Annotated in this window: 35 protein-coding genes and 1 pseudogene; 17 read left to right on the forward strand and 19 right to left on the reverse strand. The window is 58.1% G+C overall.

Annotated elements, in window-relative coordinates:
* The 11 genes and pseudogenes from hslU to mgtE form a co-directional block, all read left to right on the forward strand.
* Nucleotides 1–315, forward strand: a pseudogene (hslU, locus tag G5358_RS07360) (HslU--HslV peptidase ATPase subunit); the annotation flags it as partial.
* 268 nt (nt 316–583) lie between these two features.
* Nucleotides 584–1225 (forward strand): TetR/AcrR family transcriptional regulator, encoded by a 642-nt coding sequence (locus G5358_RS07365; protein ID WP_421323871.1) that lies wholly within the window; start codon nt 584–586, stop codon nt 1223–1225.
* An 85-nt stretch (nt 1226–1310) separates the two neighbouring features.
* Entirely contained in the window at nt 1311–2279 is a 969-nt protein-coding gene (gene hlyD, locus G5358_RS07370; protein ID WP_216952628.1) for a secretion protein HlyD, read from the forward strand.
* On the forward strand, nt 2276–4045 hold the full coding sequence (locus G5358_RS07375; RefSeq protein ID WP_421323872.1) for an ATP-binding cassette domain-containing protein: 1770 nt from the start codon (nt 2276–2278) through the stop codon (nt 4043–4045). Before hlyD ends, G5358_RS07375 begins: the two co-directional genes overlap by 4 nt.
* Nucleotides 4042–5151, forward strand: a complete 1110-nt coding sequence (locus G5358_RS07380; RefSeq protein ID WP_421323873.1) for an ABC transporter permease — start codon at nt 4042–4044, stop codon at nt 5149–5151. Before G5358_RS07375 ends, G5358_RS07380 begins: the two co-directional genes overlap by 4 nt.
* Before the next feature lie 2 nt (nt 5152–5153).
* Complete coding sequence (locus G5358_RS07385) at nt 5154–6242, forward strand: ABC transporter permease (RefSeq protein ID WP_421323874.1); 1089 nt, start codon at nt 5154–5156, stop codon at nt 6240–6242.
* A 291-nt stretch (nt 6243–6533) separates the two neighbouring features.
* Nucleotides 6534–9080, forward strand: coding sequence for a nitrite reductase large subunit NirB (gene nirB / locus G5358_RS07390; RefSeq protein WP_421323875.1), 2547 nt, complete (start codon nt 6534–6536; stop codon nt 9078–9080).
* Nucleotides 9080–9397, forward strand: a complete 318-nt coding sequence (nirD, locus tag G5358_RS07395) for a nitrite reductase small subunit NirD (protein ID WP_325782821.1) — start codon at nt 9080–9082, stop codon at nt 9395–9397. The genes nirB and nirD overlap by 1 nt, the downstream gene beginning before the upstream one ends.
* A gap of 57 nt (nt 9398–9454) precedes the next feature.
* Entirely contained in the window at nt 9455–10267 is an 813-nt protein-coding gene (gene nirC, locus G5358_RS07400; protein ID WP_421323876.1) for a nitrite transporter NirC, read from the forward strand.
* 12 nt (nt 10268–10279) lie between these two features.
* Nucleotides 10280–11680: a siroheme synthase CysG gene (gene cysG, locus G5358_RS07405; protein WP_421323877.1), complete on the forward strand. Its 1401-nt coding sequence runs from the start codon at nt 10280–10282 to the stop codon at nt 11678–11680.
* A 146-nt stretch (nt 11681–11826) separates the two neighbouring features.
* Entirely contained in the window at nt 11827–13251 is a 1425-nt protein-coding gene (gene mgtE, locus G5358_RS07410; protein WP_421323878.1) for a magnesium transporter, read from the forward strand.
* 80 nt (nt 13252–13331) lie between these two features.
* Here mgtE and G5358_RS07415 read toward each other — a convergent pair whose 3' ends face one another.
* Entirely contained in the window at nt 13332–14273 is a 942-nt protein-coding gene (locus G5358_RS07415; protein WP_421323879.1) for a hypothetical protein, read from the reverse strand.
* 358 nt (nt 14274–14631) lie between these two features.
* Between G5358_RS07415 and G5358_RS07420 the strand changes: the two genes are divergently transcribed.
* Nucleotides 14632–16623: a bifunctional 2',3'-cyclic-nucleotide 2'-phosphodiesterase/3'-nucleotidase gene (locus tag G5358_RS07420; RefSeq protein ID WP_021230729.1), complete on the forward strand. Its 1992-nt coding sequence runs from the start codon at nt 14632–14634 to the stop codon at nt 16621–16623.
* A 265-nt stretch (nt 16624–16888) separates the two neighbouring features.
* Here the strand turns inward: G5358_RS07420 and G5358_RS07425 are convergent, their stop codons facing one another.
* The 4 genes from G5358_RS07425 to G5358_RS07440 form a co-directional block, all read right to left on the reverse strand.
* A complete protein-coding gene (locus G5358_RS07425; protein WP_071913912.1) occupies nt 16889–17854 on the reverse strand; it encodes an ABC transporter permease in 966 nt (321 codons plus the stop codon).
* Nucleotides 17855–17856: 2 nt separating this feature from the next.
* The gene (locus G5358_RS07430) at nt 17857–18972 is read right to left on the reverse strand and encodes an ABC transporter permease (protein WP_041209784.1); all 1116 of its coding nucleotides are present in this window, start codon (nt 18970–18972) and stop codon (nt 17857–17859) included.
* Entirely contained in the window at nt 18972–20537 is a 1566-nt protein-coding gene (locus G5358_RS07435) for an ABC transporter ATP-binding protein (RefSeq protein ID WP_182926767.1), read from the reverse strand. The genes G5358_RS07430 and G5358_RS07435 overlap by 1 nt, the downstream gene beginning before the upstream one ends.
* Nucleotides 20538–20628: 91 nt before the next feature.
* Nucleotides 20629–21627 (reverse strand): BMP family lipoprotein, encoded by a 999-nt coding sequence (locus tag G5358_RS07440; RefSeq protein ID WP_033115676.1) that lies wholly within the window; start codon nt 21625–21627, stop codon nt 20629–20631.
* Nucleotides 21628–22134: 507 nt separating this feature from the next.
* On the opposite strand from G5358_RS07440, the gene uvrD reads away from it, so the two are divergent.
* Nucleotides 22135–24306, forward strand: a complete 2172-nt coding sequence (gene uvrD, locus G5358_RS07445; protein WP_421323880.1) for a DNA helicase II — start codon at nt 22135–22137, stop codon at nt 24304–24306.
* A gap of 134 nt (nt 24307–24440) precedes the next feature.
* Nucleotides 24441–25610 carry a DNA cytosine methyltransferase gene (locus tag G5358_RS07450; RefSeq protein ID WP_421323881.1) on the forward strand — a complete coding sequence of 390 codons (1170 nt, stop codon included), beginning with the start codon at nt 24441–24443 and terminating at the stop codon, nt 25608–25610.
* Between the two features lie 33 nt (nt 25611–25643).
* Here G5358_RS07450 and G5358_RS07455 read toward each other — a convergent pair whose 3' ends face one another.
* The 3 genes from G5358_RS07455 to ydfZ form a co-directional block, all read right to left on the reverse strand.
* A complete protein-coding gene (locus tag G5358_RS07455) occupies nt 25644–26393 on the reverse strand; it encodes a TdeIII family type II restriction endonuclease (protein ID WP_421323882.1) in 750 nt (249 codons plus the stop codon).
* A 177-nt stretch (nt 26394–26570) separates the two neighbouring features.
* Nucleotides 26571–27008 (reverse strand): DUF2846 domain-containing protein, encoded by a 438-nt coding sequence (locus G5358_RS07460; protein WP_017788673.1) that lies wholly within the window; start codon nt 27006–27008, stop codon nt 26571–26573.
* Between the two features lie 201 nt (nt 27009–27209).
* Nucleotides 27210–27407, reverse strand: coding sequence for a putative selenium delivery protein YdfZ (gene ydfZ, locus G5358_RS07465; protein ID WP_005357022.1), 198 nt, complete (start codon nt 27405–27407; stop codon nt 27210–27212).
* Nucleotides 27408–27718: 311 nt separating this feature from the next.
* Between ydfZ and G5358_RS07470 the strand changes: the two genes are divergently transcribed.
* Nucleotides 27719–28219, forward strand: a complete 501-nt coding sequence (locus G5358_RS07470) for a DUF1993 domain-containing protein (RefSeq protein WP_216979746.1) — start codon at nt 27719–27721, stop codon at nt 28217–28219.
* A 101-nt stretch (nt 28220–28320) separates the two neighbouring features.
* On the opposite strand, the gene G5358_RS07475 is transcribed toward G5358_RS07470, so the two are convergent.
* The 7 genes from G5358_RS07475 to G5358_RS07505 all read right to left on the reverse strand — a co-directional run bounded on the left by G5358_RS07475 (nt 28321) and on the right by G5358_RS07505 (nt 34564).
* Nucleotides 28321–28833, reverse strand: coding sequence for a cupin domain-containing protein (locus tag G5358_RS07475; RefSeq protein ID WP_107683288.1), 513 nt, complete (start codon nt 28831–28833; stop codon nt 28321–28323).
* A 125-nt stretch (nt 28834–28958) separates the two neighbouring features.
* Complete coding sequence (locus G5358_RS07480) at nt 28959–29321, reverse strand: cystatin domain-containing protein (RefSeq protein WP_042054283.1); 363 nt, start codon at nt 29319–29321, stop codon at nt 28959–28961.
* Nucleotides 29322–29421: 100 nt separating this feature from the next.
* Complete coding sequence (locus G5358_RS07485) at nt 29422–30078, reverse strand: DUF3313 domain-containing protein (protein ID WP_421323883.1); 657 nt, start codon at nt 30076–30078, stop codon at nt 29422–29424.
* A 390-nt stretch (nt 30079–30468) separates the two neighbouring features.
* Nucleotides 30469–31599 carry an ABC transporter substrate-binding protein gene (locus tag G5358_RS07490; protein WP_421323884.1) on the reverse strand — a complete coding sequence of 377 codons (1131 nt, stop codon included), beginning with the start codon at nt 31597–31599 and terminating at the stop codon, nt 30469–30471.
* Between the two features lie 57 nt (nt 31600–31656).
* Nucleotides 31657–32292, reverse strand: coding sequence for a LysE family translocator (locus G5358_RS07495; RefSeq protein ID WP_204384864.1), 636 nt, complete (start codon nt 32290–32292; stop codon nt 31657–31659).
* A gap of 40 nt (nt 32293–32332) precedes the next feature.
* Nucleotides 32333–33154, reverse strand: a complete 822-nt coding sequence (locus G5358_RS07500) for a helix-turn-helix transcriptional regulator (protein ID WP_005357044.1) — start codon at nt 33152–33154, stop codon at nt 32333–32335.
* Between the two features lie 198 nt (nt 33155–33352).
* Entirely contained in the window at nt 33353–34564 is a 1212-nt protein-coding gene (locus tag G5358_RS07505) for a 3-deoxy-D-manno-octulosonic acid transferase (RefSeq protein WP_421323887.1), read from the reverse strand.
* Nucleotides 34565–34800: 236 nt separating this feature from the next.
* On the opposite strand from G5358_RS07505, the gene G5358_RS07510 reads away from it, so the two are divergent.
* A complete protein-coding gene (locus tag G5358_RS07510) occupies nt 34801–35862 on the forward strand; it encodes a glycosyltransferase (protein WP_421172466.1) in 1062 nt (353 codons plus the stop codon).
* A gap of 52 nt (nt 35863–35914) precedes the next feature.
* Nucleotides 35915–36892 carry a hypothetical protein gene (locus tag G5358_RS07515; protein WP_216952610.1) on the forward strand — a complete coding sequence of 326 codons (978 nt, stop codon included), beginning with the start codon at nt 35915–35917 and terminating at the stop codon, nt 36890–36892.
* A gap of 38 nt (nt 36893–36930) precedes the next feature.
* Here G5358_RS07515 and G5358_RS07520 read toward each other — a convergent pair whose 3' ends face one another.
* From G5358_RS07520 to rfaD, 4 genes are all read right to left on the reverse strand, one after another.
* A complete protein-coding gene (locus G5358_RS07520) occupies nt 36931–38007 on the reverse strand; it encodes a glycosyltransferase family 9 protein (protein WP_216952609.1) in 1077 nt (358 codons plus the stop codon).
* Nucleotides 38004–39230: an O-antigen ligase family protein gene (locus G5358_RS07525; protein WP_421209186.1), complete on the reverse strand. Its 1227-nt coding sequence runs from the start codon at nt 39228–39230 to the stop codon at nt 38004–38006. Before G5358_RS07525 ends, G5358_RS07520 begins: the two co-directional genes overlap by 4 nt.
* A 3-nt stretch (nt 39231–39233) precedes the next feature.
* Complete coding sequence (locus G5358_RS07530; protein WP_421323885.1) at nt 39234–40994, reverse strand: polysaccharide deacetylase family protein; 1761 nt, start codon at nt 40992–40994, stop codon at nt 39234–39236.
* 118 nt (nt 40995–41112) lie between these two features.
* On the reverse strand, nt 41113–41817 hold a 705-nt coding region (gene rfaD / locus G5358_RS07535; RefSeq protein ID WP_421323886.1), incomplete at its 5' end, for an ADP-glyceromanno-heptose 6-epimerase.

Here is a 41817-nt window from a genome sequence, read left to right on the forward strand (position 1 = left end):
TTCGAGCGCATCCTGACCGAACCGAACGCCTCGCTGACCGATCAGTACAAGGCGCTGATGGCCACCGAAGGGGTCAATATCGAGTTCACCAAGGATGGCATCCGCCGTCTGGCCGAAGCGGCCTGGCAGGTCAACGAGCGTACCGAGAACATCGGTGCCCGTCGCCTGCACACCGTGATGGAGCGCCTTATGGAAGATATCTCCTACGACGCCTCCGAGAAGTCCGGCGAGACCTTTGTCATCGACACCGACTACGTCAACGCCCACCTCGGTGCGCTTGTCGAGGATGAGGATCTGAGCCGCTTTATTCTGTAAACGCGCCCCTCCCGATAAAACGCCTCCCTTCACGGAGGCGTTTTTATTTCTCAATCGCCTCCTCCATCTCACCCCCATCGCCCGAATTCTGACCCTTATCTGCGACAACCCATTTAATCCAAAGACGTTTTCAAACCATCTCTTTCGAACGCCCGCCGTTTTTCATCTCTGCTGAAATTTGCTCATAAAAAGATCTGTCTACTTCTGTGCGGTTGATTTATACATATGTATAAATCAGATCGAAATCTGTGCAGCAGGAACCAGAAAGATGAATCCAACCCGGCAGAAACTGCTCGATACCGGCCTCGCCATCGCCACCGAGAAGGGGCTGCGCGGCCTGACGGTACGCGAGCTGGCGGCGGCGGCCGAGGTGAACCTCGGCTCCTTCGTCTACCACTTCGGCAACCGCGACGCCTTTATCGACGAGCTGGTCGAGCTCTGGTACGCCCCCCTCTATGACGAGCTCAAATCGGTGGCAGCTAAAGGCTCCTACCCCTCTGCCATCGCCATGTTCGAGGCGACCCTGGAGGCGCTGATCGGGCTGGTGGCGCGCCAGCGCGGCTTTATCAACCACCTGTTTGGCGATGCGCTGGCAGGCGAAGGGGCGGCCCAGCGTTTTCTGCTCAGCCTGCCGCGCCGTCATCCCCTGCTGCTGATCGAGCAGGTACGGATGGCACAGGCGGAAGGGTCGCTGGTCGCGGGTCACCCGCTCCAGCTGATGATCTTCATCATGGGGTCGGTCGGCCTGCCGCTGGTGATCGCCGGCAGCGGTCGCCAGCTCGGCTGGCTGCCCGAACAGGCCGCCCCCTTTCTGAGTCAGATAGACAGCCCTGAGGCCGCCAGACAACGGCTGGTATGGGCCCTGCGCGGCCTGCGCCCCACCGACATGAAAGCAGGAGAAGCGGCATGAAACAACGCATCGCGATGGTAGCTCTGCTGCTGGCCGTTCTCAGTGGTGACCTCTGGTTGCAGAACCATCCTCAAGGAGAAGTGGTATGAAGCAACGCATTGCAATCGTGGCCCTGCTGCTAACCGTTATCGGTGGCTACCTCTGGTGGCAGGGGCGCCCGGCCGACGGCTCCATCCTCTACGGCAACGTCGATATTCGCGACGTCAATCTGGCCTTTCGGGTCGGCGGCCGCGTCGATCAGGTGCTGGTCGATGAGGGGGATAGGGTAAAAGCCGGTCAACTGCTGGCCCGCCTCGATCCGGTTCCCCTCACCCACAGCCGCAACAGCGCCCGCGCCAATCTGGCTGCGCTCACTGCCGCCAACGCCTTGATCCACAAAGGCTATCGCAGCGAAGAGACCGACCGCGCCCGGGCCGCACTGGCCGCCGCCGAAGCCGCTGCACTGGAGGCCAACCAGCAGTGGCGCCGCCAGAGCGCATTGGCCGCCACCGGCGCCATCTCCCGCGGTCAGCTCGATACCGCCCGCTCCCAGCGGGATCAGACCCAGGCGCAGGTACGCTCGGCACGCGAACAGCTCGCCCAGCTCGAAACCGGCTACCGCCCGGAAGAGATTGCCCAGTCCGATGCCCAACTGGAAGGGGCCAAAGCGGCGCTTGCCAGTGCCGAACTGGCGCTGGCAGATGCCAACCTGACCGCCCCCAGCGATGGCATCATCATCAGTCGCGCCATCGAGAACGGCAGCATGGTGCAGAGTGGAGCGACCGCCTTCAACCTCTCCCTGACTGCGCCAGTCTGGGTGCGCGCCTATGTGGAGGAGCCCTGGCTCGGCCACTTCCCGAGCGGCGCCAAAGTGACCCTCACCACCGACTCGCGGCCAGACAAGCCCTATCACGGGGTGGTGGGCTTTGTCTCGCCGACCGCCGAGTTCACCCCGAAATCGGTGGAGACGCCTGACCTACGCACTCACCTCGTCTACCGGCTGCGCATCGTGGTGCAGGATCCCGACCCGGCCCTGCGCCAAGGGATGCCGGTCACCGTCAGGCTGGCGCCATGAACAGCGCCATCTCCCTTGAAGGGCTCACCAAACGCTTTGGCGAGCGGGTCGCCCTCAACGCCATCTCGGCCACCATTCCGGCTGGCGGCATCACCGGGCTGGTCGGCCCCGACGGCGCGGGCAAGAGCACTTTGCTGCGCCTGCTGGCCGGTCTGCTGATCCCGGAAGCGGGCACCATCCGGGTGCTGGGGCTGGATCCTGTAAGCGAGGGAGATCTGCTGCGTCAGCGCCTCGGCTACATGCCCCAGCAGTTCGGCCTCTACGAGGATCTCAGCGTGCTGGAAAATCTCACCCTCTACGCTGACTTGCGCGGCGTACTGGAGCCCGAACGCACGCCCACCTTTGCGCGGCTGCTCGCCTTCACCGATCTTGCCCGCTTCACCGCACGACCCGCAGGCAAGCTCTCTGGCGGGATGAAGCAGAAGCTCGGGCTGGCCTGCGCCCTGCTCGGCACCCCGGATGTGCTGCTGCTCGACGAACCCGGGGTCGGGGTAGATCCCATCTCTCGCCGCGCCCTCTGGCAGATGGTACGCGAGCTGGCCAAGGGAGGGATGACGGTGCTCTGGAGTACCGCCTATCTCGATGAGGCGGAGCTGTGCGACCACGTGCTGCTGATGGCGGATGGCGAGGTGCGCACCAGCGGCACCCCGGCCGATCTGATGGGAGCCATGGCCAGCCGCTGCTGGCTGCTGGAGGCGGGGCAACTGGATGGCCGCGAGCGGCGTGCCCTGCTGCGCCGGGCACTGGCTCACCCGGCGGTGATGGATGGCGCGGTGGCGGGGGAGCGGGTTCGCCTGCTGCTGCACCCTGGCATGACGCCACCGCCGCTCTCGGAGCTGCATCTCGCCAGCGGCGCTTTTCAACCGGCCCAGCCCCGGCTGGAGGATGCCTTTATCGACCTGCTCGGCGGCGGCCCCGGCGGGGAGTCGAGTCTGGCGGCGGGGATGCGGGAAGCTGAACTGCCGCAGGGGGTCTCCCCCGAGGCGGTGATCGAGGCGCGCCACCTCACCAAGCGCTTCGGCGATTTTACCGCCACCGATGATGTCAGCTTTGCGGTGCGCCGCGGCGAGATCTTCGGCCTGCTCGGCCCCAACGGGGCGGGCAAGTCCACCACCTTCAAGATGGAGTGCGGCCTGCTGCGCCCGAGCGAGGGACAGGCGCTGGTGACCGGCATCAATCTGGCCCACAGCCCCTCGGCGGCGCGCCAGCGCCTCGGCTACATGGCACAGAAGTTCTCCCTCTACAAGCAGCTCACCGTAGCGCAGAACCTCTCCTTTTTCGCCGGTATTTACGGCCTGTTCGGCCGCCACCAGCAGACGCGGATCGACGCCATGGTGACTGCCTTTTCCCTCGCCCCCTGGCTCGATCAAAAGGCGGAATCCCTGCCGCTCGGTCTGCGCCAGCGCTTATCGCTGGCCTGCGCCCTGCTGCACGAGCCGCCGCTGCTGTTCCTCGACGAGCCCACCTCCGGGGTCGATCCGGTGACCCGGCGCGAGTTCTGGTCGCACATCAACGCGCTGGCCGACCACGGCGTCACCGTGCTGGTCACCACCCATTTTATGGACGAGGCGGAGTATTGCGACCGCATCGCCCTCATCTATCGCGGCAAGCTGCTGGCGCTCGGCACCCCGGACGATCTCAAAGGGCTGGCCGCCAAAGAGGCGGCGACCTCTTTGCCAACCGGCTCCTTGCCGACCTGTTCTTTGCCAACAATGGAAGAGGCCTTTATCACCCTGGTCGAGCGGGCCAGCGAGGAGGACGCATGAGCATCAACCGTCGGCGACTGCTGGCCCTCTGCCGCAAGGAGACGCTGCAAATCGTCCGTGACCCGAGCAGCATCCTCATCGCCTTCATCATGCCGGTGGTGCTACTGGTGGTGATGGGTTACGCCATCAATCTGGATGTGGACCATCTGCGCCTCGGCATCTGGCGTACCGATAGCGGCGCCCCGGCGGTGCGGCTGGAGCAGGCCCTGCGCGGCTCTACGGCACTGGAGATCCACAGCGGCCCGAGCAAGGCGTCCCTGCTCGCCAGTCTGGCCCGTGGCGAGATCCGCGGCCTGCTGGTGATCGACGACGGTTTCTCCCGCGCGCTGGCCGGTCAGGGCAATGGCACGCCGCAGGCGCTGCTGCTCACCGACGGCTCCGAGCCCAACACCGCCAACTTCGTCACCAACTATGTGCAGGGGATCTGGCAGGGGTGGCTCGCTGGCGAGGGGGTCGCCATGCCGGTGTCGATAGAGAGCCGCGCCTGGTTCAATCCGGCGCTGGTGAGCCGCAACTTCCTGGTGCCGGGCTCCATCGCCGTGGTGATGACCATCATAGGCGCCCTGCTCACCTCCATGGTGGTGGCCAGGGAGTGGGAGCGCGGCACCATGGAGGCCCTGCTCGCCACCCCGGTGACCAGGACCGAGCTGCTGCTCTCCAAGCTCTTGCCCTATTACGGGCTCGGCATCGCCGCCATGCTCATCTGCCTGCTCTTCTCCGTGGTGGTGATGGGGGTACCCTGGCGCGGCTCCCTGGTCGTCCTGTTCCTGGTCACCAGCCTGTTTCTCGGCAGCGCCCTGGGGCTGGGGCTGTTTCTCTCCACCCTGATGCGCAGCCAGTTCAACGCCGCCCAGGCGGCCCTGACGGCGGCCTTCCTGCCGGCCATGATGCTCTCGGGCTTCGTGTTCGAGATCGCCAGCATGCCGCCTCTGCTGCGGGCCATCACTCACCTCATTCCGGCCCGCTACTTTGCCAGCTCCTTGCAGACCCTCTATCAGGCGGGCAACGTGCTGTCGATCCTGCTGGTCAACGCCCTCAGCCTGCTGCTGCTGGCGCTCTTCTGGCTCGCCCTCACCGCCCGCAAGACGCGGCGCACCCTGGAGTAAGCATGCTGACTCGACTCTGGTGGCTGGTGCGAAAAGAGCTCGCCATCCTGCTGGGTAACACCCAGGGGCGCTTCCTGCTGATCATGCCGGTGCTGCTGCAGACCGCCCTCTTCCCCTTCGCCGCCACCCTGGAGGTGACCGGCAACACGCTGGCCATCTACAACCAGGACGGCGGCGCCGAGAGCCGCGAGCTGATCGAGCGCCTCACCCATATGCCCGCCTTCACCACCATCATTCCGGTGCAAGGCGAGGCGGGAATGACCGAGGCCATCACCGGGCAGCAGGCGCTGCTCGGGCTGATCATCCCCCCCGACTTCTCCCGCCGGCTGGCCCGCGGCGACACAGCCCCGCTGCAGCTTGTCATCGATGGGCGTCGCTCCAACGGCGGCCAGGTGGCGGCGGGCTACATCAACCAGGTGATCGCCCGCTGGCAGAGCGAGGGGCGCGGCGCCCCCGAGCTGCCGGTGCGCCACCTCTACAACCCCAACATCGAGTTTCGTTGGCACGTGCTCCCCTCCCTGGTGGCCATCATCACCACCATAGGCTGCCTCATCGTCACCGCACTCTCGGTGGCGCGGGAGTGGGAGGAGGGCACCTTCGACCAGCTGCTGGTCTCCCCCCTCACCCCGGGCTGGATCATGGCGGGCAAGGCGGTGCCCGGCATCCTGGTGGCGGTGGGACAGGGCACCATAGTCGCGCTGGCTGCCCGCTTCGTCTATCAGGTGCCCTTTTCCGGCAGCCTGACCCTGCTGCTGGCCGGCATGGTCTGCTACGGCCTGGCGCTCGCCGGGATCGGTCTCTTCATCTCCTCCCTCTGCACCACCCAGCAGCAGGCGTTTCTCGGGGTCTTCTGCTTCATGGTGCCGGCGGTGATCCTCTCTGGCTATGTCTCGCCGGTGGAGAACATGCCGACCCTGTTCCAGTGGCTGGCCGCCATCGACCCCCTGACCCACTTCATCGTGCTGCTCAAGGGGGTCTTCCTGAAGGGGCTGGGCTGGTCGGCCGCCTGGCCCCTGCTCTGGCCCCTGATCGCCATCGGCGGCATCAGCCTGTCCATCGCGCTCGCCCTGTTCCGCCGCCATATCGCCTGATTCGCCACCCGACTTGCGATGCCGGTCTCACCCAGTGCGAGACCGGCGTGTTGGCGGTAGATGTTTTCATCTCCCTCCATACAGCAAATCACTCTTCCCCCGATTGCCTCCCTCCAGCCAAGCCCACAAATCATCAACTGGTATACCTATTTTTGTATAGCACTGAATTTTATCGAGTTACCCCTGATGAGATATATAAATGGACACTTGATTTGCATCAATTGGCCGCCCCCTCCAACTGGGTAGCCTAGCCTCAGAATGATGTTTTATTACTCCAAACTTGAGGCAACTATGAGCAAAGTCAGACTGGTCGTTGTGGGCAACGGCATGGTGGGGCACCGCTTCATCGAAGAGCTGATCGAGCGGGCCGACCCGGGCCGCTACGAGATCACCGTCTTCGGTGCAGAACCCCGTCCCGCCTACGATCGCGTCCATCTCTCCTCCTACTTCTCCCATCACACCAGCGAAGATCTCTCCCTCGTCAAACCCGGTTTCTACGACAAGCACGGCATCCGCCTGCTGCTCGGCGAAGCGGTGAAAAAAATCGACAGGGCCAACCGCGAAGTGCACTCCAACAAGGGCACAGTGGTCGGTTACGACAAGCTGGTGCTGGCCACCGGCTCCTACCCCTGGGTGCCGCCCATTGCGGGCAGTCAGCACCACGAGTGCTTCGTCTATCGCACCATCGAGGATCTGAAAGCCATCCGTAGCGCGGCCAAGAGCGGCAAGAGCGGGGTGGTGATCGGGGGCGGTCTGCTTGGTCTCGAAGCCGCCGGCGCCCTCAAGGCACTGGGTCTCGAGACCCACGTGGTGGAGTTTGCTCCGGTGCTGATGGCCGAGCAGCTCGACGGCCAGGGCGGCCAGCTGCTGCGCCGCAAGATTGAATCCATGGGCGTGCAGGTACACACCAGCAAGAGCACCAGCGAGATCCTGATGCACGGCGGTGAGCAGGCGAAACACCGCCTCGCCTTCGCCGACGGCAGCACGCTTGAAGTAGACGTGGTGGTCTTCTCCACCGGCATCCGCCCGCAGGATACCCTGGGCCGTTACGGCGATCTGGCCATCGCCGAGCGCGGCGGCATCGTCATCGACGATCACTGCCTCACCTCAGACCCCGACATCTATGCCATCGGTGAGTGCGCCGCCTGGCAGGGCCGCTTCTTCGGGCTGGTGGCACCGGGCTACAAGATGGCCCAGATCACCGTCGACCATCTGCTCGGCGGCGACAGCCGTTTCGAAGGGGCGGACATGAGTGCCAAGCTCAAGCTGCTCGGCGTCTCCGTCGGCTCCATCGGTGATGCCCACGGCCGCACCCCGGGCAGCCACAGCTATGTGTTCCAGGATGACCAGGCCGGCGTCTACAAGAAGATAGTGGTGAGCGAAGACAACAGCCGCCTGCTCGGCGCCGTGCTGGTGGGTGACGTGGAAGATTACGGCAACCTGCTGCAGCTGATGCTCAATGCCCTGCCCCTGCCGAGCCACCCGGACACCCTGATCCTGCCTGCCTACGCCGGGGCCAAGCCGACCCTGGGGGTGGATGCCCTGCCGGAGAGCGCCCAGATCTGCTCCTGCTTCGACGTCTCCAAGGGCGACATCGCCAAGGCGGTGGCCGAGGGCCACACCACGCTGGCCGCCATCAAGCAGCACACCAAGGCCGGTACCGGCTGCGGTGGCTGCGTGCCGCTCATCAGCCAGGTGCTCAACGCCGAGCTGGTGAAGCAGGGCATCGAGGTCAACAACCACCTCTGCGGCCACTTCCCCTACTCCCGTCAGGAGCTGTTCCACCTGGTCAAGGTGGAGGGGATCAAGAGCTTCGACGAGCTGCTGGCCAAGCACGGTCACGGCCATGGCTGCGAGGTGTGCAAACCGACCGTCGGCTCCATCCTCGCCTCCTGCTGGAACGACTATGTACTGAGCCCGCTCAATACCCAGCTGCAGGACACCAACGACATCTTCCTCGGCAACATGCAAAAGGACGGCACCTACTCCGTCATCCCGCGCATGGCCGGCGGTGAAGTGACCCCGGAAGGGCTGCTGGCGGTGGCCGAAGTGGCCCGCGACTACAAGCTCTACACCAAGATCACCGGCGCCCAGCGCATCGGTCTGTTCGGGGCCCAGAAGGATGATCTGCCCGCCATCTGGCGCAAGCTGCTGGCGGCCGGTTTCGAGACCGGTCAGGCCTACGCCAAGGCGCTGCGCATGGCCAAGACCTGCGTCGGCAGCACCTGGTGCCGCTTCGGCGTGCAGGACAGCGTTGGCCTCGGGGTCTTCCTCGAGAACCGCTACAAGGGCATTCGCACCCCCCACAAGATGAAGTTCGGTGTCTCCGGCTGTACCCGTGAATGCGCGGAAGCCCAGGGCAAGGACGTCGGCATCATCGCCACCGACGCGGGCTGGAACCTCTATGTGGGTGGCAACGGCGGCATGAAGCCGCGCCACGCCGATCTGCTGGCGTCTGACCTCGACCGCGAGACGTTAGTCCGGTTGATAGACCGCTTTATGATGTTCTACGTCACCAGCGCCGACAAACTGCAGCGCACCTCGGTCTGGCTTGGCAATCTGGAAGGGGGCGTCGACTACCTGCGCGAGGTGATAGTCCACGACAAGCTGGGGCTGGCCGACACCCTGGAGCGCGATATCCAACGCCTTATCGACAGCTACGAGTGCGAATGGTCGCGCACCCTCAACGAAGAGGAAGCGCTCAAGCGTTTCAGCCACTTCATCAACAGCGACAAGCGCGACCCGGACGTTCAGTTCGTCAGCGAGCGCGACCAGCACCGACCGGCCACCCCGGCCGAGCGCATCCCCGTCTACCAGATCGAGGTGGAAACCAAATGATGAAACTTGCCTGCCAACTCAACGACATCATGCCGGGAACCGGTGTCTGCGCCCTGATCGAAGGACGTCAGGTAGCCCTGTTCCGCCCGAGCGAAGCGGCCGAGGTGTTCGCCATCGACAATCGGGACCCCTTCTTCGCCGCCAACGTACTGTCGCGGGGCATCATCTGCGAACACGAGGGCGAGCTCTGGGTCGCCAGTCCGCTCAAGAAGCAGCACTTCCGTCTGCGCGACGGCCACTGCCTCGAAAATGCAGCCATGTCGGTGCAGGGCTACCCCGTCGAAGTGCGTGACCAGCAGGTGTGGGTCGCCGTCTAACGCCGATTTCACTCTCTTTCGGGCTGCCTGTGGGCAGCCCTTTCAAGGACTCACAAGATGTACACGGAAACCATCAACAAGTGCGCCGCCAACGCGGCCCGCATCAACCGCTTCGAGCGCAGCGACAAGCTCGGCTTCTGGCTCAGCTCCGCCATGGCGGGGGCCTATGTGGGCCTCGGCATCATCCTTATCTTCACCCTCGGCAATCTGGTGGATCCCGCCATCCGGCCGCTGGTGATGGGGGCCACCTTCGGTATCGCCCTGACCCTGGTGATCATCGCCGGCTCCGAGCTGTTTACCGGCCACACCATGTTCCTCACCTTCGGGGTGAAGACGGGCAAAATCACCATGGCCGACCTGCTGCGTATCCTGCCGCAGACCTGGGCGGGCAACCTGATTGGCTCCGTCGTGGTGGCGCTCATCTACTCCTACGGCGGCAGTCTGCTGCCGGACGCGGGCAATCTGGCCCACAAAGTGGCGCTGGCCAAGACCCAGGCCCCGGCGCTGACCCTGTTTATGAAGGGCGTGCTGTGCAACTGGCTCGTCTGCCTCGCCATCTGGATGGCGCTGCGCACCGAAGGGGCCGCCCGCTTCATCGCCATCTGGTGGTGCCTGCTGGCCTTTATCGCCTCCGGCTACGAGCACTCCATCGCCAACATGACCCTGTTCGCTCTCTCCTGGTTTGGCGCCCACTCCGAGGCCTACACCCTGGGCGGCATCGGCCACAACCTGCTGTGGGTGACGCTGGGCAACACCGCCTCCGGCGTCCTCTTTATGGGCCTCGGCTACTGGTATGCCACCCCCAAGGCGGAGCGCCCGGTCGCAATGAGCGAGACCACCAGCACCGCCAACCAGACCCGAACCGCCTGATCCGGAGGCCCCATGGACTACTTGCCCATCTTTTGCCGACTCGACAACAAACCCGTGCTGCTGGTCGGCGGCGGCGAGGTAGCGGAGCGCAAGGCGCGCCTGCTGCTGGATGCCGGTGCCCACCTCACAGTCGTAGCACCCGAGCTCGACCCCGAGCTGGCGGAACTGGCTGCCAACGGGAGCATCGAGTGGCTGGCGGGTGAATTTGCACCGCAGCAACTGGCGGGCAAGTGGCTGGTGGTGGCAGCAACCGATCGGCGCGAGGTGAATGCGCTGGTTTACCAGAGCGCCAATCAGGCGCGGATCTTTGCCAACGTGGTGGATGACCCGAAACGCTCCAGCTTCATCATGCCGTCGATCATCGACCGCTCACCGCTGATGGTAGCCATCTCCTCCGGTGGCAAGGCGCCGGTGCTGGCCCGGCTGCTGCGGGAAAAACTGGAAGCTATGCTGCCGCAACATCTGGGGGCCGTGGCGACCTTCGCCGGCAGCCTGCGGGATCGGGTCAAGGCCCGCTTCGCCAGCATGGGCGAGCGGCGCCGCTTCTGGGAGCGGCTGCTCGGGGCGGATCGGCTCGGTCAGGCGCTGGCGCGGGGCGATAGCGCCTCTGCCCACCAGCTGGCCGACAACCTGTTTGCCGACGAAAGCCAGAGTGCTGGCGAAGTGGTGCTGGTGGGGGCCGGCCCCGGCGATCCGGGTCTGCTCACCCTGCACGCCCTGCGCCAGATGCAGCAAGCCGACGTGGTGGTCTATGACCGATTGGTCTCCGACGAGGTGATGGCGCTGGTGCGCCGCGACGCCAAGCGCATCTTCGTCGGCAAGCAGGCGGGCAACCACTGCGTGCCACAGGAGGGGATCAACCAGCTGTTGCTGGAGGAGGCGCAGAAGGGGCAACGGGTGGTGCGGCTGAAGGGGGGCGACCCCTTTATCTTCGGCCGTGGCGGCGAGGAGCTGGAGACGCTGGTCGGCACTGGCATCGGTTTTCAGGTGGTACCGGGGATCACCGCGGCCAGCGGCTGCGCCGCCTACGCCGGCATTCCGCTGACCCATCGCGACCACGCCCAGAGCGTGCGCTTCGTCACCGCTCACGGCAAGGGGGGCGCCCGGGATCTCGACTGGTCACTGCTGGCCAAAGACAAACAGACGCTGGTGTTCTACATGGGGCTCTCATCCTGCGCCACCATCCGCGAGCAGCTGCTGGCCCACGGCAAGGCGGGCAACACCCCGGTGGCGCTGATCGAGCGCGGCACCCAGCCCTGCCAGCGGGTCATTCGCGGCACTCTCGATGAGCTACCCGCGCTGGCGGTGGGGGTCGAAAGCCCGGCGCTGATCATGGTGGGATCCGTGGTGACCCTTGCCGACCGGCTCGCCTGGTTTGGCGAGGCACCGCAGGTTCAGCAAGCCCTCGCCTGAGGGATCCTCGGCAAATCACCATGAGGCCACCAGCAGGTGGCCTCACTTTTACCTCCCTCTTCCCCTATCACGGTCATAACCTGTTGTTTTAAGTCTGGTATCCTATGGGCATTGAGCCCTTGGCTACCATCTCAGGAATTCATCCCATGTCTCTTCCCATCAAGAACAGCGCCCGGCAGCGCGCGGATGACAGATCCCGCATTCTCACCCTGCTGCTGCGCGATGATGCCCTCACCGACAGCCTGCTCGATCCGCAGGTGGTGCAGGATGCCGAACAGCGCGATCAGACCAGCGAACTCACCACGCTGGTCAACGGGTTGCCCGCCGCCGACGTCGCCGATGCGCTGGAGTCGCTGCCGCCCGATGAGCGTCATGCCCTGTGGGCGCTGGTGGAGGAGGAGAAGCGCGGCCAGATCCTGGTCGAAGCGTCGGAGACGGTGTGGGACAGCCTCATCAGCGGGATGAGCGACAAGGAGCTGCTGCACGCCCTGCGCTCCCTGGATATCGACGACCAAATCTATCTGGGCCAGTACCTGCCGCGCAACCTGATGGGGCGGCTGCTCACCTACATGGCCCCCGCCGAGCGGGATCGGGTGCGCGAGGTGATCCGCTACGGCAAGCACACCGTCGGCGCCATGATGGACTTCGAGATCATCACCATCCGCCCCGAGGTGACGCTCGCCACTGTGCAGCGCTATCTGCGCCTGCGCGGCAAGATCCCCGCCAACACCGACAAGCTGTTCGTCATCGATCGGCGCAACCACCTGCTGGGGGAGCTGGCCCTCACCACAGTGCTGCTGCACAAGCCCGCCACTCTGGTGAGCGACGTGATGGAGCGGGATCCGGTCACCTTCGATCCGGAGGATAACGACGAAGCGGCCGCCCGCACCTTCGAGCGGGATGACCTGCTCTCCGCCGCCGTGGTGGATGGCAAGGGCAAGCTGATGGGCCGCCTCACCGTCGAAGAGGTGGTGGATCTGGTCTATGAGGAGAGTGACACCGACCTGCGCCGGATGGGGGGTATCAGCGAGGATGAAGATGTGTTTGCCCCTGTCTCCAAGGCGGTCAAGACCCGCTGGGCCTGGCTTGCCATCAACCTCTGCACCGCCTTTGTCGCCTCGCGGGTGATCGGCCTGTTCGAGCACACCATCTCCCAGCTGGTGGCACTGGCGGCGCTGATGCCCATCGTCGCCGGGATCGGCGGCAACACCGGCAACCAGACCATCACCATGATAGTGCGGGCGCTGGCGCTGCAGCACATTCAGGCAGGCAACCTCTCCTTCCTGCTGCTGCGGGAACTCGGCGTCGCCTTTATCAACGGGCTGGTGTGGGGCGGCACCATGGGCATTGCCACCTATCTGCTCTATCAGGATGCGGCGCTCGGCGCCGTGATGACCCTGGCCATGATGCTCAACCTGCTGGTGGCCGCCCTGATGGGGGTGATTATCCCCATGACCATGACCCGCCTCGGCCGCGACCCGGCGGTGGGAGCCAGCGTGATGATCACCGCCATCACCGACACCGGCGGCTTCTTTATCTTCCTCGGGCTGGCGACACTGTTCCTGCTGTAAACCGTGCGTTGAAAACAACAAGGGAGCCACTGGCTCCCTTGTTGTTTCAGGCGCGTTTGCCCACCCCTGCCGTTAGCTGCTTATCGCTTGTCAGCGGTGAGCAGCAAGCCATTGGTGTCGGGGAAGCCGATGACCAACGCCTCTTTTTTGGCATCCGTGTTATAGGTGGTGACATAGGCGACGCGGTTATCCATCGCCCGGGCCAGAGCGGCATTCCAGAGGTTTTCGATCGGCGTGGCGGCAGCGGATTGCTTGAAGTTGCACTTGCCAAACCCGGTCATGGTCAGCTTGCTCAACCCGGCAGTGGCACTCCCCTCGCCCACCAGCGTACAACCTGCCGCCGGAAACTCGATCGCCACCGTCAGCTTGCCGCCGTTGTTGGTGGTATCCACCTTGCCCACCATGTCGCTGCTGAAGCCATCGCTGTCCGTGGCACTCCAGCTGGCCGTGGTCACCGCTTTGGTGGTCAGGGCCGTCACCGCCACATGACCGCTGAAACCGGAATAGATGGGTGAGTTGTCGGAGAACTTGGTGCCGGTCCGGGTGAAATCAAAAACCCAGCGCTTGATCTCCTTGCCCTGCAGATCGATGACCGGCTGATCCTGGAAGGTGATGAGGTTGTGGTCGTTGGTCACCGAGCTGAGCGCCGTGCTGGTACCGAGCCGTTCGCTGTTGCGGATCAACTGCACCGGGTAGATCCCGTCTTTGTCGGCTTTCTGGTCAGCCTGGCCCAGCCACTGGCTGTTGGTCTCGACCTTGCCCACCTGATGATCCACCCAGACACCCCAGTACTGCACGGTTTCACCCTTCGGGTAGACCAGCGCCAGACCATCCAGATCCTTGATCATGCGCGGCGTCGCCTTGTCGCCGTCGCGGCTCAGCAGATTCGCATGGTAAAGACCCGCCTCCGGCAGAGCCAGCGGCACCCGCTTGGCGATACTGTTGGCAGCTTTTTCGCTGTCACAGGCAGACAGGGCGGCGGCGCAGGCGATGGCCAGCAGCGCTTTGTTGTGCATTTTCATGAGTTTTTATTCCTTGCTGTCGCTTTGTAATTTTTAGATGCAATCAATCGCCGCTGAATTTAAGGGAAAGGTCATCTATCAGTCGAATGGAGATCTGTAACCAACCATTACAGCCTCGCAGGAGCGGCAGACCGCGCCGCTTGCCCCGACCGCACGGCGGTGACTACCAAGTGACTCACTGCGGAAAAGCAGCGAGGGTGGTGGCCCTGAAGGAAGAGAAAAAAGAGATGAAAATCAGAGCCATAACTCTATTAACAGGAAGGCAATTAACCCGAATTGCCAGCCGGCTCACAATAGGATTCTTTTGCTATCGATAGAATGCACCACGCTGGCATACCCATAACAAGAGAATTCAACAATGAAAACCACCCTCAAACTGAGCGCGGTGGCAGTTATCTTTTTGCTGTCCGGCTGTGACGACAACAACTCTCAGGCCCCCGGTGATCTCACCCTGCGGCTGATCGAAACCTCTGATATCCACTCCAACCTGCTGAGCTACGACTACTACCAGAACAAGCCGGATGCCTCGCTGGGCTTTGCCCGCACCGCTGTGCTGATCCGCAAGGCCCGCGAAGAGAACGCCAACAACTTGCTGATCGACAACGGCGACCTGATCCAGGGCACCCCGCTGGCCGACTATATCCACGACCAGCAGGTCAAACAGCAGTGGCTGAGCAAGCAGACCCACCCCGCCATCAAGGCGCTCAACACCATGAGCTATGATGTCGGCAACCTGGGCAACCACGAATTCAACTTCGGTCTCGACTTCCTCTCAGAGACCCTGAAAGGGGCCAACTACCCCTACATCAACGCCAACGTCTTCCAGGCCGATGCCTTCAGCCGTGATGGCAAGGGCACCATCGACTGGAGCAAGCAGAAGTTCAAACCCTATGTGGTGCTGGATCGTCAGGTGAAGGATGCCAACGGCAATACCCAGACCATCAAGGTCGGTGTGCTGGGCCTGACCCCGCCCCAGATCACCCAGTGGGACAAGCGCAATCTGGAAGGCAAGGTGGTGGTGGCCGATATGGTCGAGACCGCCGAGCACTATGTACCCGAAATCCGCGCCAAGGGCGCAGACATCGTCGTGGTCGTGGCCCACACCGGCATCATAGGTGACCCGCGCGAACCCATGATGGAGAACGCCGCCCTGCCGCTGGCCAAAGTGAAAGGGGTCGATGCCCTGCTGCTGGGCCATGCCCACCGCACCTTCCCGGGCGACTACCCCAACATGACCGACGTGGACAACGAGAAAGGCACCCTGGCGGGGGTACCGACCGTGATGCCGGGCGTCTGGGGCAACCACCTCGGTATCATCGACCTGCACATGACCTGGAAAGAGGGTCGCTGGGAAGTGGCCTCCAGCCAGTCCCAGCTGCGCAAGATCGACAGCAGCGCCAGCAGCACCGAAGATCAGGCGGTGGTCGATCAGGTCATTGCCGAGCACGAGCAGGCTAACCAGTGGCTGGACGAGCCCCTCAGCAAGATCACCAAGCCGATCCACAGCTTCTTCGCGCTGGTGCAGGATGACCCCTCCATCCAGATCGTCAGCGACGCCCAGCTGTGGCACGCCAAGAAACTGCAACAGGATGGTCAGCTCAAGGAGAAATGGCCCATCCTCTCCGCCGCCGCGCCATTCCGTGGTGGTCGCAACGGCCCGACCGACTTCACCTATGTACCGGCTGGCGATATCTCCCTGCGCAACGTGGCCGACCTCTATGTCTACCCCAACACCCTGCAGGTGGTCGCCATCAATGGTGCGACCGTACAGGAGTGGCTGGAGAAGAGCGCCGTCCAGTTCAACAAGATCGATGCCGCCAGCACCGCCACCCAGTGGCTGGTGAACGAGAAGTACCGCACCTACAACTTCGACGTGATCGACGGAGTGAACTATCAGGTCGATGTGACCAAACCCGCCCGTTACGATGTGGATGGCAACAAGGTGAGCGACAGCTATCGCATCACCAACCTCACCTATCAGGGCAAGGCAATCGACCCGGCCCAGATGTTCTACGTGGTGACCAACAACTACCGCGCCAGCGGTGGTGGCAACTTCCCGGGCATCAACGCCAAGGTGATCGTCCATGAAGATCAGTTCGAAACCCGCGAAGTGCTCTCCGAATACCTCAAGGATCTGGCAGAGAAGAATCCGGCCGGTTTCGAGCCCCCGGCAGACAACAACTGGCAGCTGGCCCCCCTGCCCGCCAATCTGGATCTGCGCATCTACAGCTCGCCACGCAGCGAGGCGCAAGCCCTGACCGGTGGCAAGCTGAACTATGTGGAGACCCTGCCGCCCACCGATGCCAAACACCCCGGCTTTGGCGTCTACAAGCTGGTGCTGGCTCCCTGAGCCTCAGGGTTCATCCGGCAATAACCTCTGCAACCCCCTCCTGATACGAGGGGGTTTTTGATGGCGCTGGCAGAGGGGTCAGCTCTTGTACGCCAGCCGCTACCTGCGGCAACTCACGCAGCCCGTTTATCCCTTCACGCCATCGCCTCCCTCTGTCGAACCATCCAGATCCCGGCTGGTCTGCCCCATACCGCCCATAAAAAACAGGCCCACCGAAGTGGGCCTGCTGTTATCTGTGTGATCGGGAATATCGCAATAAAAGGCGCTACTCCCGCTCCTTCACATAAGGTGTACCAAGTGCCTTGGGTGCCACGGCACGGCCGATAAAACCGGCCAGCAGGAACACGGTCAGGATGTAGGGCAGTGCCTCGATGGCCTGCACCGGAATGGCGAAGCCACCGATGCTCACCCCTTGCAGCCGGATGGCGACCGCATCGAGGAAGCCGAACAGCAGGCAGGCTGCCATGGCATTCCAGGGACGCCACTTGCCGAACACCAGCGCCGCCAGCGCCATAAAGCCCTTGCCCGCACTCATGTTGGGGATGAACTGGGCCGTCTGGGCCACCGCCAGATAGGTACCGCCGATACCGGCCAGCAGGCCGCCGATGAGGAGCGCGGTGTAGCGCATCCGCACCACAGAGATACCGGCGGTATCGACCGCTGCGGGCGCCTCACCCACCGCCCGCAGACGCAGACCGAAGCGGGTACGGAACATCACCCACCAGGCCAGCGGCACGCAGGCGAACGCCACGTACTCCAGCAGGGAGTGGCCGCTCAAGAGCTCGCTGTAGAGCTGGCCAATCACCGGCACATCGTAGAGCTCCTTGGCATAGGGGAAGTCGATGGGAGCAAAACGGGCATCGCCGGAGAGCGCCGGCGTCTGGCCACCCTGATCGAACCAGTAACGGCCCAGCGTCACGGTCAGACCGGCAGCCAGAATGTTGATGGCCATCCCGCTCACCACCTGATCACCGCGGTGGGTGATGGTGGCAAAGCCGTGCATCAGGGCAAACAGCACCGAGATGGCAACCCCGGCACCCAGTCCCACCCAGGCAGAACCGGAGACCGCCGCCGCTGCACCACTGGCGAACGCCGCTGCCAGCAGTTTGCCTTCCAGCGCAATGTTGACCACCCCGGAGCGCTCGCAGAACATGCCGGCCATGGCGGCCAGAATGAGGGGCGGCGCGGTACGGATGGTGGCATCCAGCATCAGGATCAGAATTTCAAACATGATCAGGCCCCCTTGACTTGCGCAGAGCGGTTGGCAAACGCCAGATAGAGCTGCTCGATGCGCGGACGCATCATGTGCTCAAGGGCGCCACAGAACAGGATCACCAGACCCTGCAACACCACGACGATGTTGCGGTCGACACCGAACTCGAAGCTGAGCTCGGCGCCCCCCTGATAGAGGAAACCGAACAGCAGGCTGGCGATGATGACGCCGACCGGATGGTTGCGCCCCATCAGCGCCACCGCGATACCGGTGAAGCCGAACCCTTCCACGAAGTTGAGCTTGATCTGGTGCAGCTCACCCTGCAGCACGTTGAGGGCGAAGAAGCCCGACAGCATGCCGGAGATGACCATGGCCAGGATCACCACCTTGGGATAGGAGATACCGGCGTAGGCGGAGGCACTCTGGCTGGCGCCGACCGAGCGGATCTCGTAGCCCCAGCGGGTGTGCCAGATAAAGACCCACACCAGCGCCGCACAGATCAGCGCCCAGAAGAAGCTGATGTTGAGCGGGCTGTTCGGCATCTCGACGCCAAACAGGCTCGCCAGCCCGGTCATCTTGGGCAGCCAGCTCGCTTCGGCAAACACCCGGCTCTCGGTTGCCATCGAACCGGGCGGCTTGAACACCTCCACCAGCAGATAGGCCATCAGCGAGGCGGCGATGAAGTTGAACATGATGGTGGTGATAACGATGTGGCTGCCGCGCTTGGCTTGCAGCCAGGCCGGAATAAAGGCCCAGGCCGCACCGAACAGACCACCGGCAACGATGGAGAGCGGCAACAGCAGGGAGAACGGCAGCACATCGCCGAGGGTCAGACAGACCAGCCCCACCCCCAGACCACCGATATAGGCCTGACCTTCACCGCCAATGTTGAACAGACCGGCGTGGAAGGCGACCGCTACCGACAGACCGGTGAAGATAAAGCCGGTTGCGTAGTAGAGGGTGAAACCAAACCCTTCCCCGGTGCCGAACGCGCCGTACCACATAATCTTGGCGGCATCGACCGGGTTGATCTCGAGGTAGTAGAACAGGATGGCCGACACCAGGAAGGCCAGCAGGATGTTGACCGCAGACACGACGCCCACGGAGACCCAGGCAGGAATACGTACTTGGCTCATCAGTGGGCCTCCTTGGCAACTTCATCCGGCACTATGTTGGCCATCATCAGGCCGATAGTGCGCTCGTCCGCTTTGGCGGCATCCAGCTCGCCGACGATGCGACCGTCGGCAATGACCAGAATGCGGTCAGAGAGACTCATGATCTCATCCAGTTCGACCGAGACCAGCAGCACCGCCTTGCCCTTGTCGCGCATGGCGATGATCTGCTGGTGGATATACTCGATGGCGCCGATGTCGACCCCGCGGGTCGGCTGGCCAATCAACAGCACATCCGGGTCCTGCTCCACTTCACGGGCGATCACCAGCTTCTGCTGGTTGCCACCGGAGAAGTTGGCGGTCTTGTGGTCGGGATGGGGCGGGCGCACGTCCCACTTCTCCATCTTGGCCTGGCAATCCTGCAGGATCGCCTCCTTGTTCTGCAGCCACCCCTTGTTGTATTGCGGACGGCGGTGATAACCGAGGATAAAGGCCTCTTTCGCCTCGAAGCGGTTGATGAGACCCATCTTGTGGCGATCTTCCGGCACATGGCCGAGGCCGAAGTTGCGCACCATTTCGGGATCGGCCGCATGATCGGCGCTCACCTTGTGCACGCCGCTGCGGCTGCTGATGGTAAAGCCGCCCTTGCTCGGCTTGATGATGCCGCCAAGCAGGCTGAGCAGCTCGGACTGGCCGTTGCCGGAGACCCCGGCGATGCCGACCACTTCACCGGCGCGCACCTCGAAGCTGACCGACTTGACTCGCTCCACCTTGCTGGCGTCGAAGTAGCTGAGCCCCTCGACCTTCAGCTTGGCTTCGCCCGGCTGGGTCGGCCCCTTGTCGACCTTGAGGCGCACCTTGCGGCCCACCATCAGTTCGGCCAGCTGCTCCTTGTCGGTATCCTTGGTGGCAACATGCGCCACCATCTCACCGCGGCGCATGATGGAGACCTGATCCGTGATGGCCAGGATCTCGCGCAGCTTGTGAGTGATGAGGATGATGGTCGCTCCCTGATCCCGCAGCTTCTCCAGCACCTTGAACAGGTGATCCGCCTCTTGCGGAGTCAGTACCCCGGTCGGCTCGTCGAGGATCAGGATGCGGGCACCGCGATAGAGCGCCTTGAGAATTTCGACCCGCTGTTGCAGGCCCACCGGCAGATCTTCCACCTTCTCGTGCAGCGGCACTTCGAGACCATAGTCCCGCGCCAGCTCGCCGAGCAGCTTCTCTGCCGACGCCACGCTCTGCTGAAGGTGCCAGCCATTTTCAGCGCCGAGGATGACGTTTTCCAAAACCGTAAAGTTGTTCACCAGCATGAAGTGCTGGTGCACCATGCCCACGCCTGCGGCAATCGCATCTTGTGAACCGTGGGGTTTGAAAGGATTCCCGTCGATGAACATCTCGCCTTTATCGGCATGGTAGAAGCCGTAAATGATGCTCATCAGGGTGGATTTACCGGCGCCGTTTTCGCCAACGATGCCGTGAATACTGCCTTTCCGAACCTTAAGGTCGATCAGCTTGTTGGCGTACACTTCGCCGAACCGCTTATCGATACCTCTTAATTCGATGGCATAGCGATCTGTCTGGTCCATGATGCAGCCCTGCGTTTCATGAAATAAGACTGTAAAAACCGGCCCGTGCGGGCCGGTCGGTGCGTTGAGAGTCGTAGCAGCAACTATCTAATTAGTATTTGCAGGTATTGTCGCTCATGTAGTCATGAACCTTGACCTTACCTGAAATAATCTCGGCCTTGATGGCATCCACCTTGGCTTTCATCTCCGGAGTGATCAGCTTCTCGTTGTCCTTGTCGAGCGCCCAATCCACACCGCCTTCGGCCAGACCCAGGTTCTTGATACCCGGTTTCCACTGGCCTTTGGCCGCGTCATCCCAGGTTTGGTAGGCAGCCAGACCCACAGACTTGACCATGGAGGTCAGCATGGTGCCCGGTTGCAGGTGGTTCTGGTTGGAGTCTACGCCGATGGCAAACTTGCCGCTGTCCTTGGCTGCCTGATAGACACCGATACCGGTGCCGCCGGCTGCGGCGTAAACCACGTCAGCGCCTTTGGCGAACTGGGACTTGGCCAGCTCGGCACCTTTGGCCGGGTCAGCAAACGCGGCCGGGGTGGAGCCCGCCATGTTCTGGAACACTTCGATCTTCGGATTGACGTACTTGGCGCCCTGCTCGTAGCCGCACTCGAACTTGCGGATCAGCGGGATGTCCATGCCGCCCACGAAACCGACCTTGCCGGTTTTGGAGGCGATGGCAGCCAGTGCGCCCACCAGGAAGGAACCTTCATGCTCCTTGAAGATGACGGACTGGACGTTCGGCTTGTCGACCACCATATCGATGATGGTGAACTGGGTTTTCGGGAATTCGGTCGCAACCTTCTCTACCGCAGAACCCATGTTGAAGCCGACCGCCACGATCGGGCCGTTGCCACGGCTGGCCAGACGACGCAGACCCTGCTCGCGCTGGGCTTCGTTCTGGGGCTCAAACTCTTTGACCTTTACCCCTTTGTCCTTGTTGTAAAGCTCGACGCCGTTACGGAACACGGCTTCGTTGAATGATTTGTCGTACTTGCCCGCGGTGTCATAGATCACGGCCGGCTCGGAAGCAGCCTGAGCAGAGAGAGCAGCGAGAGTGAGGGAGGCCACGGTGGCCAGTTTGAGCACTTTAGTCACGATCGTATCCTTGATTGTTATTAAGTGAGGGAACTTGCTTGCCTGTCAGAGCAGGCTATCTAGCACGCAGGCTTACTCTAAGTCAGCCCCGATGCGGGTCAAGCAAATGATAAGGGAAAAACGTTTGCGTTAACGGTTTGAATTCTAAGCAAATAACCTTATAAGCAGTTGTTTTTTAGCTACTTTTCAGTTTTTTATGCTAACAGCCAAAAGACCCAAACGACATTTCTCTTATTGTTCAGCAAGTTACTGTAAACCGTTTTCCCCTCTTATTCATCCAGCCCCCCGGCAAGCCCGTGATCCGGCTCGCAAAATCCCCACAAACCGCGCGAGCAAGAGTTGGCTACAGCTGGAGACCTCCCCGTCCCATTCTCTCTGCGCCAGCCCAAAATGGCCGCACCGGCGCCCCCGCAAGCCCCCATCTTGCCCCTCCCCCCGAGTTTGGATTTGGTCTGGCAGGGGGGATGGCCGTATAATCCCCGCCTGTATAAATAAACAGGAGTGGTGATGGACGTTTCAACCCTGCTCGACGGGCTCAACGACAAGCAAAGAGATGCCGTTGCGGCGCCCCGCAGCAACCTGCTGGTGCTGGCCGGTGCCGGTTCGGGCAAGACCCGGGTGCTGGTGCACCGTATCGCCTGGCTGATGCAGGTGGAACGCTGTTCACCTTTCTCCATCATCGCGGTCACCTTTACCAACAAGGCGGCGGCCGAGATGCGCGGCCGGGTCGAGAAGGTGATCGGCGACGGCGTGCGCGGCATGTGGATCGGCACCTTCCACGGTATCGCCCACCGCCTGCTGCGGGCCCACCATCTGGATGCCGGCTTGCCGCAGGATTTCCAGATCCTCGACTCCGACGACCAGTACCGGCTGATCCGCCGGGTGCTCAAGGCGCTCAACCTCGACGAGAAGCACTGGGCCCCGCGCGCCGTGATGGGCTACATCAACGGCAAGAAGGACGAGGGGCTGCGCCCCGGCGACATCGACCTCTACGGCGATCCCGTCACCCGCACCTATCAGCAGATCTACAAGACCTATCAGGAGACCTGCGATCGCTCCGGTCTGGTGGATTTTGCCGAGCTGCTGCTGCGCGCCCACGAGTTGTGGCTGAACAAGCCGCACATCCTCGAGCACTACCGCGACCGCTTCCAGAACATCCTGGTGGACGAGTTTCAGGATACCAACGGTATCCAGTACGCTTGGCTGCGGATGCTGGCGGGCAACAGCGGCAAGGTGATGATCGTCGGCGACGATGACCAGTCCATCTACGGCTGGCGCGGCGCCAAGATCGAGAACATCCAGCGCTTCCTGACCGACTATCAGGGCGCCGAGACCATCCGCCTCGAGCAGAACTACCGCTCCACCGCCAATATCCTCAAGGCCGCCAACAGCGTCATCGCCAACAACGCCGAGCGCCTTGGCAAGGAGCTGTGGACCGAAGGGGCCGAGGGCGAGCCGATTTCGCTCTACGCCGCCTTCAACGAGGTGGACGAAGCGCGCTTCGTGGTCGGCCGCCTCAAGGATTGGAAGGAAAAGGGCGGCCTCCTGGCCGACTGCGCCATCCTCTATCGCTCCAACGCCCAGTCACGGGTGCTGGAAGAGGCGCTGATGCAGGACGCCATGCCCTACCGCATCTACGGCGGCCTGCGCTTCTTCGAGCGGCAAGAGATCAAGGACGCCATGGCCTACCTGCGCCTTATCAACAACCGTGGCGACGACGCCAGCTTCGAGCGGGTGGTCAACACCCCGACCCGCGGCATCGGCGATCGCACCCTCGAGATCCTGCGCGGCAACGCCCGCGATCAGGGGCTCAACCTGTGGCAATCGGCCAAGGCGCTGCTCAACGACAAGGTGTTGACCGGTCGCGCCGGCAACGCGGTGCGCGGCTTTGTCGAGCTGATCGACGCGCTGGAGGAGCAGGTCTCCCTGCTGCCGCTGCACCAGCAGGCGGATATCGCCATCCAGAACTCCGGTCTCAAGGCGATGTATCTGGCGGAAAAGGGCGAGAAATCCCAGGCTCGGGTAGAGAACCTGGACGAACTGGTCACCGCCTGCCGCCAGTACCAGCGCCCGGACGAGCTGGAGGATATGAGCGATCTCTCCGCCTTCCTCGCCCATGCGGCGCTGGAGTCCGGCGAGAATCAGGCGGACGAATATGCCGATGCGGTGCAGCTGATGACCTTGCACAGCGCCAAGGGCTTGGAGTTCCCGCTGGTGCTGCTGGTCGGCGTCGAAGAGGGCATGTTCCCCAGCCAGCAATCGACCGAGGAGTCGGGCCGGCTGGAGGAGGAGCGCCGTCTCTGTTACGTCGGCATGACCCGCGCCATGGAGAAGCTCTACATCTGTTATGCCGAGAGCCGCCGCATCTACGGCCGCGAGATGTTCCACAAGCCGAGTCGCTTTATCCGCGAGATGCCCGCCGAGTGTCTGGAAGAGATCCGGCTGCGCACTCAGGTCAGCCGCCCCACCCAGTACGGCCGCTTTAGCCAGAACGAGGTGCAGCAGAGCTTCGATGCCAGCGGCATCAAACTTGGCCAGCGGGTGCTCCATCCGAAATTCGGGGAAGGGGTGGTACTCAACTTCGAAGGGGTCGGCCAGCAGAGCCGGGTGCAGATCCAGTTCGACGACATTGGCGCCAAGTGGCTGGTGACGGCCTATGCCAGACTGGAAGCGCTTTGAGTACATATGGCACTGTCTGCAGCTCGCAATGTGACACATATGAGCCGAGTCTTAGTTTTATATTATGAATAGCACTGGACCATTGAGAAAATGCAGTGTATATTATATTCAAATAGATAATGGTTGAGTTTCAAATGAAGTATATAAGCTTTTTTAGTGGTGCATTAGGTCTCGATCTTGGTTTAGAGCGAGCCGGCTTTGAGCCACTCCTTGCATGTGAAATCGACAAATTTTGTATACAGACAATAAGTAAAAATAGACCGAAACTACCACTTATAAATGACATCAGAAATTATTCATGTTCTGACATTAGAACATTGGCTGGCATTGGTATTAACGACACTATTGACTTAGTGGTTGGTGGGCCACCATGCCAAGCATTCTCTACTGCTGGCTCACGACGTTCCTTTGAGGATGAAAGAGGTAACGTATTTATTAAGTACATAGAATTAGCAACCGAACTAGAAGCAAAGTTTATTGTAATTGAGAATGTCAGAGGATTGCTGTCAGCTCCGTTGAAACATAGACCTCACAACCAGAGAGGAAGCGACTTCCCTCCCTTAAGTGAAGATGAACAACCAGGTGGAGCTCTGAAGTTCATAATTGAATTTTTGGAGTCAAAAGGTTATGGGGTTTCATTTAACCTATATAACTCAGCTAATTATGGGTCACCTCAAATAAGAGAGCGGGTTGTAATCGTAGCATCATCTGATGGAAAAAAACTGCCATACCTATATCCAACACATTCAGAAAATGGCGAGTATGGACTAGAAAAATGGCGAACATTTAGAGATGCTGTAAATGATTTAGAAAACAGTTGTGGCTCTGGCTGCGCATCATTTACCGAGAAGAGAATTAAGTATTTTAAGCTTCTTGGGCCTGGAGAGAACTGGAAAAATTTGCCTGAAGAGCTACAACGCGAAGCAATGGGGAAATCTTACAATTCTGGTGGTGGTAAAACGGGTTTCTATAGGCGCTTATCATGGGAAAAACCAAGCCCAACAGTTGTTACAAGCCCAACAATGCCAGCAACAGACCTAGCTCATCCAGAAGAAAATAGGCCTCTAAGCATAGCTGAGTATATGAGAATTCAGGAGTTTCCAGATAATTGGCAATTTTCAGGAAATATTGCTCAGCAATACAAACAGATCGGCAATGCAGTGCCAGGAAGTCTAGGATTTGCTATTGGTAATTTGCTGAAAAACCATATCAATGGTTGTGATATAGAACCTCCCATTGGATTTAAATTTTCACGCTACAAAGGAACAAGTGACAAGGATTGGTTAGATTTTCTGAAGAAATAACTAAGGCCGGCCTCATTGAGGCCAGCCTTATTTTTAAGCACATATCATCATTCTGGCTTGCGCTCCAACAGAATCAACGATATCAAGAAGTTCATCATAAAAACCTATACCACCCAATGTATCCCAGTATTCTCTCCCAATTAAAACACATGGATCATTTTGAAAATCAAAAACTTTCTTAGGTGGCGCCCATGAGTAAAGATTTTTACTTTCACCAAAAGGATTATAGTAAAGTCCAAAATATACATTTGATGATGGGAAAGCCATTTTCAACTTTAAAAGGTCACGTTTTGCCTCTGCCGTTTGGTCTATGTTAGGCTTGACGGTCTTAATACTCATAAAGTTGTCTACGCCATTGGCATGCCACCATAAATCAGATATAACGCGCTCATTAAAAAAACGCTCTCCATCGGGAATAGACTGAATGTTTGTCACATCTCGAGACCAACTGCCTCTAACACCGGATGATGCATTTCTCAGTTGGGATATATGTGAATTTATTCCGTTTAGCTTGTTTTCACTGATCGATATTTCTATTTGTGCCTGAGTGCAAGCATCTGCGGCACCATTAGAAAGAACTGCGATCTTAGATATTCTCTCAATAACCCCTTGCCCAAATGAAGTACTAAAAGATCTCTCAAACCGGCTCCAACGTAGAACATCGTCAGATAGCAAGGCTCGGTGAAAAGGTCGATGACTATCTTCTTCACCTACTCGTTCAATGGTTCGTCTAACACACACTAAGAACTCTTGAGCAATTGCATCTCTATATTCTGATCTCATAACTGCCTACTTTTATTCCAAATGGAGCTGATTAGCTTATATTTTTTATGCGTATGATGACAATAAAATTTAGACTCCATATTTCAGAGAGAAAAAACTTGGGGAATCTGGAACACCCACTTTCGGGCAAAGGCGTAACTGGTGGAGCTACGCCTTGTTTTTGGTGGAAGCCTCTGGTCACTTAACCAACTTGCTCTCCATCACCCCTTGCTTGCCTTCCTCCTCACTGACCTGGCTCAGCTTGGAGCGGGCCATCAGCAGGCCCATCTTGACCTCCTGCCAGACGTAGTAGTTTTTACCCGCCTCGGTGCTGAGGGTCAGGGTGGCATCGTTCTCCGACTTGGAGGTGATGGTGTGGCTGCCCGGTGTCACCTGCTTGAGGATGTAGGTGTGGGCCACGGTATCACCGACCGCCATACCATCCACCAGCAGCGGCATTTTGACGGCCGCCCCGAAGGTCTCGTTGCGATAGATATAGAGGTTGGCCGCATCCTTGGGCGCCACAAACTGCTTGGCCTGCGCGTCTGCGGTGGCATCGGCCATGGGTACGGAAGCGCAACCGGAAAGCAGCGCCGCCGACAGCAGGGCGGCACTCATCATTATTTGCCTGAACATAGTCGTTATTTTTTAGTGAGTTAACGGAGTTTAAAGGTTCGCATGAGCCTGCGCTGGCTGACAATCGCTCAAATCGAGCGGGATGTGACCCGGTTCAATTTTTCGGCATTTGGTGGGATGAAGGGGGAAATCAGAAACCCGGCCGCCAGATGGGCGCGGCGGCCGGGTGAATTGTAAAGAGTAGGGTGACAGGGAAAGGGATCAGCCTAGTCTAATCAACTCGATGGGGGCGTAGCGCTCACCGGAGTTTGCCAGCAGCACGCACTTCTCATGCTCCGCCTGATAGGGGGTCATATTATCGGTGTGGGCCTCTTTCAGAAAATCGACTGCGCCAGTGGCGGCAATCATCACGCGCTGACCCTGGTTCAGCACATTGCGGTTACGGTCATAGATCTTCATCTCATTCTCCTTTTATTGTGTCCTGGCGGATGCGCAGGCGTGTGTCCAGGACAACGGCATTCAGCCTACGCCCCTGAAAAAAGGTGATTTATGTCACAGATCAAAAAAGGGGCGATAAGGGACTCACAGGCTCAAAATGCGAGCATTGCCCCTTGGCCAACGGCTATCGCGCGAAGTAGCGCTACCCTGCCCTTTTCATCGTGGCAGGCTCGAACCCGACAGCGGTTGGGGTATATTGGTGGCCGATTAGCCAGTCTCATTCACTGTGGCCGCGCACGCGGGCCGCTGTTTCAACAAGATGGAGAGTGTTCATGAATCGCGATATCACCGCCCAGTTCATCAAGATGCTGACCAACCTCGACCACTGTCTGGCCAAGGCCGAGGCCCACGCCGCGGCGAAGCAGTTCAACGTGGATAACTTCTTCGGCGATCGGCTGATCGTCGATATGCTGCCCTTCAGCAAGCAGGTGCTGATCTGCTGCGATTCGGCCCGTGCCGTGGTCGCCACTGCCAGCCACAGCGAGCTGCCAGCCATGGGCGATGACCCCAAGACCATGGCGGATCTGCGCGCCCATATCGGCAAGACCATCACCTATCTGCAAGGCAAGCTGGACGCGGACTACAGCCAGTACGCCAGCGGCCGTTACGTGCCCCACTGGGCGGGCGGCAAGGGGATGGATGGCCATACCTGCGTCCATGAGTACGGCATTCCCAACTTCTACTTCCACCTCACCATGGCCTACGCCCTGCTGCGCCGCGCCGGGGTCGATCTCGGCAAGCGCGACTATCTGGGCGGGCTCAACCTGCAATAAGCGCTGCACGCCACTGGCGGCAAACAGATAGCAAAAGCCTGCCACGCGGCAGGCTTTTTTATATCGGGTGGTGCTGGGCTGGTGCGCAGAAGAGCTGCGCCCTAGAAGGGGCCGTTGCGCTCGCGCAGCTTGTCGGGCAGGCCGTCGTGATCCCCCAGCTCACGCTCGGGCACGTCATCCCAGTGCAGCTTGCCGAGGGTGATATTGCGCTCGGGGTGCACGGCGTAGTGGATGCGGTTGTCCTCCCGATCGGTATCGCCGATGCAGAGCAGGCGGACAGTCTCTTCGGTGTTGTTGATAAAGGCGTGGGCCAGCCCGTCACCGGCCTTGAAACCGACCGAATCCCCCGGTTGCAGCCGATAGAGCACGCCATCAAGCCAGACATCCGGCGTCCCCTCCAGCACGTGAACGAACTCATCCTCGGTCTTCTCGGCGTGGGGCCAGCTGGTGCGATGCCCGGGTTCGACGATCTCGTGGTGAATGCCGATGCGGCTAAAGCCGAAGTGTTTGCCGAGGGCGCAGCCGCGGGAAAGGGGCTCCTGACTGCCGGAGTAGTAGCGCGGCGTCTGCTCTTGCAGCTCGCGCCAGTGTTTGATGCAGGGGTGGCGATTCATAGCGGTTCCTTTTCCATGAGGATGCAGTCACGGGAAGGGTCATCCTGACTGTCAGAATGCGGGGAGAAAAGCAGAAATTTTCTGGTCAGATGAGCCCCTCTGACGAGGGGCTCAACAAGCAGGAATTACTTGGCCTTGACGCAAGGCAAGGGAGGAAGCTCGCCCTGTGCAGCCGGGCGGGTCATCTGGTAGTTGCCAGCAAGATCCCGATAGACACGGGTGTTCCACACCTCTCCGTTGTCGAGCTGGAACTCGATGTCGTAGTTGACCCCGGAGACCACCTGGCTGCGCACCTCGCGGATGCTCTGCAGTTTGGCGGCCGTGTTCATGCGAGCCAGCACGCTGGCCAGCGCAGCCTCCCCTTCCGCATTGGGCAACGGCTGACTCTGCCAGCCACCCGCCATCGGCGCACACTCAGGCGTGGGTGACGAGGTGCTGCAGGCACTCAACAGGCCAGCAACAAGGATGGGTAACAACACGCGTTTCATATCATTTTCTCCTGCCTGCAAAATGACCACCTTATCAACATCTTGCCATTATTGCAGCCCAAAAGGCTCCCGCTGCGCCCCGCTTGAACGCACCAATCGATCAGCGCCCCAGATTGTCCGCCAGCTGTTTGGCACGGCTGGCCGCCCACTGGTCGATCATCTTCTCCATCTCCTCGGCGGTGATGGGCTCATCCTTGTGGGTAGTATCCGTGCTCTCGCGGGCATCCATCACCCGCACCAACAGCTTGCCGCTCCGGGAGTCGAGCAGCTGGGCCATGCTGCCCACCTTGAGCAGGTAGGGCTCCTTGCCGATCACTTCGCGGGTGACGTTGATGGCGATCTTGGCCGGCAGCAGGTCACGCAGCTTGGGGTCGGGGCGGGTCAGGTCGAAGTTGGTGACGGCTGCCTGGATCCGCATGACTTTCGGGCCGGGGGCGGTGGCGATCTTGACGCCCTGCTTGATCAGCTCGCTCTGGAACTTGTCGTGGTAGTAGCGACCAATCTGGTTCTGTTCGTTGGCGGTCAGCAGATACCACTGGCCGTTCTCCTGACGAATAAACTGCAGCGGATCGAGCAGCACCTCATTGTATTGGCGCAGGTCAACGCCCGGCTCCTTGTAGATCCGCTGATTGGGGTTGCTCTCGCTCTGCTGGAAGGCTGTCAGCGGGATCGCCTGCAAGCTGTGGGATACCTGATTCTTGACGGCGCAGCCACCCAGAAGGGCTGCAGCCACGGCAACCATCACGACCTTTTTCATATTTGCTCCTGCATTTTACTGTTTGTTTTTGCTGTGGATTTCGCACCACATGGCTGGAGAACCCGTGCCGGATGCCGCCAATGTCACAGAGAAATAACCGATTCATCACCTTCCCACAAGGGACAGATCAGGATTGTTCAGCTCACATCCAAGTTGTCACAATTGAGGCACTTTTGTACAGGGTCAGCCAGGGTACGAACGGCAATCTGGCGAGGGTTCGGTTGTTTAATCCGGCTAAATGGGGCTGCGATAAGCGCTCAGTTTTTTCAAACGATGGGGGCCCGCGAGCGGCGTGAGTTGAACGGGGGAATACCCTGGAACGGGCGATGACCGATCATCAGCCATCTTGCGCAAACTTGCCTGCCGCCGAAGAAGCGGCAGGCTCATTCATCAGTTATCGAGATCCCAGGGGCACTGCTTGACCAGCCCCTCTTTGCCGCTGGCGACGATCGCCTGCTGCACCATCCGTTTGTAGCGATTCTTGATATGGGCGGGCAACGCGGGCACTAGCAGCCGCTCGTCAAACTCCGGCAGCGGGCGATCCGGCAGCACCGCCTGCTCCTGCGGGCTGAGGGGCGGCCGGGAGGCCATATTGCTGGCCGAGATGGTGGGCGTGCCCACCAGCATCTGGCGTTGCAGCGGCGCGCTCAGCAGAAAATCCACCAGCAGGTAGGCCGCCTTGAGCCGTGCAGGATCATCCCCGACATGGCGGGCGATAGAGATCGCATCGAGGGCATAGATGGCCCCCTCCTGCACCATGGCGATCCGCCACTGCTGATCGTTCTGCTTGTTGCACTCCACCAGCTCCAGCCCCCAGGTGGTGGCAAAGGTCTGCTGGCGCAGATCCTCGCAGCGGTTGGCCTGATTGAACCAGAAACCGCGACTGGCTCGCAGCCGCTGCGAGAGCTGCTGCTCCACCTCTTGCTGCAAGGTCTTGTCGGCCAGCATCTCGCCGCTGGCAAACAGAGCGGGCGACTTGCCCAGCGAGAGCAGCACCGAAAAGAGCAGCGGCTCGAACTGGTCGCAGAACTCGGCAAACTGGCCCGGCGGCGAGCTGTTGGCGAGCACCTGCCAACTGGTGGGCGCTTGCGGCACCTGCTTGCTGTCATAGGCGAGGCTGAACATGGCGTAGGAAAAGGGCACCGAGTAATTGCGCTCCCCCTGCTTGTCATACTCGGTGTTTTTGAGGGCCGGTTTTATCTCGCTGTAGTGCTGCAGGCGACTGAAATCGATGGGGAGCAGCAGCTTGAACAGCGGCTGGTGATGGGCCTTGTAGAAGTAGCTGGTCGGCAGCACCACATCGGCGCTGCGGGTGCGCAGGGCGCGGTAGACGCTGTCGAAATCGGTCAGCAGCGGCTCGATCCGGCTAACCGTCGCCTCCACCCCATGGGCTTTGGCGTAGTCGGCAAACTGTTGTTCATAACCCGCTGGCAGATAGCCCCACTCCAGCAATTTGAGCTGAACCGGGGCCGCCAGCGCCGGGGTCATCCCCAACAACCAGCAAAGAGGCAGTAGACGCATGGCCGGGCACTCCTGACAGGTAAACCTTGTTGCAGTATAGGCCCATGCGCCGACTCATCAGGCCACCAGCTCGGCCCCCATGCTCGCCAGAATGGAGAGGCTGACCACCGCAAACAGCACGCCTGTCACCAGATTGAGTGGCCGCTGCACCCGCAGCAGCAGGCGCTGGGCACGATCGGTGGAGAGGCTCCACGCCAGCAACCCGAACCAGCAGAGGGAGATGATGAAGAGCTCGCCCACCAGCAGGCTGCGGGTCATTCCGTCCACCTCTGGCGTCACCATGGCGGCCAGCAGACCGATAAAGAACACCAGCGCCTTGGGGTTGAGCAGGTTGGTGGCAAGGCCAGTGCGCACTCCCCTGCCCCAGCCGCGCAGCTCGTTGGCGGCGCTCTGCATCACGGGACTGCTCTGCTGCCGAGCTGCCATCAGGGCGCCCCACCCCAACCAGCCCAGATAGAGGGCGCCGCAGCACTTAATCACCATAAACAGCAGCGGATGGCTGGCAATCAGCATGCTGATCCCGGTCAGGCTCAGGGTGGCGTGCACCATGATCGCCAGCGAGATGCCCAGCGCCGCGCCAAGGGCGGTCGGCCGGTGCAGGCTGGTGCGCAGGATCAGGGCGAAATCGGGGCCGGGGCTCGCCAGTGCAATCAGGTGCATCAGGCCGAGGGTAACGAACAGACTGGTCAGCATAACAACTCTCGCTTTAACGACGGAGAGCCAGCATGGCGGATCAGCGGGGGGCGCGGCTTGTAAAAGATTGCATCTGGGCACGAAATTCGGCGGGCGTCAGACCGAATGCCTGGCGAAAGCCGTGGTGGAAGTGACTCTGATCGAAGAAACCGACCGCCAGCGCCACCTCGCTCACCGCCATCCCGCTCGCCAGCAGCCGCTTGCCCTGCTCCAGCCGCAGCCGTTTCAGCCAGGCGTAGGGAGTCATGCCGCTGCGCTTCTTGAATTGGCGCAGGAAGGCGAAGCGATCGAGCCCGAGCAGCCCCGCCAGCTCTTCCAGCGAGTGGGGCTCGTCGAGGGCCGCCATCAGGTAGTCGCGCAGGAATCGCAACTGGGGATCCGCCAGCTGGTGTACCTCGGGGGCCAGATGCAGCAGCTCCCCCAGCAGGGCAAGCAGCTGGCTCTCGATCAGCAGGCCATCGGCCTTGGGGTTGTCGAGATAGCCGTGCAGCTGGGCAAAGCCCTGATAGAGGTCGGGGCGGCTCTGCAATCCCTTGTCGAAGAAGGGTTCCGGCTGCTCCGGCAGCCAGAGCGCCAGCTGCTGCGGATCGATGGCGAAGACCCTCACCTCATACCCTTCCGGCAACAGGCTGAGGCCGTCGTGCACCTCGTCCGGGTTGACGGTAGAGAGCACCCCGCGCACCAGATGGTGGCTGTTCCCCTTGTGGATAAACTTCTGGCCACCCCGCTGCACCAGCCCGATATGGTAGTCGAGATGGACATGGCGGCCATAGCTGAACGCCCTGTGGTGGGAGTGTGACAGCTCGACCCCCGGCAGGTGCGGGGATTGCCAGTAGCGGATAAGGGAATCGGTGGTATTCATGGGTTATAGATACACCGCAAACAAGCTGAAAGCTTGTAGATTATTGCATTCCGGCTATGCCCTTGCAGCTGGTGCAATGGCCACCAAAGCAGGTCGGCTACGCCACCAGCGATAACCGGCAACCACAACCCGCTTATTGAGCTACGGAAAAAGCAAAGGGAGGCATTACGCCTCCCTTCGACTGATCACACAACCCAGTTACTTGGGTTGCAGCTTCATCTCCTGCAAATACTCCTGCACCTGCTGCTTGTAGTCCGCCTGATAGGAGAACTTGGTGCTGTCGCTCGCCGCAATCAGGTTCACAGCGGTGCAGAACAGGGTGGCTGCCAGCAGCCCCTTGCCAACCCACTGAGGATGGTTGCGGCTCCAGCTAACCAGCAACAGCAGGATCGGGAACAGGGCATAGGGGAATATCAGCATCAGGTGCCAATAGTTAAAGATGATGGGCGAGAGCGCCGCACTCACCAGCACAGCCAATACGGCCGCCAGCGCATAGAGGCCGAGCCAGCTCGTGCCGTCCACTGATGCACGGTCGCTGCGCAGCAGACGCGGCTTGAGATCCCGCCACAGTTGCCAGTTGGCCTTGGCCGCCAGCAACACGGTGGCAGAGCCCACCCCGTAGATCACCACCCGCCACAGCCAGACTGCTGTCATCTGCAAATATTCATGACCCGCCAGCCAGATGAACTGGGTGTCGTTGACCAGCTTGCTGGCAAACAGCCAGGAGCCGTAACGCAGCCAGTAGAGCACCGATTTCAGCACCGGATAGACATGCACCAGCCCCCATCCGATATAGCGCTGACGCGCTTCGGGATCGACGTTCTGGGTGATATGGCTGTTGCTCATCACTTCCATGGCGTAGGGGATCAGAGATGCACCGATCAGCAGGGCAGCGACCACCACCCCGCTCCAGCTCACCTTGAGGATGCGGCGCCAGAAGAGGTAGGTGGAGATCACAGCCAGCAGCGGCCAGGAGTAGTGCAACTGCATTGCCATACCGATAGCCAGCAGGTGAACAATCATGTGCCAGAATGAGGCCCGATCGCGCATATGCCAGGCCGACCAGCAGTGCATGGCCGAGAAGAGGAAGAGATAGGAGGGGTTGTAGAGCAAACTCTCATACTGGAACCAGGGGTTGAGCCAGCAGAGCACCAGAAACAGCAACCGCGCATTGCCCTTCGATACGGGGTCAACAAACACCTGGCGGATAACCGCATCAAATAGCAGAAAACCGACCAACCGCATCACCAGAAGCAACACCATGGGGGCATAGGGAGAATCCCACAGTAGCAGCGGCCCACCAATCAGCCAGGCCGACAAGCTCCCCGGCACATTGCCCACCGCACTCGCCGCATTGCCATAGCTGAGCCAGACCCCCTCATAGGCTCCAAGGTAACCCTTGTAGAGCATCTGGGTCTGGTCGCCGGTGAGGAGCTGATTAACAGAAAACAACCAGGAGAGCAGCAGCCCGGCAAATATACAGGCCGCGAATAATGCGTTATGGTAGCGCCCACTAAGACCAATCATTGATCCACACCTATTGAAAAAATTGCTAACGACTTTAACAGTTGCCACCTGATTTTGCTCGTTTACGATTCACATTTTTAGTAGATTTACCAGTCAGTTATGAGACCCGCGGAGCAGTTATGACCCCACCAGTTAAAAAGTTTTTATTCATTGTTGAAGACTTGTATGGTGGTGGTGCGGAAAAGGTTCTGCTCAATACCGCATCCTTGCTAAAAGATGCAGGTGTCGATGTTACCTTGTTTACCTTGCGGGAAAAAATAGACCATACGCTACCTGACAACATTCACCCGATTAATCTTGGCATTGTCACAAAGCTGACTAAAGCCATATCCAATGTTGCGGTTGAAAAAATACAAGCATCTCTGATCTTGAAAAAAGTCCAAGAGATCTCGCCTGACGTAATTATCTCATGCTCATGTGACAAAATTACCAGACACCTGCCTGATACACTGAATATTTATTACTGGATCCACGGAAATGTCACCGGCTTTGCCAAAGACAATGCCAAAGGATATGAAAAATTCAAGCGTTTCTATAATGGCAAGAAACTGATCTGCGTATCTCGTGGCATCGCGGACGACATTTTGCACAATGTAAGAGCCACACCAAAATCGTGTCAGGTTATCTACAATCCGTTTGATATCGAGAAAATTCAGGCGTTGGCCGATGAGCCTTTCAACAAGCCATTTGAAAAGTATTTTATCCATGTCGGCACCTTCGAAGAACGAAAACGCCACGATCGTCTCTTGCAGGCATATCAGCTAAGCGGCGTTGCTACGCCACTCGTTCTGATGGGCAAAGGGGAGCGACGCCCTCACATTGAAGCCATGATCGAGGAGATGAACCTTGCCAGCAAGGTGAAGATCATCGACTTTCAGAAGAACCCCTACCCCTATATCAAAGCCGCTCAGGCGCTCATCCTGACATCCGATGCTGAAGGGCTGCCAACAGTGCTTATTGAAGCACTCATCTGCCATACCCCGGTGATCAGCGTGGATTGCCCGTCTGGACCGGCAGAAATTCTTACTGGGCCACTGCAAGATAACCTTTGCGCCCTTTTTGACATTCCCAAAATAGCGCAAAAAATATCTCATATGGATATTGATAAAATGCATATACCAGATCATTTTTACAGCCCATTCTCTAGTACAGAGACCATAAAATCATTTATGTCACTTTAGTTTATTAAATTTAATGAAATAACATTGAAATGTCATTTTGAGAGCTAATCCAATGAATATCCTATTAATAGGTATTGATAACGCAGGGCTCATTACCCCGATAGTTGAAGAGATGCGACAACAAGGACACGTGGTTACATTTATTGAGAATGGAGAAATATCTAGATATGATTACCTGCACCCAGTAGAGAGAATATCAAACTTAATTTCAAAGGCTCTGTTTAAAAGAAATTTAAAACAAGAAAGAAGCTGGCTGTCGACCACCCAGTTTTTGAATGGTTTTACAAAAAACCGCCACTTCGATATCACTATCCTCACTAATCCTGATATTTACACGGCAGAACATCTGACACAGCTCAAAAAATGCACCAACAGGATGATTTGCCACCTGTGGGACAGTACTCTCAGAATGCCAAATAATATCAAAAACATTTCACTTTTTGATAAAGTTTTGAGCTTTGATCCGCAAGATGTTAAAAAATATGGCTTTACACCAGTAACTAACTACTATAAAAAGAATTTAACCCCACTCCAACCAAACAGAAACTATGATGGTGATGTGTTTGGTATTTTTAGCTTTGATCGTGAACGCTACGCCTTTATGACTGCATTTCTGGATGCCAACCCAGACTTAAAAATTAAAATCATGATTTATGTTGATCACCACCGAAAGATCAAAAAAATAAGAGACAAGAGAATCGAAATAATTACCAAGCCAATTACTGGTGATGAACTATTGGCAATCTCATCGGCTTATCACTGTATTCTTGATATAGGATACCAGTCACAAAAAGGCTTGTCTTTTAGATTCTTTGAGTCTCTTGCCTATGAACAAAAAATAATATCAAATAACAATACCGCAGAGACATTTCCGTTCTTTCATCCCAACAATATATTTTGCATAACAGATACAGATCTAAAAGTCTCACCTGACTTTTTAACGATCCCTTATCATCACATATCTGACGAGATAAAAAATCAATACAGACTAGATATATGGGTAAATAAATACATAAAGGCGATGCTTTAATTTTTATTCTGCACCAGGCTATGGTGCAGAAATCTAAATTATTGTGCTATGTACTGAACATACCAATCATTAAATTGATTCTCAAACTCCTCCATATTAATGTAGTTTACATTTTGTTCTTTTTTGGCATCAACATACATTACCATGGCTTTCTCAAAATTTGGTAACCACTCCCGGTTTTCACCTTTACCAAAATTATCATTATATATTCCAAATATAGGTTTTTTCAGCCCTGCGGCAATGTGTACTGTCGCCGTATCTACAGACACGATACCGATACTATTTCTTATTTGAGCGAATAGAACACCTAAAGAATGGGATGAGTCATGTGTGATAACTCTTTCCCTTAAGATATCAGGCATTCTCCTGATATTGTGTTCTGTTTCAATTTTCTTTATCGGTGGATAGAGCAAACATACATTATATCCAGGCTTGCTCAACATAACCTTCAGGATCTCGATAATTTTTTCATCATTAAATGTTCGTGAGCTGCCACTACCGTAAGGATTAAAACAGATTGTGGGATTATCAGGCCAGCTAGATTTAACGCTTGACTCATCTTCAAGATATTCTGGAACAATATAATCTGTATCGGGGTTATCAACCCCCATTTTATTAACGGCCAAGGCAAACTTCTGTGAGAAGTGAATATTCTTGGTTAAATGACCAATTTTAATATTCACACATTTTATTTTGTCATCTATACCAATAACATTTTTTACAGATAATTTTGAGATAAAGAAAATATCTTTCATCTTCATTTCATTAGTAAGATGAACAAGATATTCAATATCTCCTATATCTCTAGCCAATGAGGCGAGTGCTGCATAACTTGGTCTTTTCGGAATAGAATAAACTTCATCAAAAAGAAATTGGTTTTTAAATAAAGACCTCATCTCAGGGGTTGTAATTGCAACTACTTTTTTGCCTGGAAACTTCTTTTTTATTTCACGAGCGACCCAAGATGATACTATGGCATCCCCCAATTTGGCATCCCAACGAACAAAGACTATAGCACCATCTTTACTTGAAGCTGATTTCAAAGATCGGTCAAAAAGCACAATCCCTATTTTACGACGAATGATATCGCGCCATGATTGCAATTTCTTAATCATTTTCTTCCCTCCAAAGGCGATACCTTTATTGTGGTAATTAAAGCCGAAAATAAAAACATGAAGAATATCATCCCGGAGTTATGACTTATAAATGCTTGACTCAAGCTATAATCAACAAGAGTTAATGATGAAACCGCCAACATACTACTGACCAATAAGTTATCTCTATTTTTACTCGCAACCCAAAGTGGATAAAAGTACAGCAGAGCTAACATCAAGAAGCCTATAATGCCGCGTTTAGCCAATTCATCTAAAAATTGATTATGTGCATGTGAGTTAAAATTATAAATGAACTCGGATATAGAACCATTATTATATTGGTTTAATTGTGATAAGCGAATTCCGTTATTTCCCCAACCAAAAATTGGTTTTTCCAAAAAAGAGTTATATGCACTTTCCCACAACTGCAATCGAATGCCTAGAGATGTATCCGGATTCACACCATCAAAATAATGAACAACATCCGCTTTTGCATTATATATCCTATCCATTACGCCACTTTGCGGAAGCATAGCCAAGAAAAGCAACAAGGCACATACAGTGCTTGCATAGAGACCATCTTTGAGGGATAGCTGTTTTCTAAAATAAAAAACTATTGTAAACAAGACGATTGGAAGTAAAACCCAGCCACCTCTGGTCCCGGAGAGAAAACTGCCTATCCCCCCCATTAAAAATGAAAGAAGCATAAAGGCAGCAATGTTTTTCTTCCCTAAATGGCGGAACCAGAAAAAAGCACACAGACATAACAATGCCAATGTCATGCTGATGTTTCCTGACTGAATTGGCATGCTTTCATCAAAAGCTCGAGGCATTCCAAGATAAAACTTTTCATATATTGCGATTAGACCTGAGCTCACAGCTCCTATAGAGAGGCCAGCAATAAGAACGTTTATGTTAATGGGGAACACACTTAATAAAGGTAAGGTCATTGCAGCCATTAACAAACGACTTGGTCGATCTAACTCTTTGAGTGCGCCACCATCAATCCCGATTGATACTGCTTGGATGACAAAAAAAGAGATGAATATATATGATAATATTTTCACCTCTGAACTCATTGCCAAATAATATTTTTTACGCCAAAAGACAAAAACACTTGCCAAAACTAAAATGCTGGGCCCATATCCATAGCCACTGGGGACCGTTAAAACTATTGCGCCAAATAAAAAAGCTGCAAATTGCACAATAATATTTAGTCGTAGGCAATTTTTATCTAAATTCACAAGTTATTTCCTGAACACATAATTCCCACGAATTTTTCGCCACAGCCCGAATACATCGGTACGGGGGAAGATGGCAATCCGGCGGATCTGGAAAGGGTCCTGGTGCATTGCTTTGGGGCCGCTATTGGTAGCGACGGCAAAACGATACCCGGCGGCGATAGCCTGCTCCTTGGCACTCTCGTTCATATCTCCGTAAGGGTAGGCAAACGAGAGCAGCGGATGGCCAAGCAGGGCCTCCAGTTGGCGTTTATTCTCCTGAATTTCATGGGCTTGTTGTTCGGCAGTAAGTTGACTCAAGCGGGGATGGGTCAGGGTATGACCACCAATTTCCACATGACCGCTAGCGGCCAACGCCTTGACCTGCTCACCACTCATCAATGAAACCTTGGTGTCCGGATTGGTCGGATGCTCCACATCCCAACGGTTATAGCCTTCACCGGTGACCACGTACACCACAGCTTTGTAACCATATTTTTCCAGCAGCGGCAGCATGCGGGTCAGGTTGTCCTGATAGCCGTCATCGGCGGTGATCATCAGGTACTTCTTGCCGTATTGCAGACGGTGGATAAAGCCTTTGTCCGCCAAATCGCGGAAAGTCAGGGTTTCGTAGCCGAGCCACTTCATCAGTCGCAGATGCTTCTCGAACATGGTGATCGGCATCCAGGTACCATGCACCCCTTTCTCGCTGTCCTGTTCGATAAAGCGGTGGTACATGATGACGGGCATCTCGCGGCGCAGAGTTTCGACTACGGCATCCTGATAGATGGTTTCGAGGCCGGATACCACTCCCTGCAAGCCATACTCATCTTGAATGCGTTGCCGAATGGCTTCCGGCACCGTCTTGCTGGTCAAAGCGGTCTCGATTTCTCCCTTAAGGGCAGCAAAATCGATAGCCAGATCCTTGGGGCCGATATCGCCAAAATTGCTGGCCAGAGCATCATCTAGATTCTGTTCGGTCACCAGTCCAATGGCCCTGGCTTCACCAATGGCAAAGGCGGGCCGACCACAGAGCAGTGCTTCCATCGCCACCCGACCGGCACCTATCACCAAATCGCTGCCAGCCAGCAGAGCGGGAACATCATCGACGTACCCAACAAACTCGGCACGGCCTTCGAAACGGGCAAAGCGCTCCGGTACCTTGGTACCACTGACAATCCGCACCTTGCAGGCATCCAGATCGAGTACCTCGTCGAGCAGACGGTAACAGAGCTCCCCTTTGGGGCCGCTCAAACGGCCAATGATGGCGATCACCGGCTTGGGATTGTCCGGCGCTGGCACAGGCTGGAATTTGTCGGTTTCGATACCGTTGCGCAGCACCTGCACGATCGCGGGATCGACCCCCAGATTGTCGACAATCTGATGGGCAATATCCTCACAAACGGCAACTGCCCGATAGCCGAGAGCATGGAATGCCTTGCGCGAAGCGTGCACCGGCTGGCGACCATGAACCGTGGTGATCATCGGGGTACCAGTCAGCTTGCAGGCCACATAACTGCTCCAGCCGGAGGCGCGGGAGTGAGCATGCACCAACTGGATATGGTGCTTTTTGATGAGATAGATAAGGTAGAAGACGTGCCAGAAGCGGCGCAGAATGCTGCGCTTGTTGAATCTCAGCTTGAAGACTGGGCCAAGAGTCGGCTTGGTCAGGGTATCTGATACATAAAAGACGTTGTGACCACGCCGGGTCAGTTCGTTGCCGACCGTGGTGGCATAGACCTCAGCTCCCGTTACCTCGAGCTGGGAGAGTGCCATCAATATATTCATCGCGCGGTTACCCGGTAGAGAAGAGAGGAACGGCAAGCAGCCACAGAGACCAGAAACCGGAAGCAGGCGAGTGCCCACTTCCGGTTTTGCGCTCAAACTGCCGCGTTGTGCTCACCTGTTAGCGGTTGAGCCAGGCCATGTAATCCGCTACCCCTTCGGCAACGGTTTTAAACTCGGCGTCATAACCCACGCTGCGCAGCTTGGTCATGTCAGCCTGGGTGAAGCTCTGGTAGCGACCCTTGAGGTGATCCGGGAAGGGGATGTATTCGATAGACCCCTTCTGATGATGCTTGATCACCGCTTCGGCCACGTTCTGGAATGGCTCGGCACGGCCGGTACCGCAGTTGAAAATGCCGGAGTGCTGCGGGTTCTGCCAGAACCAGAGGTTTACCTTGCAGACGTCGTCGATATAGATGAAGTCACGCATCTGACCACCGTTCGGGAAGCCATCGCAACCTTCGAACAGCTTGGGATTCTCGCCCTTCTTCACCTGGGTGTTGAGGTGGAAGGCGACGGAAGCCATGGAGCCTTTGTGCTGCTCGCGCGGGCCGTAGACGTTGAAGTACTTGAGGCCAACGACCTGAGAGTTGATCTCCGGCATCCAGCGGCGCACGTACTGGTCAAACAGCTGCTTGGAGTAGCCGTAGACGTTGAGCGGCTGTTCGAACTTGGGATCTTCGATGAAGTTGTCGTTGCGGCCACCGTAGGTCGCGGCAGAAGAGGCGTAAATGAACGGGATTTCACGCTCGATGCAGTAGTGGAACAGATCCTTGGAGTACTCGTAGTTGACCTCCATGATGAACTTGCCGTTCCACTCGGTGGT

The organism is Aeromonas sp. 604176 (assembly GCF_049170755.1).
Taxonomy (GTDB): domain Bacteria; phylum Pseudomonadota; class Gammaproteobacteria; order Enterobacterales; family Aeromonadaceae; genus Aeromonas; species Aeromonas veronii_A.

Bases quoted from the DNA above. Each gene is read 5' to 3' on its own strand.
- G5358_RS07515 (WP_216952610.1), top strand. From the start codon at position 35,915: ATGAATATCCTATTAATAGGTATTGATAACGCAGGGCTCATTACCCCG.
- nirC (WP_421323876.1), top strand. From the start codon at position 9,455: ATGTACACGGAAACCATCAACAAGTGCGCCGCCAACGCGGCCCGCATC.
- nirB (WP_421323875.1), top strand. From the start codon at position 6,534: ATGAGCAAAGTCAGACTGGTCGTTGTGGGCAACGGCATGGTGGGGCAC.
- G5358_RS07375 (WP_421323872.1), top strand. From the start codon at position 2,276: ATGAACAGCGCCATCTCCCTTGAAGGGCTCACCAAACGCTTTGGCGAG.
- cysG (WP_421323877.1), top strand. From the start codon at position 10,280: ATGGACTACTTGCCCATCTTTTGCCGACTCGACAACAAACCCGTGCTG.
- G5358_RS07460 (WP_017788673.1), bottom strand. From the start codon at position 27,008: ATGTTCAGGCAAATAATGATGAGTGCCGCCCTGCTGTCGGCGGCGCTG.
- ydfZ (WP_005357022.1), bottom strand. From the start codon at position 27,407: ATGAAGATCTATGACCGTAACCGCAATGTGCTGAACCAGGGTCAGCGC.
- G5358_RS07415 (WP_421323879.1), bottom strand. From the start codon at position 14,273: ATGAAAATGCACAACAAAGCGCTGCTGGCCATCGCCTGCGCCGCCGCC.
- G5358_RS07495 (WP_204384864.1), bottom strand. From the start codon at position 32,292: ATGCTGACCAGTCTGTTCGTTACCCTCGGCCTGATGCACCTGATTGCA.
- hlyD (WP_216952628.1), top strand. From the start codon at position 1,311: ATGAAGCAACGCATTGCAATCGTGGCCCTGCTGCTAACCGTTATCGGT.
- G5358_RS07470 (WP_216979746.1), top strand. From the start codon at position 27,719: ATGAATCGCGATATCACCGCCCAGTTCATCAAGATGCTGACCAACCTC.
- mgtE (WP_421323878.1), top strand. From the start codon at position 11,827: ATGTCTCTTCCCATCAAGAACAGCGCCCGGCAGCGCGCGGATGACAGA.
- G5358_RS07455 (WP_421323882.1), bottom strand. From the start codon at position 26,393: ATGAGATCAGAATATAGAGATGCAATTGCTCAAGAGTTCTTAGTGTGT.
- G5358_RS07485 (WP_421323883.1), bottom strand. From the start codon at position 30,078: ATGAAAAAGGTCGTGATGGTTGCCGTGGCTGCAGCCCTTCTGGGTGGC.
- G5358_RS07475 (WP_107683288.1), bottom strand. From the start codon at position 28,833: ATGAATCGCCACCCCTGCATCAAACACTGGCGCGAGCTGCAAGAGCAG.
- G5358_RS07510 (WP_421172466.1), top strand. From the start codon at position 34,801: ATGACCCCACCAGTTAAAAAGTTTTTATTCATTGTTGAAGACTTGTAT.
- G5358_RS07500 (WP_005357044.1), bottom strand. From the start codon at position 33,154: ATGAATACCACCGATTCCCTTATCCGCTACTGGCAATCCCCGCACCTG.
- G5358_RS07425 (WP_071913912.1), bottom strand. From the start codon at position 17,854: ATGTTTGAAATTCTGATCCTGATGCTGGATGCCACCATCCGTACCGCG.
- G5358_RS07365 (WP_421323871.1), top strand. From the start codon at position 584: ATGAATCCAACCCGGCAGAAACTGCTCGATACCGGCCTCGCCATCGCC.
- G5358_RS07380 (WP_421323873.1), top strand. From the start codon at position 4,042: ATGAGCATCAACCGTCGGCGACTGCTGGCCCTCTGCCGCAAGGAGACG.
- G5358_RS07385 (WP_421323874.1), top strand. From the start codon at position 5,154: ATGCTGACTCGACTCTGGTGGCTGGTGCGAAAAGAGCTCGCCATCCTG.
- G5358_RS07450 (WP_421323881.1), top strand. From the start codon at position 24,441: ATGAAGTATATAAGCTTTTTTAGTGGTGCATTAGGTCTCGATCTTGGT.
- G5358_RS07520 (WP_216952609.1), bottom strand. From the start codon at position 38,007: ATGATTAAGAAATTGCAATCATGGCGCGATATCATTCGTCGTAAAATA.
- G5358_RS07505 (WP_421323887.1), bottom strand. From the start codon at position 34,564: ATGCTCTACAAGGGTTACCTTGGAGCCTATGAGGGGGTCTGGCTCAGC.
- G5358_RS07430 (WP_041209784.1), bottom strand. From the start codon at position 18,972: ATGAGCCAAGTACGTATTCCTGCCTGGGTCTCCGTGGGCGTCGTGTCT.
- uvrD (WP_421323880.1), top strand. From the start codon at position 22,135: ATGGACGTTTCAACCCTGCTCGACGGGCTCAACGACAAGCAAAGAGAT.
- G5358_RS07420 (WP_021230729.1), top strand. From the start codon at position 14,632: ATGAAAACCACCCTCAAACTGAGCGCGGTGGCAGTTATCTTTTTGCTG.
- G5358_RS07435 (WP_182926767.1), bottom strand. From the start codon at position 20,537: ATGGACCAGACAGATCGCTATGCCATCGAATTAAGAGGTATCGATAAG.
- nirD (WP_325782821.1), top strand. From the start codon at position 9,080: ATGAAACTTGCCTGCCAACTCAACGACATCATGCCGGGAACCGGTGTC.
- G5358_RS07480 (WP_042054283.1), bottom strand. From the start codon at position 29,321: ATGAAACGCGTGTTGTTACCCATCCTTGTTGCTGGCCTGTTGAGTGCC.
- G5358_RS07530 (WP_421323885.1), bottom strand. From the start codon at position 40,994: ATGAATATATTGATGGCACTCTCCCAGCTCGAGGTAACGGGAGCTGAG.
- G5358_RS07490 (WP_421323884.1), bottom strand. From the start codon at position 31,599: ATGCGTCTACTGCCTCTTTGCTGGTTGTTGGGGATGACCCCGGCGCTG.